The organism is Erwinia amylovora, assembly GCF_017161565.1.
Lineage (GTDB): Bacteria > Pseudomonadota > Gammaproteobacteria > Enterobacterales > Enterobacteriaceae > Erwinia > Erwinia amylovora.
This window is the reverse complement of the sequence record NZ_CP066796.1, coordinates 1,837,783-1,895,453: the sequence shown is the minus strand read 5'-3', so window position 1 is coordinate 1,895,453 and position 57,671 is coordinate 1,837,783. Positions and strand designations below refer to the sequence as shown.

Annotated in this window: 45 protein-coding genes and 1 pseudogene (2 of these 46 only partly in view); 25 read left to right on the top strand and 21 right to left on the bottom strand. The window is 52.4% G+C overall.

Going from position 1 to position 57,671, the window contains the following annotated elements; translation table 11 throughout:
- A protein-coding gene (gene ydgH, locus JGC47_RS08785) for a DUF1471 family protein YdgH (RefSeq protein ID WP_004157624.1) crosses the window boundary here: on the bottom strand, window positions 1–864 show its 5' portion. The gene continues 87 nt to the left of window position 1, outside the view; only the first 864 of its 951 coding nucleotides appear in the window; it begins with the start codon at window positions 862–864; its stop codon lies off the left edge, out of view.
- Between the two features lie 598 nt (window positions 865–1,462).
- Between ydgH and JGC47_RS08780 the strand changes: the two genes are divergently transcribed.
- Window positions 1,463–2,218: a hypothetical protein gene (locus JGC47_RS08780; RefSeq protein ID WP_004157623.1), complete on the top strand. Its 756-nt coding sequence runs from the start codon at window positions 1,463–1,465 to the stop codon at window positions 2,216–2,218.
- A 99-nt stretch (window positions 2,219–2,317) separates the two neighbouring features.
- Here JGC47_RS08780 and JGC47_RS08775 read toward each other — a convergent pair whose 3' ends face one another.
- The 5 genes from JGC47_RS08775 to JGC47_RS08755 form a co-directional block, all read right to left on the bottom strand.
- Window positions 2,318–2,503: a DUF2534 family protein gene (locus JGC47_RS08775; protein WP_229023883.1), complete on the bottom strand. Its 186-nt coding sequence runs from the start codon at window positions 2,501–2,503 to the stop codon at window positions 2,318–2,320.
- A 104-nt stretch (window positions 2,504–2,607) separates the two neighbouring features.
- A complete protein-coding gene (locus JGC47_RS08770) occupies window positions 2,608–4,590 on the bottom strand; it encodes a TonB-dependent copper receptor (protein ID WP_004157621.1) in 1,983 nt (660 codons plus the stop codon).
- 210 nt (window positions 4,591–4,800) lie between these two features.
- Window positions 4,801–5,280 (bottom strand): DUF2946 domain-containing protein, encoded by a 480-nt coding sequence (locus tag JGC47_RS08765; protein ID WP_004157617.1) that lies wholly within the window; start codon window positions 5,278–5,280, stop codon window positions 4,801–4,803.
- 155 nt (window positions 5,281–5,435) lie between these two features.
- Complete coding sequence (gene uspE, locus JGC47_RS08760) at window positions 5,436–6,386, bottom strand: universal stress protein UspE (protein ID WP_004157615.1); 951 nt, start codon at window positions 6,384–6,386, stop codon at window positions 5,436–5,438.
- A 113-nt stretch (window positions 6,387–6,499) separates the two neighbouring features.
- Window positions 6,500–7,255, bottom strand: coding sequence for an FNR family transcription factor (locus JGC47_RS08755; RefSeq protein ID WP_004157614.1), 756 nt, complete (start codon window positions 7,253–7,255; stop codon window positions 6,500–6,502).
- Window positions 7,256–7,579: 324 nt separating this feature from the next.
- Here JGC47_RS08755 and smrA point away from each other — a divergent pair, with 324 nt between their 5' ends.
- Window positions 7,580–8,134, top strand: coding sequence for a DNA endonuclease SmrA (gene smrA, locus JGC47_RS08750; RefSeq protein ID WP_013036039.1), 555 nt, complete (start codon window positions 7,580–7,582; stop codon window positions 8,132–8,134).
- 59 nt (window positions 8,135–8,193) lie between these two features.
- Here the strand turns inward: smrA and JGC47_RS08745 are convergent, their stop codons facing one another.
- Both JGC47_RS08745 and JGC47_RS17980 read right to left on the bottom strand, forming a co-directional pair.
- The gene (locus tag JGC47_RS08745; protein ID WP_004157612.1) at window positions 8,194–8,388 is read right to left on the bottom strand and encodes a hypothetical protein; all 195 of its coding nucleotides are present in this window, start codon (window positions 8,386–8,388) and stop codon (window positions 8,194–8,196) included.
- 126 nt (window positions 8,389–8,514) lie between these two features.
- Window positions 8,515–8,730, bottom strand: a complete 216-nt coding sequence (locus tag JGC47_RS17980) for a putative secreted protein (protein WP_024015252.1) — start codon at window positions 8,728–8,730, stop codon at window positions 8,515–8,517.
- Window positions 8,731–9,385: 655 nt separating this feature from the next.
- On the opposite strand from JGC47_RS17980, the gene JGC47_RS08735 reads away from it, so the two are divergent.
- The 6 genes from JGC47_RS08735 (at window position 9,386) to JGC47_RS17620 (ending at window position 19,842) form a co-directional block, all read left to right on the top strand.
- Complete coding sequence (locus tag JGC47_RS08735; RefSeq protein ID WP_004157610.1) at window positions 9,386–10,429, top strand: acyltransferase; 1,044 nt, start codon at window positions 9,386–9,388, stop codon at window positions 10,427–10,429.
- A 495-nt stretch (window positions 10,430–10,924) separates the two neighbouring features.
- Complete coding sequence (locus JGC47_RS08730) at window positions 10,925–12,253, top strand: MFS transporter (RefSeq protein ID WP_004157608.1); 1,329 nt, start codon at window positions 10,925–10,927, stop codon at window positions 12,251–12,253.
- A 102-nt stretch (window positions 12,254–12,355) separates the two neighbouring features.
- Complete coding sequence (locus JGC47_RS08725) at window positions 12,356–13,882, top strand: carboxylesterase/lipase family protein (RefSeq protein WP_004157607.1); 1,527 nt, start codon at window positions 12,356–12,358, stop codon at window positions 13,880–13,882.
- 195 nt (window positions 13,883–14,077) lie between these two features.
- Window positions 14,078–15,715, top strand: coding sequence for a methyl-accepting chemotaxis protein (locus JGC47_RS08720; RefSeq protein WP_004157606.1), 1,638 nt, complete (start codon window positions 14,078–14,080; stop codon window positions 15,713–15,715).
- A gap of 234 nt (window positions 15,716–15,949) precedes the next feature.
- Window positions 15,950–17,323, top strand: coding sequence for a hypothetical protein (locus JGC47_RS17625; protein WP_241097900.1), 1,374 nt, complete (start codon window positions 15,950–15,952; stop codon window positions 17,321–17,323).
- A gap of 11 nt (window positions 17,324–17,334) precedes the next feature.
- Entirely contained in the window at window positions 17,335–19,842 is a 2,508-nt protein-coding gene (locus JGC47_RS17620) for a hypothetical protein (RefSeq protein ID WP_004162312.1), read from the top strand.
- A gap of 200 nt (window positions 19,843–20,042) precedes the next feature.
- Here JGC47_RS17620 and pepT read toward each other — a convergent pair whose 3' ends face one another.
- Entirely contained in the window at window positions 20,043–21,281 is a 1,239-nt protein-coding gene (gene pepT / locus JGC47_RS08710) for a peptidase T (protein ID WP_004157604.1), read from the bottom strand.
- A 228-nt stretch (window positions 21,282–21,509) separates the two neighbouring features.
- Between pepT and JGC47_RS08705 the strand changes: the two genes are divergently transcribed.
- The gene (locus JGC47_RS08705) at window positions 21,510–23,108 is read left to right on the top strand and encodes an ABC transporter substrate-binding protein (RefSeq protein ID WP_004157592.1); all 1,599 of its coding nucleotides are present in this window, start codon (window positions 21,510–21,512) and stop codon (window positions 23,106–23,108) included.
- Between the two features lie 145 nt (window positions 23,109–23,253).
- Here the strand turns inward: JGC47_RS08705 and JGC47_RS08700 are convergent, their stop codons facing one another.
- Window positions 23,254–25,143: a sigma-54-dependent Fis family transcriptional regulator gene (locus JGC47_RS08700; protein ID WP_004157591.1), complete on the bottom strand. Its 1,890-nt coding sequence runs from the start codon at window positions 25,141–25,143 to the stop codon at window positions 23,254–23,256.
- 273 nt (window positions 25,144–25,416) lie between these two features.
- Between JGC47_RS08700 and ssuD the strand changes: the two genes are divergently transcribed.
- The 6 genes and pseudogenes from ssuD (at window position 25,417) to JGC47_RS08670 (ending at window position 32,114) form a co-directional block, all read left to right on the top strand.
- Window positions 25,417–26,589: an FMNH2-dependent alkanesulfonate monooxygenase gene (ssuD, locus tag JGC47_RS08695; RefSeq protein ID WP_004157590.1), complete on the top strand. Its 1,173-nt coding sequence runs from the start codon at window positions 25,417–25,419 to the stop codon at window positions 26,587–26,589.
- A 10-nt stretch (window positions 26,590–26,599) separates the two neighbouring features.
- Window positions 26,600–27,688 (top strand): dimethylsulfone monooxygenase SfnG, encoded by a 1,089-nt coding sequence (gene sfnG, locus JGC47_RS08690; protein ID WP_004157589.1) that lies wholly within the window; start codon window positions 26,600–26,602, stop codon window positions 27,686–27,688.
- Window positions 27,681–29,090, top strand: a complete 1,410-nt coding sequence (locus JGC47_RS08685) for an FAD/NAD(P)-binding protein (protein WP_004157588.1) — start codon at window positions 27,681–27,683, stop codon at window positions 29,088–29,090. Before sfnG ends, JGC47_RS08685 begins: the two co-directional genes overlap by 8 nt.
- Before the next feature lie 84 nt (window positions 29,091–29,174).
- On the top strand, window positions 29,175–30,566 hold the full coding sequence (locus tag JGC47_RS08680) for an LLM class flavin-dependent oxidoreductase (RefSeq protein WP_004157587.1): 1,392 nt from the start codon (window positions 29,175–29,177) through the stop codon (window positions 30,564–30,566).
- Window positions 30,551–30,916: pseudogene (locus JGC47_RS08675) on the top strand (MFS transporter); the annotation flags it as partial. The gene JGC47_RS08680 and the pseudogene JGC47_RS08675, both read left to right, overlap by 16 nt.
- A complete protein-coding gene (locus tag JGC47_RS08670) occupies window positions 30,909–32,114 on the top strand; it encodes an acyl-CoA dehydrogenase family protein (protein WP_004157584.1) in 1,206 nt (401 codons plus the stop codon). The pseudogene JGC47_RS08675 and the gene JGC47_RS08670, both read left to right, overlap by 8 nt.
- An 81-nt stretch (window positions 32,115–32,195) precedes the next feature.
- Here the strand turns inward: JGC47_RS08670 and JGC47_RS08665 are convergent, their stop codons facing one another.
- Entirely contained in the window at window positions 32,196–33,380 is a 1,185-nt protein-coding gene (locus tag JGC47_RS08665; protein WP_013036035.1) for a sugar transporter, read from the bottom strand.
- Window positions 33,381–33,650: 270 nt separating this feature from the next.
- Between JGC47_RS08665 and glsB the strand changes: the two genes are divergently transcribed.
- Window positions 33,651–34,577 (top strand): glutaminase B, encoded by a 927-nt coding sequence (glsB, locus tag JGC47_RS08660; protein WP_004157582.1) that lies wholly within the window; start codon window positions 33,651–33,653, stop codon window positions 34,575–34,577.
- A 50-nt stretch (window positions 34,578–34,627) separates the two neighbouring features.
- On the opposite strand, the gene JGC47_RS08655 is transcribed toward glsB, so the two are convergent.
- Together JGC47_RS08655 and JGC47_RS08650 are read right to left on the bottom strand one after the other, a co-directional pair.
- Entirely contained in the window at window positions 34,628–34,969 is a 342-nt protein-coding gene (locus JGC47_RS08655) for a helix-turn-helix domain-containing protein (protein WP_004157581.1), read from the bottom strand.
- A 245-nt stretch (window positions 34,970–35,214) separates the two neighbouring features.
- Complete coding sequence (locus JGC47_RS08650) at window positions 35,215–35,673, bottom strand: RrF2 family transcriptional regulator (RefSeq protein ID WP_004157580.1); 459 nt, start codon at window positions 35,671–35,673, stop codon at window positions 35,215–35,217.
- A 400-nt stretch (window positions 35,674–36,073) separates the two neighbouring features.
- Here JGC47_RS08650 and JGC47_RS08645 point away from each other — a divergent pair, with 400 nt between their 5' ends.
- From JGC47_RS08645 to JGC47_RS08620, 6 genes are all read left to right on the top strand, one after another.
- On the top strand, window positions 36,074–37,093 hold the full coding sequence (locus JGC47_RS08645) for an AI-2E family transporter (protein ID WP_004157579.1): 1,020 nt from the start codon (window positions 36,074–36,076) through the stop codon (window positions 37,091–37,093).
- 133 nt (window positions 37,094–37,226) lie between these two features.
- Window positions 37,227–37,697: a ribonuclease domain-containing protein gene (locus tag JGC47_RS08640; protein ID WP_004157577.1), complete on the top strand. Its 471-nt coding sequence runs from the start codon at window positions 37,227–37,229 to the stop codon at window positions 37,695–37,697.
- 1 nt (window position 37,698) lies between these two features.
- Window positions 37,699–37,965: a barstar family protein gene (locus tag JGC47_RS08635; protein WP_004157576.1), complete on the top strand. Its 267-nt coding sequence runs from the start codon at window positions 37,699–37,701 to the stop codon at window positions 37,963–37,965.
- Between the two features lie 282 nt (window positions 37,966–38,247).
- Entirely contained in the window at window positions 38,248–39,252 is a 1,005-nt protein-coding gene (locus JGC47_RS08630) for an L-tyrosine/L-tryptophan isonitrile synthase family protein (protein ID WP_004157575.1), read from the top strand.
- Window positions 39,249–40,127 carry a tyrosine isonitrile desaturase gene (gene pvcB, locus JGC47_RS08625; protein ID WP_004157574.1) on the top strand — a complete coding sequence of 293 codons (879 nt, stop codon included), beginning with the start codon at window positions 39,249–39,251 and terminating at the stop codon, window positions 40,125–40,127. The genes JGC47_RS08630 and pvcB overlap by 4 nt, the downstream gene beginning before the upstream one ends.
- Window positions 40,124–41,617: an FAD-binding protein gene (locus JGC47_RS08620; RefSeq protein WP_004157573.1), complete on the top strand. Its 1,494-nt coding sequence runs from the start codon at window positions 40,124–40,126 to the stop codon at window positions 41,615–41,617. The genes pvcB and JGC47_RS08620 overlap by 4 nt, the downstream gene beginning before the upstream one ends.
- Before the next feature lie 92 nt (window positions 41,618–41,709).
- Here JGC47_RS08620 and JGC47_RS08615 read toward each other — a convergent pair whose 3' ends face one another.
- Genes JGC47_RS08615 through JGC47_RS08605 form a run of 3 tightly spaced genes read right to left on the bottom strand, consistent with a single transcriptional unit; the run spans window position 41,710 to window position 48,508 of the window.
- Window positions 41,710–44,118, bottom strand: a complete 2,409-nt coding sequence (locus JGC47_RS08615) for a virulence factor SrfC family protein (protein ID WP_004157572.1) — start codon at window positions 44,116–44,118, stop codon at window positions 41,710–41,712.
- Window positions 44,115–47,099 carry a virulence factor SrfB gene (locus tag JGC47_RS08610; RefSeq protein WP_013036034.1) on the bottom strand — a complete coding sequence of 995 codons (2,985 nt, stop codon included), beginning with the start codon at window positions 47,097–47,099 and terminating at the stop codon, window positions 44,115–44,117. The genes JGC47_RS08615 and JGC47_RS08610 overlap by 4 nt, the downstream gene beginning before the upstream one ends.
- Window positions 47,100–47,101: 2 nt before the next feature.
- Entirely contained in the window at window positions 47,102–48,508 is a 1,407-nt protein-coding gene (locus JGC47_RS08605) for an SrfA family protein (RefSeq protein WP_013036033.1), read from the bottom strand.
- A 406-nt stretch (window positions 48,509–48,914) separates the two neighbouring features.
- On the opposite strand from JGC47_RS08605, the gene JGC47_RS08600 reads away from it, so the two are divergent.
- Window positions 48,915–49,349: a hypothetical protein gene (locus tag JGC47_RS08600; protein ID WP_004157569.1), complete on the top strand. Its 435-nt coding sequence runs from the start codon at window positions 48,915–48,917 to the stop codon at window positions 49,347–49,349.
- Between the two features lie 109 nt (window positions 49,350–49,458).
- Here the strand turns inward: JGC47_RS08600 and mqo are convergent, their stop codons facing one another.
- Complete coding sequence (mqo, locus tag JGC47_RS08595) at window positions 49,459–51,114, bottom strand: malate dehydrogenase (quinone) (protein WP_004162292.1); 1,656 nt, start codon at window positions 51,112–51,114, stop codon at window positions 49,459–49,461.
- Between the two features lie 430 nt (window positions 51,115–51,544).
- On the opposite strand from mqo, the gene JGC47_RS08590 reads away from it, so the two are divergent.
- Window positions 51,545–51,994: a DUF4385 domain-containing protein gene (locus JGC47_RS08590; RefSeq protein ID WP_004157563.1), complete on the top strand. Its 450-nt coding sequence runs from the start codon at window positions 51,545–51,547 to the stop codon at window positions 51,992–51,994.
- Window positions 51,995–52,078: 84 nt separating this feature from the next.
- Here the strand turns inward: JGC47_RS08590 and JGC47_RS08585 are convergent, their stop codons facing one another.
- From JGC47_RS08585 to JGC47_RS08570, 4 genes are all read right to left on the bottom strand, one after another.
- Window positions 52,079–52,714: a carbonic anhydrase gene (locus tag JGC47_RS08585; protein WP_004157562.1), complete on the bottom strand. Its 636-nt coding sequence runs from the start codon at window positions 52,712–52,714 to the stop codon at window positions 52,079–52,081.
- Window positions 52,715–52,839: 125 nt separating this feature from the next.
- Window positions 52,840–54,780: a methyl-accepting chemotaxis protein gene (locus JGC47_RS08580; protein ID WP_004157559.1), complete on the bottom strand. Its 1,941-nt coding sequence runs from the start codon at window positions 54,778–54,780 to the stop codon at window positions 52,840–52,842.
- Window positions 54,781–55,663: 883 nt separating this feature from the next.
- Entirely contained in the window at window positions 55,664–56,035 is a 372-nt protein-coding gene (locus JGC47_RS08575; protein ID WP_004157545.1) for a type II toxin-antitoxin system death-on-curing family toxin, read from the bottom strand.
- The gene (locus JGC47_RS08570; protein ID WP_004157544.1) at window positions 56,032–56,253 is read right to left on the bottom strand and encodes a type II toxin-antitoxin system Phd/YefM family antitoxin; all 222 of its coding nucleotides are present in this window, start codon (window positions 56,251–56,253) and stop codon (window positions 56,032–56,034) included. The genes JGC47_RS08575 and JGC47_RS08570 overlap by 4 nt, the downstream gene beginning before the upstream one ends.
- Before the next feature lie 792 nt (window positions 56,254–57,045).
- On the opposite strand from JGC47_RS08570, the gene JGC47_RS08565 reads away from it, so the two are divergent.
- Window positions 57,046–57,671, top strand: partial view of a catalase gene (locus JGC47_RS08565; protein ID WP_004157542.1) — the 5' end (the start) only. Its footprint extends 847 nt past the window's final position; only the first 626 of its 1,473 coding nucleotides appear in the window; its start codon is at window positions 57,046–57,048; the stop codon falls past the right edge of the window.

The window sequence follows — 57,671 nt, the reverse complement described above, 5'->3', positions numbered from 1 at the left end:
AGCTATCGCCCGGCGCCCAACCTCTTCAGATACCTCAGTAGGGGTACTGAAATGGCCGGTGAAGGTGATGCTGTCAAATGGCTGCATCTGTGCCGCAGTCACCACATTCACCTCCTGCACGCTTTTGCCATCAGGCGAGGTTACAGTGTAACGCTTACCGGTAGAGCTTTGCGTTTCGAAGAAACGTCCCACTTTGTTACTCGGCGTTTCAGCGGAAGCCACGCCGGGGATTTCAACCTTTTTGGCCGCTGCGCCGCCGGTTGCCAGCGCTGCCTTGCCAGCTTCAGAATCTGCCGGGAGCAAGTTTGGCGACTGGACTTGCCGTTCAGGCGCATCTGATTTGTAGATATAGGCGGTAATAATCTGGTTACCGCCGCTGTTGGTGTCGATTTGACGAATGATAAAGAAAGCGGCAGCTCCTTTATCTTTTGCTGAACGGGTAATTGCGTCATTCACGTCAGGCTGGCTACGGAAAAAACCACTGGCGCTAACGGTGTCGAAGGGTTCAAGCGTGAAGGCTTCTGCTTTAGTCAGCTCGCGTACGCCATTAATAATACGATCTTTGTTCTTTGGGGCAGCCGGAGCATCGGTATGGTAAAGGTCAGCGGTCACATTCCAGTTACCACCGTTGCCGTTGGTATCATTGATACCCTGAATATAATAAGAGTCAGCACCCGCGGCATCTGCACGCTTTGAAACCGCCTCACTGGCTTCGTAGATGGCATTGAACCGCCCGCTGAGGGTTATTCTGTCAAACGGTTTCAACGATGCAGCTTTTTCCGGAGTCAATTCCTGTGCTGCCTGGGCGGACAATGCTGTGATCGACAGCAGCGCTGATGCCAGAATGGTGTTCTTCAGCTTCATAGATTAATCCTTCGCCTTACGCATAAATGAGTACATTACCTGCCGGACATCTTGATGTGTAACACATTAGCGCCCGATTATTGCATGTAATAATGTTCTCTGTCTCCGCGATTTTGTGTGGATTACCTGTTATTAAAGCTAATTATTTTATCGATCGAGAGCGGGTTGTGTTGCCAGCCAGTTCCCGGACACACAGAGTTGCGCCAGAAAAGGGGATCGCCCACAAGCGGATAAGGGTCGCGGCCTGTTTTGAGCAATCATCTGATTGAGCAGGGGGCGGAAAAACCCGCTGGCAATGCACAACGCGCAAAGATCCCTCGTCGCCGGCCAACGGCAGGGATAGCTGGTAGAGTATCTTGACTGAAATGAATAATCATTTTGGCCCGGGAGAAATGCCTTAGAAGAGAATTCATTTGAGATCTGTTAAAAATTAATCGCTGCGAACAGATGTGTTCATGGCGTAATACCCCATATCCTGATTAAATCTTCCGTGAAAAATAGTTATTACGACTATTTTATTGCAGCGCAAGATATGACATGCGGAACTATATGCATGGTAAAACCATCAGTTACTCATTTAATTATCTAAGGTGTAAAGTTGAAAAATCACGTCGATCTCAAAATTGAATGGGAGCATCCGGACTCCTTACATAAAAACCCTACTGGCGATCCTTCAATCGGATATCCGCAAATCTGTATCAGGACTAATCGTAACGCACAAAGGACGGATCTTAAGATTGTGACAGAAAAGACCAATGAAATTGCAGACCAGTACCCTGAAAACAAGGTTGAAAGAGCTAAGCATGTTATTGCAGCATTAAACTCAATCTTCGGTGGTGGCAGCTTTGGTCATGCATGGATTATTATTTTTAACAGCGAAAAAGAGGGGGATTATAGCAGTTATGCTTATCATCAGGGCTATGGTTATGTCCATAACGGTGATACAGAAGGCCACACAAATGACAGTAATAAGAGAGGATTTTCATATCAACACATTGTCTCACTTGACAGAAAAAAGATAACAGCTTTAGAAAACAATATTATTCCTGGGATTAATGTCATTAGTACTGCTATTGCTTATGCAATGGGATATTCCCCCGCCGAAGGAAGACAGGGGGTTTATAGTGCCGTGACTAATTGTTCATGGTTTGCAGGACATGTCTGGAATTTAGTGACATCGGAAAACATTGAGTTCGCGCAACCTTTCCCCGGTATAGATTATGCGGAGCGCTGGGGAATTGATGCATGTTATTTACTCTCCCGGATTGCAGATCCAGGGGTGATTGCTGAAAGTCTGTCCATAACCGATATCGGCTATGATCGGCCTGTTAACCGCGATACAAGTCCGGCTTGAAGGGCTCAGCCCGGCCGCGCGCCGGACTGAGTCGCAGTGAGCCAGTCAATTAAACCACTGAGGATCGATGGTTTGTAACCGGCACGCTTTATTCACCGTTCAGGACTGACTATCCGCCGACTGTTCACCGATAAAGAAATACCATAGCGGAATGGACAGCAGCAGGGTAAACACCGAGCTGTAGATCAGGATCATAAAGAACTCAGACACATAGAGTTCAACAGGCCAGGTGGAGAAAGGCATGTTGTATTCGTTTATTGCTCCACCGATCATGGCTTTTGTCATTACTATTGCGGCGCAAATCAGCACACAAATTTGAGCAATAAAAAAATTCCGGCGCTTCTTGCCTGGAGGAAACATTACCATAGATCGTACTCCTGTCATTTTTCTCAGAATTTAACGTTAAGTTTGGCCCACCAGGTGCGGCCAGGCTCGTTGACTGGGGTGGCGCCGGAGTAGCCAAAGGCGCTGTTGCCTGCCAGATTCAGGTGCTCGCTATAAGTGCGGTTAAATATGTTATCAACCCCGGTGCTTACTTTGACGTCAGCGGTAAACGCGTAAGCCGCGTTGGCAGAAAGAATAGCGAACCCATTACTGCGGTCGAAATCTTTACCCACCACGTTACCTTCATTCATCGCCACACGATGCTGATGGCTCACCATGCGCAACAGACCGCTGGTGCTCCAGCTGCCTTCATGCCACGTCAGGCCAAGACGGCTTTCCAGCGGCGGCATTTGTGGCAGCGGGCGTTTATCGGAACGGTTCTGGCCCCACGAGTAAGCCAGGCTGGCATCGGCGTTCAGATTTTCGGTCAGTTTATAATTTAAACCCGTTTCGCCCCCCATAATGGCAGCGTCAACGTTGCCAACTTGTTTAGTGCCGCCATTGGCATCATCGTAGTTAAACAGGACAAAATCGCTCACGCGGCCCAGATAAGCAGAAATCCAGCCGTCCAGCCGATCGCCGCTATATTTTGCCCCGATATCCAGCTGGGTGGTCTTTTCAGGGGCAACCGCATCGAATGCACTTGAACGGCCATCGGTATAAGTGGTTTTAGAAAACAACTCCCAGAAGTCCGGGAAACGCTCTGTATAGCCCACACCGGCATACAGCATCACGGGCAGGGTTTCCAGCGTCTGCTCCAGCCGTACGAATCCGGCTGGCATTGTATCGTTTCTTTTTGCCTGACCGGAAGAGGTGGAATTATCAACCCACGTCCTGTCCAGACGTGCACCGGTTATCAGCTTTCTGCTATCGTCCATCGTCCAGCTTAACTCGCTGAACACGCCAATATTGTGGAAACGTGCATCTTGCGCCCAGTGGCTGACATCATATTTGCGGTAGCTGCTGGTTTGCATGTCCATGCCGCTCTGGAGTTCAAAGTCGGACCAAAGCCAGGTCCCCATCATCCGGCCGTTGACGGAACGCGTATCACGCTGTGCTGTCTTCTCCGGAACCGGGCTCATCCCTTGCATCATGCTCTGCGGATCGCGCAGGCTGTGGTTATCCATCACGTGATTGGCATAGTTGTAGTGGATTTTAGCCTCAAACTTGTCAAACACCTCACCAATATTTGATTTTTCGAAGCTCGCACCCAGGCTTTGCCGCTTGAACTGGGCACCGTCCATCGCTCGTCCGGCGTAGCTTGCTTCTCCATCACCGGTGCCGGCCGTTAACTCCAGCAGGGTATCCTTATCCGGCGTCCATCCCAGCGCCATATCTGCGTTCCATTTATCCCAGCGTGAAGGAACTCGGGAACCGTCACCATCCTTATAATCGCCAGCGCGCGATTTATTACCCATCAGCCGCAGATAGCCATCTTCATTGCCCATGCTGAAGTTGGCATTCTCATCCCGACGGCTATTGGATGCAGTTAACAGACTGGCATCGCCTTTGAGGGTTGCCTGCTCAAAATGAGAAGGGGCGCGGTCGAAGCGGATAGTGCCGGCTGAATTTCCCGGCCCCCACAGAACGGTTTGCGGGCCTTTAACAATATTCATCAGGTCAAAACTTTCTGGTGAAATATAGGAGCTGGGGGCATCCATACGACCGGGACAGGCACCCAGTATCTCCCCGCCGTCGGTGAGAATACGCAATCGCGAGCCAAACATGCCGCGCAATACCGGGTCGCCGTTAGTGCCGCCGTTGCGGATCTGAGAAAATCCCGGCAGGGTTTTCAAATGATCGGAGGCATCGCTGGCGGACTGCAGTGACGATTTTGGCGATGCCACCACCGTCAGTGGCGAGGTCGGAGGAGCGCTAACGACCATCACCGGCTCCTGATGGTCAGAAGCGAGTTCCATAGCCGATACCTGGCAGGCAGTGATCAGCGCAACGCTTAAAATGGATAAGCGAAAATGGCATTGTTTCATGGTTAATTCCTTATTTATTTTTGTTGATCTTGCCGTACGCAGTTTTCCATGTGCGAGACAAATATTTACTGCCGTGCGGACAGATTTTCGTTCGCGACAAATCGACAATTCAATTATTTTTTCCGCAAATTATTCGCGTATTGCGCATAGCGGAATCGCGTCATTTCCAGAAGGAAATAAATGCGAAGATTCATTTTTCTGATAAGGGAATTAACTGACAGGTGGCGCACGGGGCTGTGAAAGCCCGGGGAAAAAAGTAAGGTGACAGGGTAGAAGATGCAGCGGGGCTACGGTTCGTGCCGACAACAGTAGCAGGCGAATAACAACAAGAAATATCGCTAACAGCAAAGGCAAATTAACCAGTAACTGGCAATAGCCGCAGGCAAAGTGCTCCGGCAGCTTGCCGCCGCCACGGTCAGAATGCTGCCCGTTTTCAGTGGGAGTTTGCGAATGACAGAGGTCGTTGTCAGCTGCCGTCGGCATCCCATCCATCATGCCGTGTTGCGCCATTTCGCTTAAGCTACTCCTGAGGTTTTCCAAAGACGTCTTATGATGTTCTGCACTGCGCCGCTGTTCAAGAATAGTCGACACATCGGGCGCAATAAATAGCATCAGAATCGCCAAAATGGCGATTAATGCGGGTATGCGGCGCTGCGACAGTCGGGAAAACGAAAACACTCTGTAATCCATAACAGAACAAAAAAGAGGCGCAATTCTAGCTTTTTTTATTTCAGGTGTTAATGAATAAGTCCTTAAATCATATTATTTTGCGTATTTCCCATTATCAGACTGGTGTAAGCGGCGGGGCTGCTTAAAACACACCGCCGTTCAGTGAAGCGGATAAGTCAGTCGTTTTCATCGTCTCCCGGTGCCACAGGAGAGACAAAACCCTCTGGCTTGATGGCCAGCAAGTCGCAGCGCAAGTGGTCTATTACCTGCTCTGCGGTGTTGCCAAGAAACGCAGCAGACAGACCGGTACGACCTATGGTTCCCAGCACTACAACACCAGCGTCAAGGCGTTCTGCCAGCTCGGGGATGACCTCTTCCGGCAGACCTTTCTCAACGTGGGTGAATTTCTCGTCAATCGAGAATGGCTGACGCAATGCTTTCATCGCCAGCAAATGCTGACCACGAATTGCCTCGTTGTAAACGTCCGGGTCAAAGTCCGGTAGCTCAATGGCAATATTAATTGGCGTAACCGGGTAAGCGCCGACGAGGTGGACTTCAGTGTGGTTGACGCGCTCCGCCAGCGCCAGCGTTTCTTTAACCAGCTTGGTGTTCAGCGGATCATGATGGGGTTCTTCACTGGCAAGATTCACAGCCACCAGTGCTTTTCCTCCTTCTGGCCATACCTGGTCTTTGACCATCCAAACCGGGCAGGGGCACTTGCGCAACAAATGCCAGTCGGTAGGCGTAAATACCACGGCCTGCAAGCGGTCGTGCTGGTGAGTCATTTTTATCACCAGGTCATGATGACTGTTAATCACCTCATGGATAATCGCCTCAAATGGACGGTTATGCCAGACCACCTTAATATCAATCTGCACGCCGGCCGTCATATAGGCCTGTGCCTGCCCGCGGATCCATTCTGTGCGCTGGATCACCACGCCTTTACGCATGGTCACGCGCTCATCAGGCGACAGCAGGGTGGTCATTTCGTAGGAGAAGTCGTAAATGGGCAGGAAACAGGTGATTTTACCGCCAAGGAGCTGATTAAGATAGACAGCGCGGCGCAGCGCAGGCTGGTCATCCTGCTGGGGATCGATTACCACCAGTATATTTTGATACAGGGCCATAACGTTTCTCCTGAACAGAGCGTTTCAGCATAAAGATAGACTAATCACGGCAAAGGGCGAAGGAAAAAAGTGGTAAACGAATCAATCAACTAAAAATATCGATCCGGCCCGGTTCAGGTGATTGCGTGACCATGGCCCGCAAGTTCCGCCAGGGATGCCTGATTTTCGATGCTGATATATTTACCTTTCACCGCCAGCATGCCGCTTTTCTGAAACCGGCCAAGCAGGCGGCTGATGGTTTCAACCGTCAGCCCGAGATAATTGCCGATATCGCTACGCGTCATAGTAAGACGAAATTCACGCTGCGAGAAACCCCGTTGGCCAAACCGCAGAGAGAGACCGTAGATAAATGCAGCCATCCGTTCCTCCGCATTCTTTTTTGACAGCAGCAGGATCATTTCCTGATCGTCCTTAATCTCGCCGCTCATCAGGCGCATCATTTGCTGACGCAGGCTGGGCATTTTGCCTGAGAGATCGTCAAGCGTTTCATAGGGGATTTCACAGACCATAGCGGTTTCCAGAGCCTGAGCAAAGCCGGGATGTTGGTTGCCGATAATGGCATCAAAACCGACCAGATCGCCAGCGAGGTGGAAGCCCGTAATCTGCTCATCACCCTGTTCAGTGATGGTATAACTTTTGATCGTGCCGGAACGAATAGCGTATAACGACTTCAGTTCGTCACCAGCTTTAAACAGCGTTTGACCCTTTTGTATCGGTTTTTTACGCTCGATAATATTATCGAGCTGATCCAGCTCGTGTTCGTTGAGAGTGAAGGGGATGCAGAGTTGACTGATGCTACAATCCTGGCAGTGAATGGCGCAACCACCCGACTGTACACGTTTGGTGAGAATTCGCTTTTGCGGGATCATAATCTACGCTCGATGATAAATGACTCGCATTAATTTACATATTTTAGTTACAAAAGGGAATATCCCTGGGGATAAAAGGCGTATAAAAATCAGGGTTGCTATCGCCGATGGGCAATCAAGTAACGCCCGTGCAAATGCAAATAAGGCGGTATTAACATTTTTAATCGCTAAGTCTAGTATATTAAGAGTTAATTTTCATATTGACGCCTGTGGGAACGGTTTATGCTGACAGGCGCCAATGCCGGGGGCGCGTTATTTGCTAAAATCGCGCCTGTAACAAAACCATTGAGCACACGGCTTACGTTTGTTGACCGGGTGGAAGAGATGAATGAGCAGAATTTGTTTAAAGCCGCAATGGAAGACGTCAAGCCATTGAAGAACTGTGCCGATACGCTATGGCTTAAGGAACCTGTAGCCAGGATGCCGCGCGTGCAAGATTGTCAATGGGACAATCCTTTCACCTGTGGGCTGCTGGATGTTATTCCCCTGTCCAGCCCGCTGGAGTATAAAGCAGAAGGCATACAACAAGGGGTGGTGGATAAACTGTGTCAGGGCAAATATCCGGCTGGCGCCACGCTTAACCTGATTCGGCTGCCGGTGGAACAGTGTCGTCAGTCGTTGTATCTGTTTTTGCTGCAGGCCGCCAACGATAATTTGCGCAATGTGCTGATTATTCATGGTAAAGGGCGTAATGAGCAATCCCATGCAAATATCATACGCAGCTATCTGATGCGCTGGCTGCCGCAGTTTGCTGAGGTCCAGGCATTTTGCAGCGCCCGGGAACGGGACGGGGGCAGTGGGGCCTGCTATGTCGGTCTGCGCAAAAGCGAATCGGCGCGCCTCGACAATCGGGAAAGGCATGCAAAGCGCAGCCGTTGATCGCTTCAGCGGTTTGTTGACGCAACCTGACCGCAGTGCTGGCGCCACGCTCAGGAAAGCTACGTTGTCACTTTAGCTGATCCGGACACGGTACGTAACGTCCTGATATTTAATTCGTGCAGGACTGACTCGCCGTCGTCGACCAGCAACGTAATGTGGTCGAAGGGCATCGCCGTGAAGTACAGCGCTGTACCTGAGGCCGCGCCTTCGTTGGCGATCAGCTCCAGCAACGCGCGACCCCCCACCAAATGCATATCCGTATTCCCGGTCCCAGGGGGGAACGCGCATGAAAAGCGATCGGTGAAGTAACGATGCCGAAAGCCTGACATCGAATATCGATCGATAAAACCCCGCCAAAAGGCCCACTGTCCCGGCCGGCTTCAAGCTTTTAACCCTGATCGTTGGAGAAGGTGATATTCACCGTGGTAAAACACAAATCCGTCAGGATCATTGATAAACCCGGTTATCGGGGCATAGTGCGTTTGCAGGCGATAACTCACGGCACCCGATTTTACTGGTACATTGCGGGAACAGGCAAAAGCTGCTCCGGTACTCAGGCATACTGAGCTAATAATAAAATTACGTCGGTTGATCATTTATCAGGCCTCGTGGCATAAGAGGCAGAGAGTAACAACGCATGACATGACCGGGGCCGCAAGACTCCGGGGCCGGGTACGGAGCAGCGCAGCAATAGCCACAGGGATTTTTACTGGCAGAAACAGGGGGCCGTGAAAGCCGCTTTAGCCTGTTGACGTATTTTTCAGAATTAAATAACTTTCCTTTCTTCACGCGGCCCATTTTCCTTATTGTAGTAAATTTACCTTATTAATTTGAGATGGTTTGTATCAAAAAACATCCCTGACTGACGTTAATTCCCGGTACGTCGGGAACTGTTTAAAAGCTGGCAACAGCAACAGAGAGGGCCTTGCGCAAGATCATAGCCCTGGCGGCCGTGAGCATTAACAATGAGGATAAACAAGATTGATTATATACATAACAAAAATTGATGGGATTTAATAATGCTTAAGGCTATAATCTGGCCACATTGCTGATTGGTGATAATCTTTGTCGTACTATTGACTGGCTAAAGCATACATGCCTGACAGTTTCAGTTGTCAATAAATTTGACGGTTATCTCATAGTGCATAAAGCGGATGTTCCCGGACGGGAAGAGACGGCAAATAATAAAATACCCCAAGGCAACAGAGGGTAATTTAGCTATATAACTCAATCTATTAAAAAGGCAAGGAAATGCGCATATTGGCTATAGATTTGTTAAAGATCCTCGCTATATTTTTTGTGATCATCTCTCACGTCACGCTGTTTTTTTTATCCGGTAATGAACAAGATGTGTTCTTGTACTTTTTCAGGCAATCAGGGCAGTGGGGCGTGGTGGTGTTTTTTATCTGCAGCGGCTACTTTTTGCTCAGCAATAAGCATGAGGATCAGACAGGTTACATCCTTAACAAGGTCAGGAGGTTAATGACGATTTTACTGTTTTGGATAATCTTTTACTATCTGTATGATACTTACCTGATCAGTCAGTTCACTGCTGTTGAAAATGTCATTTTCCTGCAATACGTTAATGTCAGCGGCAATTTGTCCGATGCCACTCACCTTTGGTTTATCTTCTCAATTACCGCTCTCTATATCTTGACGCCTTTACTACGCTGCGCTTTCAGTGAAGATAACGCAAAAGGAATTTTGCAGGTACTTATTATCATGGTGGTCGTTGCCAATCTTACCTTATTCAACGCATTAACAGATTATGAATTTTCATTTAAGTCAATCCCCTTTAATATCCTGCTGCCGTTTCAGTCCGAAGGTTTAATCAGCTTCCTGATAGGGGGTTATTTGGCTTTGGTTAAGCCAAAAATCAGGTCTTTTTCCTTAACTCACATCATGCTTTTGCTCATTTCTGTTGGATCATTTACAGCCTTGTCGCTAATCTCATTCCGTACCGGCATGGTCTTTTTTTATGGCAAGTTCTACAATATACTGCTGCTGACTTCATCCGTTTGCCTGTTCTTGTTTATGGTGAATATAAATATCAGCAGAATACCTGCCGTGGTTGACGATATCAGTAAAAACGTACTTGGCATTTATCTGGTGCACAATATTTTCGTTGTAGAAGTGCACAGCGATTTTATTCACAATTCGATTAGGGAAATGATTGGCGGGACAAATAACTATATATACATAGTGATCTACTCTTTATTCTCCTTCGCCCTTTCGTATATCTTGTGCGTCCTGCTGCGCAAGTCAAAATTTACAAGAAAAATCATCACGCTTTAAATTCTCATTCAGGGTGATGATGAAGGGCATCTCCGATCTCTGTTTCAGATCCTGACTGCCGAGTTTCAGCATCTCCCCCGATATCAATCGGATAAACTTTAAGGGGCTTTCACTGAGCCTCTGCCTTCCCGGGCAGAAGTAGCAGGTTACGGCATTTGATGCATATCTTTTTACTGCTGTCACCGGGATCGCTTAGGTTAGTGATAACTCCATTTACCAAAATCTGTTCCTTTGTAAACACCCACCCCTGACGCGGGCTGCAGATGTTGCTGATCAATAACCGTCCCGCAACTGAAGTTGCACTAATTGCAGGCCATCAGGATCATCTGAGCGCACAACAGCCCAGCTGAAATATTTCCTTTTTATGAACAAAGTACCGTTAATTCTCAAGAGAAATTTATAACAATCCGTTATGATGTTGGTCACTTTTTTTTCGTCAGTGCCGACGATCGGTCAACCTGAATCCGCTGACACTGGCCAGTTAGGGAGCCTGAAGTGGAGAGTACCGCAGCCATTGACATCCGAGCGTTAATCAATCAGCAAACGTTGAGCAGTTATCAAAAACGCATCATCGCCATGAGTTTCGCCGTCGTCGCTATGGACGGCATGGATATCGCGATGATGGGGTTCATCGCGCCCGCCCTGAAGAGCGCGTGGGGGGTGACTAATCATCAGCTGGGAGCGGTGATCAGCGCCGCACTTATTGGCCTTGCATTGGGTGCAATGCTTGCCGGCCCACTGGCTGACCGTTTTGGCCGCCGCCTGATAATTATCTACAGCGTGTGCGGCTTCGCTTTGTGCACGTTGGGAACCGCATTTTCTCAGAATCTTGATCAAATGATGTTCCTGCGCTTCATGACCGGGCTGGGGCTGGGCGCTGCAATGCCAAATGTCGGCACGCTGGTTGCCGAATATGCGCCGGAGCGTAAACGTGCATTTTTGGTCACCGTTGTGTTTTGTGGTTTCACCTTCGGAGCAGCCAGCGGCGGATTTGCCGCATCATGGCTGATACCCCATTACGGCTGGAATGCGGTGTTGATAATGGGCGGGGTTTTGCCATTGCTGTTGGTACCCTTGTTGCTACGCTGTTTGCCGGAGTCAGTTCGGTTTATGATTGCCCGTAATGCGCCCACCGGGCAAATCCGCCAAATTGTTGAAAAGATGCATCCGGGCATTATTTCTGATTCAACGGTGTTTACCCGCAATGAGCTGGCAGCAGGTGAAGGCGCAATCAAAGTGGTGCTTTCCCGTCGCTATCTTTTTGGCAGCGTGATGCTGTGGGGAAGTTACTTCATGGGGCTGTTCCTGGTATATCTGATTGGCTCCTGGTTGCCGTCACTGGTCAAGGACATCGGCATGACCGTCAGCCAGGCAGCGCTGGTCACTGCTGTTTATCAGGCGGGCGGTACGCTAGGCTCTCTTTTCGCCGGCTGGATGATGGACCGCTTCAACGCTAACCTTGCGCTGGCCGGCATCTATTTTAGCGGGGCAATAGCGACCGTCTGCATTGGCTACGCGCCTGCGGATACGCTGATGCTGAGTTCCATCGCCTTTTGCAGTGGCTTTTGCCTGAATGGAGCGAATACCGGGATGAATGCGCTTTCTGCCAGTTTCTATCCTACGCATGCCCGCGCTACCGGCTCCAGCTGGATGCACGGCGTGGGCCGGGTTGGGGCCATCCTCAGTGCTTTTGCCGGGGCGCAGATGCTGTCGTTGGGCTGGAATATCACCGATGTCTTTTCCTTCCTCGCTATTCCGGCTGTATTGACCACGCTGATGCTGGTCGCCAAGTATCGCTTTGATTTGCAGCGCGACCGGGCCTGATTGTTCTGCAAACGCGTTCAGGCTGCATACGACGACGACCTTGCCTGGCCAATGATTTAGCCGACAGACTGACCATTCACTTACTTCGGCGTAGATAAGCAAATGAGAAACGATCAACGATTACGTATTGTGACAGCCGAAGGCATTCTGCGCGGCAACGAGGCAGAAGGTGTTTTCGTTTTTAAAGGGATCCCCTATGCGGCTCCTCCTGTCGGGGAACTGCGCTGGAAAGCCCCACATCCGGTCAAGCCCTGGTCCGGAGAAAGAGACGCCGGCAAATGGGGACCAGCCTGCTGGCAGAACCGTGACGACTGTATGGCAATGGGCGGTGGTGACCCGGGTGAACTAAGCGAAGATTGCCTGTATCTCAATGTCTGGACGCCAGATATTACCCCTTCACGGCCGCTACCCGTTATGGTGTGGATCCACGGTGGGGCTTACACCATCGGTTCAGGGGGGTTAACCCCTTATAGCGGCGCGCCTTTAGCGCAGCGTGGTGCCATCGTCGTCACCCTGAATTACCGTCTTGGGCATTTTGGTTTCTTTGCCCATCCGGCGCTGGACAAAGAATATCCTCAAGGCGAGGAAATCAATAACTTTGCTTTGCTCGATCAAATCGCCGCCCTGCATTGGGTACAGCGTAACATTCACGCATTTGGCGGTAATGCGCATAACGTCACTCTGATGGGGGAATCGGCAGGTGCACGCAGCGTACTCTCACTCTTTACATCACCGCTGGCACAGGGATTATTTCACAAAGGGATTGTGCAGAGTGCTTACACATTACCTGATGTACCCCGCGCCGCCGCGTTGCAGAAAGGGCAAAAGTTGGCTGGCCATTTCAATCTGCCGGCTGCTACGGCAGCTCAGTTACGTGACCTTCCTGCCGAAGCATTCTTGCCGCTGGATCACTCCCTGAGTTGCGGGCCGGTGGCGATCTCTGGCGATCGCGTACTTCCGGTTCCAATGCTCGATGTGTTTACGGCCGGCAGGCAACATCCTCTGCCGCTCATCATTGGCAGTAACAGTGACGAAGCCAGCGTATTAGAATTCTTTGGCGTTGATGCGGCACGGTCGATTGCGGAAATGCGCAAAAAGCATCCGCTGATGCTGCAGATGATCAAATGGTTATATCGCGGCGTTAGCAACGATGCCGAACTGGGGCGGCGGGTGGCGCGCGATATGTCCTTTACCATCATGGGGTATATCGTCTCACGCGCGCAGCAGCGCATCGCCGTGCCGTGCTGGCGTTACTATTTTGATTATGTTTCTGAAAATTCACGTGATATTTACCGTCATGGCACCTGGCACGGTAATGAAATTCCCTACGTGCTAAATACGCTCGGCCAGTTCACGGCGGAAGAGACCGGGCGACCGTTTACCCTCGGCGATGAAGAGTTTGCCGAACGCGTCAGCGAATACTGGCTTAACTTTGCGCGCGAAGCAACGCCCGGTACCCACGCGATCAGCGGTGAAATTGACTGGCCCGCCTGTCACTCTTCTACCGACCAAACTCTGCGTTTTGGTTGTAACGGTCTGGCTGATATCGCGATTGAAAAACGCTTTATGCGCCACAGAATGCGGGTTTTTCGCATTTTGATGAAAGCCCTGGTCCAACTGAGCCACTAAGAGCCGTGATGACGCTGTGATTGTAAAGTTATGGTGAAGTGTTATGAGCTTTGCACTGCCTGAGTCGGCGTAAAAATATCATTATTAACATAAGAAATAACTCAATTTTCCCGCCCATGCTGCCGATAACCCCTGTTGATAGAGCACTTATATAACAAAATTTCTTATTCGGTATCATCGGGCTACGGAGTCACCATGAATTTCTTAAAAAACTATACCATCCGCGCCATCCTGTTGTGGATTCTGGGGCTGTTCTGCCTGATGTGGGTGACGGTCAGCATTTTCAGCGTCTATTCACTGGGGCAGTTGAGTAAAGGCGATGCGGTGGGCCGTGATCTCATCAGCCAGATGAATACCCTGAGTCAAGGCAACGACCAATATTTCCGCGCTATTACCCGCCTCTCAAGGGCTACGGATTCAAAAAAACAGCAGGATATGGCCGCGGCCCAGCAGGCGCTGGATAACATGACAGCCCTGTTGGCAAAGTTTAAAGCGCAGTCACCCGGGCAACTGGATGCACAATACACTTCAGCAGTCATTGAACGCTGGCAGAGGTTGCTGGAAGATGGAGTCACGCCGCAGATGCGGCTGGCCCGGCAACAGAACCTTGATGAATATCGCTTACATGCCAGTAGCGTTACCCCTGCATTGAGCCGTGATTTCGGTGCCAGCGTGGAAAAGTTCAACAGCGCCGCTGCGATGAAACTCGATCAAACCCGCAGCAACGGTGACGATCTGATCGGCCACACCAAAATTGTGCTGATAATCGCATTGTTGTTTGGTATAGGCATTTTGATATTTACCGACCGCTATTTGATGGCGATGATGGTGCGGCCGCTGAATACTTTGCGCGAACATTTCCGCTTGATTGCCGAGGGTGATCTTACTCACCCGCTGCAATATATGAACCGAAACTGCGTGGGTCAACTGGTGCCGCTGGTACAGGCTATGCAGGACAATCTGCGCGAAGCCGTGAGTTCAATTCGTAGTGGAACCGACAATATTCACCTTGGTGCGGCTGAAATCTCAACCGGCAACAACGATCTGTCATCGCGTACCGAGCAGCAGGCTTCAGCACTGGAGCAGACAGCTGCCAGCATGGAACAACTCACCGCCACGGTAAAACTCAACGCTGACCATGCACGTCAGGCCAGCACATTAGCTGACAACGCGTCGCTAACGGCAGGTAAAGGCGGCAAACTGGTGACAGAAGTGGTGAGTACGATGGAGGGCATCGCTGACAGTTCGAAGAAAATAGCTGATATCACCTCGGTGATTAACAGCATTGCGTTCCAGACTAATATCCTGGCGCTTAATGCTGCGGTGGAGGCAGCGCGAGCCGGGGAGCAGGGGCGTGGGTTTGCCGTGGTCGCCAGCGAAGTGCGTAATCTGGCGCAGCGCAGCGCAGGAGCGGCCAGGGAGATCGAAACCCTGATCGCCGATTCAGTTGCCCGCGTGGAAAATGGCTCGAAACTGGTGGGCCAGGCGGGCAGCAACATGCAGGATATTATGCAGTCAGTTAATGAAGTCACCGAGATAATGAAGCAGATCTCGTGCGCATCTGAGGAACAAAGTAAGGGTATCGATCAGGTAGCCAGTGCAGTTTCAGAAATGGACAGCGTAACCCAACAGAACGCCGCACTGGTTGAGCAGGTATCTTCAGCCGCCAGCGCGTTAGAACGGCAGACCGAAGAACTGACTCTTTCCGTCGCCAGGTTCCGCTTATCTGCAACCGAAGTAACCAAGGCACGGCCGCTGGCGAGGCAAATAGCGGTCAACGTACCCAAAGCTATGGTTGCTAAGCCATCTGGCGACGATTGGGTCGCGTTCTGAGAGAATTAAATTAACCGAGCGCTCACCCAGTAGCAGGGCGTAACTATCGACGGGCGACGGGTCAGCGCCCGTTTTCATCCTGCCGGGCCAGATACCTGAAGGCCAGTATCCACCTCACTGGTCACCAACTCCCAGCCAAATCTACTATTTTTATTTTTTTATTCAATACGCTACATCTTCACTATCATCCCACTCCCTTTTCAAAATGATATTCCCCCATCAACTGAGGTCATTATGGTAAACATAAATGAAGAGGTCTCTGCTCTGGAGACATTTCCACCGGGTGCTGATCTCTCTGCCAATCTGGCACAATTTGCCAAAGACGATAAAAACTGCTCCCTGACCGATATGGTTGAGTCAGCCAGGAGCGAAGTTGAGACATTTTCACCCCGATCTTACCGATGCTTTGTTAAAGAAGTTTCCGTTGGCGTACTGGAAACGTTAGTAAACTGGCACCCCTTGAGCGGTGATGCCGCACACGCAGAAAGCGAAGCCCTGGAGGTCATGTTACAAGGAAAAAAACTTCAGCTTGAAGCAGAAGAAGTCCGTGTATCTCTCAACGTACCCGATTGGCCAAAACCGCCTCCATTCACACTAAAGGGAATAGCCGGACTCGCTCTGGGTGCTGCTGCTGCATTGACCGGCGCGGGTTTTTATTTGAGACAGGTCAACAGAGATGGCCGAAAAGAAGATTTCACGCCAGCCTGGGGTACTTCACAAAAAGCGACTGCTACACCGGGCCCGCGGCTGACAGATTTCCTGCAAGGGCATTTACACCTCAAAAGTATCAGAGAGGGATCAGGGCTGGGCAGGCGTCACATTGCTGAATCACCGCCAGCACAAAACAGTCCGGATAGAGTGAAAATTAAGCCGAAGCGAAAATATCATAAAGTAAGTGGTGCCCTTTCCAGTTCGGCGACCGAACAGCAAACGAATAACTCAACCATTCCCTTCAGTATGACAGCCGCCAGCCATTCTTCGGGCGGGGCTTCGCGGCCCGTAATTAAGCCATTTGATAAAAGGAGATTTTTTATTGCCCCGAATGTTAATAACAACGGCGCAGGCGACAGTTCTCCGCCTACCGCAAAACCCTCAGAAAACACCCATGTTAAAATTGAAAAGCTGTATGACTTCTCATGTATTGATAAGCGCAAAGTCTTATCGTGGGTCGATGTTATCAGGCTGGTTGGTGTAACGCTTGGCTCCCCACTGAAAGCCCTGGCAGAAGAGTCACAGGTTATACATCACCAGAATACCCTGCATCTGGGGTGCCCCCCCGATGAAAACAGTCAATATCTGGCCGATATCGCTGGACAAGTTGACACGGTATTAACTCAGGTTTTGACTATGCTTCCCAGCTCGTCTCCTCTTAGCGTACTTCAGCTGATGATTGCTCCGGCACTTGAGGTGTTCGCTAACCAGCTGGATGGAAAGCAGGTAGATTGGCAGAAAATAACCGACATTAACAAACAGATATTACTTATGTCTCGTCAGACAATACCCACTCTGGCTCCAGATGAATTAATGATGTTATACGATAAAGAAAAAATTCAAACTCAAAAACCAACGTCTGCAGACGCTGAAAAAATAAAAAAAGGTTTAATCTAAAAGACGGGGAGTTGACAGTAAAAGTACAAGACCAGGAGTACCTTTATAAAGAAGACGCATCCGGCATTACATATATTCAAAAAGAAGATGCGGCAAAAATAATTATCTTTGATACCAATACAGCACAGTGGGAGTTTTCGAAAAACATAAATCATCAAGATTTTTATCAGAAATCATTAAAGGTTGATTATGGGGTGCAATTAGAAAAATTGCCGGGGAACGGTGAATTCACTATCAATAATTACGATGTGGTTAATAATGTGTTCATTTTCACCAAAGACAAAGTTTCTTCCAGGTCAATACTGATGGATGGATTTATTATCCCCGTCGAACAATTTAAACCGGAAGGTTGGCAAACTGTCACTGTAACTTCACCGCCGCAGACGGCTGAAATGAGAGTTTTGTTAAAAAAGGGCAATAGCTGGTTTTTCGAAGCCGAGTCAACACTGATAGACGAAAATCTTGATCTGCTTTTAGCGAGTAAGGGCAAAGGGGTAAGTCATCTCAGGGAGAACAAGTTCACTAACATCCAGGATGATGGGTTTAGCTACGACAGATTCAACAGGCCACAAATAAAATATAAGAACAAATACAGTGATGTCAGTCAAGTTACCGATTCGATCTATATGATAAATGATATCCCGGGGAATTTTTTCGTTAGGGAAAATGAACATTTCATCTTGCAAAGCTCCGACGATATCATTAAAGGCCACGAAAGAGAACTTGCTGGTGACGCACTGTTTGACACCAGAAACAGCGTCTATATAGAGAGGGAGGCGCAGGGTTATATTTTGGCACAGGGGAAATTAACGGTCAGTTCACCCAAGGTGATAATTGGTCCGGGAGTTTATTTAGACGCGAAAGGAAGTGTAATATTTTCAACAGGGAACAGTAATTTTGAGGTGGCTTATTATAAAGGCGGTGTTCTTGAAATTAAAAGGGGGTATGATGATGGCGGTAAAAATATCGCGCTGTATTTTGATGATGGCACCTATTACAGGGTAAGGAAGGAAAATTATGTTCCCGCCAAAAAATACAAAAAACTCAGTGGCTGCAAGCATAAGCGCTCACCGGCTGGCTCATCAAAATCTTGCTTACCTGTAATGATGACAGAAAGTTTAAATAAGTTATTAAACAATGAGATTATAAAGGGGAATACCAGTAATAAGACCCTGTTAGACAAGTCCATCGCCAGTAGCCCACTTGACGATTTTCCTAATTTGAAATATTCGGATGGAAATGGAAGGCTTTATTTTCTTCATGAGGGATGTTACTTCAGTGCCAAATGGGTAACTAAAGATGACAAGTTAAACCCCACAGGGAGGCCCGCTATAAAATTGTATGCAAAAGGTAATATTTTTCGCAAGCATAGAGACATTGCGATTATTACCAGTGAAATAAAAGACGGTAAATACGAGGTAAAAACCACTGTTGAATACATCTCGGAAAAACTCAACATAGATGAGCTCATGGCCGAGGATTTTAACCAAAAACGAAGATACAGACGCATTTCGGGCTTAAACTCTCTTGCCAACGCCGTCAGGCAGGTTAATTTATCTGGCAAGTATTACTTCACTAAAACTAAGACGACATTTACTCCGGACATTCCCGACGATACAATGAATACAATTATACGAAAAAAATTCTATCCTGAAAGAGTGGTTAATAATCCTGACAATCGGATAGAGATCCTGGGCGTAAAAGAAGTTTCACCTCTACGACCTTACTATCTGCGCGCTGTCTCTGCTGAAATCATGCAACATATTGAATATATCAGAGAAGAGTTATTGCCGGTGGTATTGATCGGGCTGAATAGTTTATCTGAAAATTACAGGGTCTATTTTGGAAAATTATTTAAAACTGATGATGCTAATTTTCTCATCAACTTCTCCGCCCGGCTGTCCAGTCGATTCAATAAGATAAGTAGCAATCTGAATATGAGTAATATATATTTGTGCGCACTCCATCATCAGGCGGCCAGAAGGGCTTCAGGGCATAAACCTGGCGAAGAATACAGTTACCAGCAAATTCTAACCGCTGATGAAAGACAGCAGGGAACCTTTGCCACCACGCTAACCGACAGCAGCAAACGAATTTTCATTAATACCGATAAGCTATATTATATTTCCCCTGATGCTCATGGCAACACGCTGAGCGAAGAAACATCTACAGATGTTGTCACTATGCTAATTCATGAAGGCTCTCACATTGGCCTTATGGCAACTGATATTGTCTATTTCCCCAGGGATGAGGGCATTATCGCTCCAATCCTTGATTGTATCGACCATATGAAGAAAGCCATCAGAAACAACAGGGTAGTAAACAGGGATGACTTCAAGCGCATTAATAATGAATATTTTGGCGGTATATCAGTTTATAAAGAGGTAAAGAATGATATTATGCAAAGAGATGATCTTGTTTATATCATTGAAAAAGATCCGGCTTATCTGGCTCATTTATTGTTGAATAATGCAGATGGTCTGGCTATTTTAGCCAGAGACCTTTACGAAATATCTTAAAAATCATAAAATCCGTAATCTTTAATCTATCTGCCCGGTTGTGATGTAACTTTCTTATGCAGTCGATTCGCGCTAACTTTCGCAGCAATGTCGGATAAACCTGTTTAACCCACCCAATGACATATCCACCAGGGTAACTTTCAAACTAATATCTGTCATAGCCTGCTGGCAAGCAGGCTTAATAGCTATTACTGACAGGGTTAGCGATCCTGTGCCGCCAACAAACAGATCTTCTCTGCCAGCTGATAGGATTTTACAAAGGAGGGGACAGGCAGGAACTCAAATTTTGAATGGAAATTATGCGCCCCGGTAAAGAAGTTCGGCGTTAATAACCCTTTGGCTGACAGAGCTGCGCCATCGGTGCCACCGCGCATCGCAATGACTTTGGGTTGAATGTCCAGCTGCGCCATTGCATTGAAGATAAGATCGATTGCCCGCCGATCGTCACCGATGGCGTTACTGATATTGCTATAGGTATCGCTGATATTCACCTCAACCTTAGCCGTGGGATGTGCCAGCCTGATTTTCTCGGCCACCTCGATAATTTGCTGTTTGCGCCGGGCAAATGCGCTCAGGTCGAAGTCACGGATGCCGGCTTTGAGATGAGCTACGCTGGTATTAGCGTGCAGATCGTAAAACCAGATATATCCTTCACGCCCGGCAGTATGCTCCGGCGTTTGCTGGCGATCAAAATGACTTATAAAATCACAGGCCATCAGCAGGGGATTTACCAGTACGCCTTTGCCCGACATCGGGTGAGCAGTTACCCCGGTCAGCGTAATATCGGCAGCCGCTGCGTTGAAGTTTTCATAAACCACTTCGCCCAGCTCGCAGCAATCAATGGTATAGGCAAAATCAACATTGAACCGCCTGCTAAGATCCAGCGCCTTAGCGCCGCGCAGGCCGATCTCTTCATCCGGTACAAACGCCAGCACAATGTCGCCGTGTTCATCTTTATCAGACAGGTTTTCCATCAGCGTCATTACCACCGCCACTGCCGCTTTGTTATCCGCTCCCAGCACGCTGGTTCCGTCGCTAAAGATAATATCCTGGCCGTGATAGGCGTCTATTTCCGGGTGCTCCGCGCGGCGCAGCCAGATATCCTCTGCGGCATTCAGGCACAGATCCTCGCCTTTAAAATGCAGGGTTTGCGGATGAATATGCGGCGAAAGGCCGACATCCACGGTATCAATATGGCTAATGAATCCGATACGCGGCGCGCCGGGACGATTGCCTTTTTTCACTGCGGTGACGGTAGCGAACTCATCAATCACCACGTCCTTCATACCCAGGTTTTGCAACTCATCCGCCAGCAGTTGTGCCATTTGATGTTGTTCAGGGGTGCTGGGCAACACCTTTGAAGCGGCATTGCTCTGGCTGCTCACCGCCAGATAGCGGTAGAAACGTTGGGTTAGCTGGCGGGCCAGGGATTCATTCATAACAGTTCCTTATTTTCTCAGACTAAAGGAGTCTTGTAATGTTGCAAAATGTGCTATTTATTAGCCACTTTCCTTTACAGGCTAACCGTGCGCTGACCATCTCATGCTGGTTTATGCTGCCGGGCAGGCTGCCGAAAGCCACCTGAAGGGTGTCTCAACGGGCGGGGAGCTAACAGCTTTTGATGTTTTACGTAAAGACTTCATATGTCAATAAAAGAGAGGATGGAAATGAAGAAAACCCTGCTGCAGATGGTGCTGGCGGCACTGACGTTGAGTATAGCCAGCGGTGCGCTGGCGAAAACGCTGGTGTATTGCTCGGAAGGTTCGCCAGAAAACTTTAACCCGCAGTTATTTACTTCCGGCATCAGCATAGATGCCAGCGCGGTGCCGTTATACAACCGTCTGGTTGAATTTGTGCCCGGCACAACCCAGCTGGTGCCCAGCCTGGCGGAGCGCTGGGACATCAGCCCGGACGGTAAGATCTATACATTCCATCTGCGCAGCGGCGTGAAGTTTCACAGCAACAAACATTTCCAGCCTACGCGTGATTTCAACGCTGACGACGTCATCTTCTCTTTTATGCGTCAGAAGGATCCCGCCAATCCTTACCACAATGTCTCAAACGGTACTTACGCCAATTTCAACAGCCTTGAATTTGGTAGCCTGCTGCAAAAAATTGAAAAGGTGGATGATCTCACCGTGCGTTTTACCCTGGCACGTGCGGAAGCGCCATTTCTAGCCGATCTCAGTTGGTATTTCGCCTCTGTCCAGTCGGCGGAATACGCCGATGCGATGCTCAAAGCCGGCACGCCTGAAATGGTGGACCATGAGCCGATTGGCACCGGTCCTTTTGAAATGATGCAATATCAGAAAGACTCGCGGATCATGTTCCGCGCTTTCCCGCAATACTGGCGGGGCAAAGCAAAGCTGGATCGGCTGGTTTACAGCATCACGCCGGATGCTTCAGTACGCTCCGCCAGGCTTGAGAAAAATGAATGCCAGGTCATACCGTTCCCCAATCCGACCGATCTGTCACGGCTGCGGGCTAACCCCAATGTGAAGGTGATGGAAAAAGCCGGCCTGAATACCGGTTATCTGGCGTTTAATACCAAAAAAGCGCCGCTGGACAACGTTAAGGTCCGCCAGGCGTTAAGCATGGCAATCAACAAGCAGGCGATCATTGATGCAGTGTTCCTGGGAACCGGGACCATCGCGAAAAACCTGCTCCCGCCCGGAGTCTGGAGCGCGAATAATGAATTAAAGGATTATGACTATGCGCCGCAGCAGGCGAAAGCGCTGCTCAGGGAGGCAGGCATCGCGCCGGGAACCACTATCGATCTGTGGGCAATGCCGGTGCAACGTCCGTACAATCCGAACGCACGCCGCATGGCTGAAATGATCCAGGCTGACTGGGCGAAAATTGGCATAAAGGCCAATATCGTCAGCTATGAGTGGGGTGAGTATCTGTCCCGTATTCATAAAGGTGAACACGATGCGGCGCTAATGGGCTGGACTACCGCCACCGGTGACCCGGATAACTTCTTCAGTCCGCTATTTGGCTGCACGGCGGCGAACGGCGGCGGCAATGCGTCTAAATGGTGCTATCCCCCGTTTGAACAGCTGATCCGCAAGGCGCGCAGCGAGCAGGATCGTCAGCAGCGCACCATTTATTACCGCGAAGCGCAGCAAGTCATGCACGATCAGGCACCGGCAGTGATGATTGCTCACTCAACCATCTTTGAACCGGTACGGAAAGAAGTCACCGGCTACGAGGTCGACCCCTTTGGTAAACATATCTTCTATCAGGTAGATCTCAAACAGCCGTAACCTTGCGGCCCGTCAAAGGGCCGCCAGTCCTTCGTCTTCCGCCGGAAATGCCCGCGAATTGATCCTGCCGTATCGTGCGCATAAACGTTGCTGCTGTGTTGCTGCCGCCCCGGATATCGATGCCCTGATGTTATTGGCCATCTGGCTAATCACACCACACGGCTTCACGCACGTTGACGGCGCGTGGCAGCAGTCCTAGCGCAAAGAAACGGTCAGCAATCGCCTGCTGCTGGCGAATAATCGTCAAATCCATGCGCCGGGTATGATGACAGCGCCGCAGTAGCGCATTTGACAGGGCCTGAGGGGGCAGCCCAAGTTCGGCTGAAAGCTGACGTGCTGCCTCGTTGCGATGGCTGTCAATATATTGTCCGGCCTGCTGCAGCTCGCTAAGCACGGTCGACAGCAGATCGCCGGAATGTGCGGCAAATTCGCGATGTGCCAGATAAAACTGGTGGTTGTCCACCCGTCCGCATCCGTCGGCAATGGTCCGCAGCTGGCCATGATATTCGGCGGCGCTAAGTAGCGGATCCCACATCATCCACGCATCAACCGCATGGCGATCGCTCGGCGTCAGCGGGTACTTTGGTGCAGCGTACAGTATGCGGACGTCGTCCGGCGTCATGCCGACCTCGTCCAGCATCTGTACTAACAGATAGTGCACATTGGAACCTTTATTCACGGCGATACGCTTGCCGTGGAGATCGGCAATCGTGCGGATCGGGCTGTCATTGGTAACCATCAGCGCCACGCTCTGCGGGGCAGCAGGTTCCCAGGCCACGTAGCGTAGCGGACTGTTACCAGCCTGGGCGAACAGCGGCGGGACTTCGCCGGTGGTGCCAAAATCTATTTCACCGTTACCCAGCGCATGAAGCAGCTGTGGCCCGGTGGAAAATTCGCTCCACAGCACGCTAACCCCCTGACTGATAAACGCCACCTCAAGGCTTTGCCGCGCCTTGAGTATGGCGAGATTGCCAAATTTCTGGTAACCGATACGCAATTCGCGCTCCGCAGTTCGCGGCGGGGCGTTGATGCTGTGCAACCGTTTGGCGCAGCCGGAACGTCTTTTAATCAGTCCCAGATGACCAAGATGCGTACGCAGCGTATGGCGGCTGATGCCGAGCAGAGCGGCCGCCTGTAGCTGATTACCGCCGCTGATTTCAAAGGCGTTGCGCACCAGCGCGGAGAGCACCCGCTGATACAGCCTGTCGCCGTCGCCCAGAAGCTGTTGCTGGATAAACGCGTCCAGCGCAGGGTCACTGGCCGGTAGCGGCTGTGGTTCAGGCGGATTGAGCCGGAGCTGCTGCGGGCTTATCAGCGTCTCTTTGCTCAGCAGCACGGCGTTATGCAGGGTGTTTTCCAGTTCGCGCACGTTTCCCGGCCACGGGTACTCTGTCAGCGTTGTGAGGCTTTCCGCGCTCAGGCGCAGCTGCGGCCGACCCAGGCAACGGGCATACATCGTCAGGAAATGGTCGGCCAGCAGCGGGATGTCTTCACGCCGCTGCCGCAGCGGGGGCAGATTAACGGCCGCCACGTTCAGGCGATAAAACAGGTCCTGACGAAAGCGGCGTTCACGGATAGCCTGCACCAGATCGACATGGGTAGCGGCAACCACCCGCACGTTCACCTTCACCGGACGATGCGAGCCAACGCGGGTGACTTCCCGCTCCTGTAGCACGCGCAGCAGTTTCACCTGCAGCGGCAGACTGAGTTCGCCAATCTCATCCAGCAGCAGGGTGCCCCCTTCTGCTGCTTCAAACCAGCCCTGATGCCGCTCAGCCGCGCCGGTAAAAGCGCCTTTTTCATGACCAAACAGTTCAGACTCGGCCAGGCTTTCGCTTAGCGCACCGCAGTTGACGGCCACGAAAGGCCCGGACTGGCGCGGGCTGTGATGGTGCAGGTAGCGGGCCACCACCTCTTTACCGGTTCCGGTTTCTCCGACGATCAGCACGGTGGCTTCGGTAGGAGCAAGGCGGTCCAGCACGCTCTGAAACGCGACGGAGGCGGGATCGACCAGTTGCGGACCTTGATGCTGCATCATTCACTCCGGTGGTTGCACAGAACAGCAGAGTATCTTGTCGCCAGCGAGGCGGCGAGGGGGTAAACGACATCAGTGCTGCAAATGCGGCAATCACTGCTGGCTTGTTGTTGCATTTGCCACACTGCGGTGCCCGGCATATTAAAGTTAACCCAATGATAATAAACATAATATTTTTAATTCGTACCTGGCACAATTTCTGCTTAATTCTTTATAACCAAACAATTAATTTTGTTCTGATAAATTCAGATATCGTTATATAGGAAGCGGATAATGAGTGAGTTACCCCAGGGCAATATCAAGGTTTTCTGGTTTCTCCCGACCCACGGCGACGGGCGCTATCTGGGCACGACACAAGGCGGGCGCGCCGTCGACCTGCCTTATTTACAGCAGGTGGCGCTGGCCGCCGACAACCTTGGCTATTACGGCGTGCTGATCCCGACCGGCAAAAGCTGCGAAGACGCCTGGCTGGTAGCATCAGCTCTGGCGCCGCTTACCAAACGGCTGCGTTATCTGGTGGCGGTGCGGCCCGGCCTGCAACCGCCAAGCCTGGCAGCGCGGATGGCAGCCACCCTTGACCGGCTGTCAGAAGGCCGGCTGCTGATCAACGTGGTCACCGGCGGTGATCCGGTAGAGAATAAAGGGGACGGTATCTTCCTCAACCACGCCGAGCGCTACCAGGTGACGCAGGAATTTCTTGAGGTCTATTCGCGCCTGCTGAAAGGTGAAAAAGTGGATTTCCACGGCAGGCATATCCGCGTTGAGGGCGCTGAAATCCTGTTCCCTCCGGTGCAGGAAAATGGCCCGCCGCTCTATTTTGGCGGGTCATCACCGGAAGCAACCGACGTTGCGGCAAATCAGATCGATACCTGGCTGACCTGGGGAGAACCGCCGGATCGGGTAGCGGAGAAAATCGCCCTGGTGCGCCAGCGTGCGCAACAGCAGGGCCGCCGGCTTAACTACGGCATTCGCCTGCATGTGATCGTGCGTGAAACCGAAGAAGAAGCCTGGGCCGCCGCCGACCGGCTGATCGCCCACCTTGACGATGAAACCATAGCCGCCGCGCAGAAGATTTTTTCCCGTATGGACTCTACGGGGCAGGCGCGGATGAGCGCACTCCACGGCGGATCGCGTGACAATCTGCGCATCGCACCCAATCTGTGGGCGGGGGTGGGCCTGGTGCGCGGCGGGGCCGGTACTGCGCTGGTTGGCAACCCGCAACAGGTAGCCGGGCGTATCCGCGAGTATCAGGCGCTGGGCATTGATAACTTTATTTTTTCCGGCTATCCACATCTTGAAGAAGCTCACCGCTTTGCCGATCTGGTGATGCCGCTGCTGCCGCTGGCGTTACATGGCGATAAGCGTCAGCGCACGGTAAATACCGGCCCGTTCGGTGAGACCATCGGCGGCGACCGCCGTCCTGAAAAAACCAGCAGCACCCGCTAAGGAACCCGATATGAGCCAACAACCGATGCAATTTGCCTACTGGGTACCCAACGTTTCCGGCGGGCTGGTGATCAGCCAGATCCCCCAGCGCACCGGCTGGGATGCTGAATACAACCGCAGGCTGGCGCAGATCGCGGAAAAAGCCGGGTTTGACTATGCGCTGACGCAAATCCGCTTTACCGCAGGATATGGTGCCGATAATCAGCATGAATCAGTCAGTTTCTCTCAGGCTTTGCTGGGCGCAACTGAAAAGCTCAAGGTGATTGCCGCGCTGCTGCCCGGCCCGTGGAATCCCACGCTGGCGGCGAAACAGATCGCCACCATCAGCCATCTGTCCAATGCCCGTATCGCGGTCAATATCGTCAGCGGCTGGTTCCGCGGTGAATTTAAGGCGATTGGCGAGCCGTGGCTCGATCACGAAGAGCGCTATCTGCGCTCTGAGGAGTTTATCCGCTGCCTGAAGGGCATCTGGCAGCAGGAGCATTTCAATTTTGCCGGGGATTTCTATCGCTACCGTAACTACGCGCTGAAGCCCAAACCGCTCGACCCGCAGCCAGAGATATTCCAGGGGGGCAGCTCGCGTGCGGCACGCGACATGGCGGCACGGGTTTCAGACTGGTATCTCACTAACGGCAACACGCCGGAGGCCATTCGTCAGCAGGTGGACGATATCCGGCACAAAGCGGCAGCTAACCTGCATCGGGTGAGAATTGGCGTCAACGGCTTTGCGATCGCCCGCGACAGCGAAAAAGACGCTCAACAGGTACTACAGGACATTATCCGGCATGCCAACCCGGATGCGGTGAAAGGCTTTCAGCACGAGGTACAGAACGCCGGTAACGCTTCGCCGGAAGGCGAGGGCAACTGGGCTGAATCGACTTATGAGGATCTGGTGCAATACAACGACGGTTTCAAAACCAACCTGATCGGCACACCGCAGCAGATCGCCGAACGCATCATGGCGCTGAAGGATGCCGGGGTAGATCTGATGCTGCTGGGCTTCCTGCATTGCCAGGAGGAAGTCGGGTACTTCGGGCGCGAGGTGATCCCGCTGGTGAGGGAGCTGGAGCAGCAACGGCGAGAGGTGAAGTATGGCTGAACGTCATGTGGTGATTGTTGGCGGCGGCTTCACCGGCACCGCGCTGGCTATTCATTTGGCGAGACTCGGCAAAGCGGGGCTTTCGGTGACCATTGTGGAACCGCGGCCGCAGCTGGCGCGCGGGGTAGCCTACGCCACGCAAGATCCGGCGCACCGCGTTAACGTGCCCGCTGACCGTATGCAGCTGTCGGCCGCACAGCGGGGCGATTTCGATCGCTGGTATCGCGCCTCTGCCGCGTTTCGTGATGATGCGGCAGCACGCTGGCCGGATGGCAAGGTTTATCCGCAGCGCGAGCAGTTCGGCCGCTATGTCGCCGAACAGTTTTCCTGGTTACAGCAACATTCTGCAGTGAAACTGCGCCACGTCTGCGACCGGGCGATAACGCTGGAGCAGGGAACAATCCTCACCGCCCGGGGCAGCAGGTTGCCCGCTGATGAAGTGGTGCTGGCAATCAGCCACCCGCCGCCAACTCTGCCGCGTGCGCTGGTGCAAACCCTGCAAGGCCATGCCGGGTTAATCGCCGATCCGTGGCGCCCGGCTGCACTGGCAAGTATCGGCCGTGACGAGCGGGTGGCGATAATGGGCAGCGGCCTGACCATGTGCGATGTGGTGGCTACGTTACACCGTAACGGTCATCGTGCACGGATAACCGCCTTTTCCCGTCGTGGCCTGCTGCCGCGCCCCAATCTGAGTGGCCAGTTTGCCGCCCTGGCCCTTGACTATCAGCAGCCGCAGCAGGCGACCGCGCTCGGCTGGCTAAGGCGTACCCGTCGTGAAGTGGCGCACGCAGCGGCACACCAGCTGCCGTGGCAGCTGGTGCTGGACGATATTCGCCTGAACGCTCAGCACATCTGGCAGCAGCTGTCGTTGCACGAACAGGGACGCTTTCTGCGCCATCTGCGCCCGTGGTGGGATGTGCATCGCTACCGCAGCGCGCCGCAAGTTAACGCCGTGCTGGAGCGATTGACCCGCAGCGGGCAGTTCCGGCTGCAGGCAGCGCGCTTGTTCAAAGCTCAGGCAGCGGGTGCGCAGATTGATTTAGTGCTGCAGTCGCGTAACGGCGCGGAACAGGCGTTGCGCGTTGACCGGCTGGTTGTCACCACCGGCCCGGCACATGGCGAGCTGTTGCAGAGTGATGCCCTGTTACACCAGCTACAGACGTCAGGCGTGGCGCAGGCCGATCCGCTGGGGCTGGGTATTCTGGTCAACGCCCGTTCGCAAACGGTCAACCGTCACGGTGACGCCAATCCGCACCTTTATGTGGCCGGCCCGGCGGCACGCGGCCGCTTTGGTGAGCTGATGGGGCTGCCGCAGGTGGCGGAACACGCGGAAAGCGTTGCCCGACAACTGCTGGAGCTTGAAACCGCGCAGCTTGTGCCGCGCTGTCGATGCACCGCTTAATTTTCTGAGCGTTTAACCCACCCTCTGTTCCTTGTTACCTGCAACGGGCGGGCTGCATCCGGCCGTTATCCACTGGAGAATGCGATGTCTGCACAACGAGAAATTCGTCTGAACGCCTTTGATATGAACTGTGTTGGTCACCAGTCTCCGGGGCTGTGGGCGCATCCGCGCGATCGTTCATGGCAGTATAAAGACCTGAGCTACTGGACCGATCTGGCCCGTCTGCTGGAGCGCGGCAAATTTGACGGGTTGTTTATTGCCGATGTGCTGGGCGTTTACGACGTGCTGAATGGTAATAACCATGCCGCTATTCGCAACGGCACCCAGGTGCCGGTCAACGACCCGCTGGCGCTGATCACCCCGATGGCGCTGGTTACCGAGCATCTTGGCTTTGGTCTGACCGCTTCATTGTCGTTTGAACATCCTTACCCGTTTGCCCGGCGCATCTCCACGCTCGACCATCTGACCAAAGGGCGCATTGGCTGGAACATCGTCACCTCATACCTGGAAAGCGGGGCGCGTAATATCGGCCAGCAGGCGCAAACCGATCATGATGCACGCTACGACTATGCCGATGAATATCTACAGGTGGTGTACAAATTGCTGGAAGGCAGCTGGGAAGAGGGGGCCGTTTTGCGCGATCGCCAGCGCCGACTGTTCAGCGACCCGAGCAAAATTCATCCAATAAACCATCAGGGGACCTTCTTCCAGGTTCCCGGCATTCACCTGTGTGAACCCTCGCCGCAGCGTACCCCGGTGCTGTATCAGGCTGGCGCTTCCAGCCGGGGTAAACGGTTCGCTGCCGAACATGCCGAATGCGTATTCGTTGCCGCGCCATCAAAAGTGTTGCTGAAAAAAACCGTGGCTGATATTCGCCGTCGCGCCGCAGAAACCGGTCGCGATCCGCGCAGCATCCTGATTTTCAATCTGCAAACGGCCATCGTTGGCGCGATGGACCAGGAGGCGCAGGCCAAATGGCTGGATTATAAAAGCTACGTGAGCTATGAAGGGGCGCTGGCGCTGATTTCAGGCTGGACCGGGATTGACTTTGGCCAGTATCAACCGGACCAGGTGCTGAAGCACCTGCATACCAACGCCATCCAGTCGGCGGTGGAAACCTTCTCTACCGCCGATCCTGACCGGCAATGGACGGTACAGGCGCTGGCCGACTGGGTGGGAATTGGCGGCTTTGGCCCGCTGCTGGTCGGCAGCGCGCAAACCGTGGCAGACGAGCTACAAAGCTGGGTAGAAGAGACCGACGTCGATGGATTTAACCTTGCTTATGCACTGACCCACGAAACTTTCAGCGACGTGGTGGAACACCTGATCCCGGAACTGCAAAAACGCGGCGTTTATAAACAGGCGTATCAGCCCGGCACGCTGCGCGAGAAGCTCTTTAATCAGGGCGCACGCCTGGCTGCGCCACATCCTGCTGCGGGATATCGTCGTACAACGGCTGACTTTCGCTGGCGTTAATCGATCATCCGCTGGCGCCAGGCGGCGTGATACTGGCGATTCTGCTGCCGGGACTGTGGCTGTTTGCGGAGGGTTTCGGCCCCGGCGCCCAAATGATGGTTTACCCGGCGCTGCCCTGTCCCACCCATATCTGCGCTACCGGCGTGGGCTTTGGGCGTTCGCTGTCCGGCGTCGGCAGCGCGCTGGCGTTGTTTATCCTGCCGGTTTTGCAGGCCGCCTTTGGCAGCAACATGTTCTGGATTGTCTCTCTGGCCGCCATTATCCCGATTATCTTCCTGCTGGCGATCCGCGTCGAACCGACCAGACAGGATATTGATTACAACACTGAAGAGGAAGCATCTGATGTCTGAACCGACCCCCGATATTGCCCCATTGAACGCGCGCTTTCGCCCGATTTTTGCGCGTATCGCCGCCGGTACCATTGAACGAGAATTAACGCGCACGCTGCCGCTGGAACCTTTACGCTGGCTGAAAGAAGGCGGATTTGGCGCGCTGCGCATACCGCAGCGTGACGGCGGCTTTGGTGCCACGCTGCCGCAGCTGTTCCAGTTGCTAACCGAACTGGCTGAAGCGGATCCTAACCTGCCACAGGCGCTGCGCGCCCATTTCGCTTTTGTCGAAGACAGGCTTAACCAGCCTGACAGCGAGGAGCGACAGCGCTGGTTCCGCCGCTTTGTCGATGGCCAGCTGGTTGGCAGCGGCTGGAGCGAGACAGGTCAGCTTAAGCTGGGGGAAGTGCTCACTAAAGTGAACCCGGCTGCCAACGGCTGGACGTTGTCTGGCGAGAAATTCTACAGCACCGGTACGCTGTATGTCGACTGGATCGACGTGTATGCCCGGCGGAGCGACAACGGGCGTGATGTGATTGCGCTGGTCAGTACGCAGCAGGACGGCGTGGAGCGAGAAGATGACTGGGATGGTTTCGGCCAGCGTCTGAGCGGCAGCGGTACCACGCGCTTCCGACAGGCCCTTGTTGAGCAAGGGCACGTTTATGACTTCAGCCAGCGCTTTCGTTATCAAACCGCCTTCTATCAACAGGTTTTAGTGTCAACGCTGGCGGGCACGGGCCGCGCCATAAGACGTGATGCCGCAGCGGGCGTCGCTGGCCGCCAGCGGATATACAGCCACGGTAACGCCAGACGGGTAAGAAACGATGTACAGGTGTTACAGGTGGTGGGGCAGATTTCCAGCTGGGTGTATGCGGTGGAGGCGACGGTGCAGCGGGCTGCCCATGCACTGCAACAGGCTTACGAGCTGCATGGCAGCGCAGACGACCGATTGATTCAGCAGGCCAATATCCACGCAGAACTCGAATCAGCCCAGGCTCAGATAATTGCCAGCGAGCTGATCCCGCGCGCCGCCAACGAACTGTTCAACGCGCTGGGCGCTTCAGATACGCGCGTCAGCAAAGCGCTGGACAGACACTGGCGTAACGCGCGTACCCTTGCGTCACACAATCCGGTGATTTACAAAATCCGTAATGTTGGAGACTGGGAGGTCAACGGCAAGGAACCGACATTTATCTGGCAAATTGGTAACGGGGAATAGGGGAACGCACAGCGAAAAAGCAAAAAGCTGACCCGGGCCAGGATCCCATCAGGCCCGGGTTTTTACTTAACGCTAAGAATACTATCCGTTCAGGCGCAGCTGCGGGTGGCGCTTCATACTCCAGGCGCACCACAGCAGAGACAGCACGCCAATCGCGCCGCCAACATAACCAACGCTGGCCATATTCAGGTGCAGACTCACCTGACCACCGAGCAGCGCTCCGGCGCCAATACCGATGTTATAAATACCAGACAGCAACGACATTGCCACGTCGGTGGCATCCGGGGCCAGTGCCAGCACGCGCACCTGTACCGCCAGCCCCATTACCATCACCGCCATGCCCCAGACAATGCAGAGTGTGGAAACTGCAATCGTATGGGTTGCGGCGACATAGAGAGACATCATCGACAGGGTAATCAAGGCGATGGCTCCGATCAAAAACGTGGCCGGGAATTTATTGCCATAAATGCTGAACAGCACGCTGCCGACAATTCCCGCCGCGCCGAAAATTAACAGCAGGAAAGTGGTGAAGCCCCCACTCAGTCCCGCAACGCTCTGAATAAACGGTTCAATATAGCTATAGGCGGTGTAATGCGCGGTGACGGTAACGGCAATCAGCAGATACAGCGCCACCAGCGCCGGTCGGCGAAACAGCATCGGCACGCTTTTCAACGAACCGGTATGTTCGCTTGGCAGCTTCGGCAGCAGTTTCAGCAACAGCAACAGGGTGACCAGCGCGACCGCGCCAATCACGGCGAAAGTCATTCGCCAGCCGAGCAGTTGGCCAATCATCCGCCCGATTGGCAAGCCGAGCACCATCGCCAGCGCCGTGCCGGTAGCCATCATACTCAATGCCTGAGTCTTTTTACCCTGAGGCGCAACGCGGATGGCAAGAGACGCGGTGATCGACCAGAAAATGGCGTGCGATAACGCAATGCCAATTCGCGAAACCAGCAGGGTAGTGAAATCCCACGCCACGGACGATAGCGCATGACTGGCGACAAACAGCACAAATATGATCGCCAGCAGCAAACGACGCTCTACGTTACGCGTCAACAGCATCATCGGTAGCGACATCAGCGCCACCACCCAGGCGTAAATAGTCAGCATCAACCCGACCTGTGCCGTCTGCATGGAGAAACTGCTGCCAATGTCCGACAACAGCCCCACTGGCACAAACTCAGTGGTGTTGAAAATAAAGGCGGCAATAGCGAGCATCAGCACGCGTAGCCATGCGGTCTTACGAGAAACGGGAATTGTTTGCATGAAAAATGAGCGCTGTGTTAAGGGAATGTTACCCAAAGAGCAGGGTATGAGCATCGATCCGGGATATTCTCTTTTATTTATTGGCGAGATGAAATAAAAAAATAAACAATTTTGTAAATCAGAATATAAATACCAACCGCGTTATTCAGGCAGCCTGTTACCGTGACAAACCGGCTTTTGTGTACTACTCACCGTGTTTGACCTTGTGGCTATCAGGCCGCAGAATTGCGCCGTAAATCAGAGATAAACGCATGCAACAGAGGAAGAAAAATGATAAGCGTTCTGGATAACAGCTTGCTGGAAGAGATTATTCAGCAGGTACGGCCCTTGATTGGTCAGGGAAGGGTGGCCAGCTATATTCCCGCGCTCGCTGATGTTCCGGCAGAGCGACTGGGAATCGCTGTCTGTACCCTGGATGGATCTGTTTTTCTGGCGGGAGATGCGCAAGAACGTTTCTCAATTCAGTCGATCTCTAAAGTACTTTCTCTGACGCTGGCGCTGACGCGCTATCAGGAAAGCGAAATCTGGCAGCGGGTGGGCAAAGAACCCTCCGGGCAGCCATTCAACTCGCTGCTACAGCTTGAGCTGGAACAGGGTAAACCGCGTAATCCTTTTATTAACGCGGGTGCGCTGGTGGTTTGCGATATGCTGGAAACGCGGCTGACCGCTCCCCGGCAGCGTATGCTGGAGGTGGTGCGCAGGCTTTCGCAGCAGCCGGAGATTAACTATGACCGCCATGTGGCGCGTTCTGAATTTGAACATTCCGCACGCAATGCGGCTATCGCCTGGCTGATGAAATCATTTGGTAATTTTGCTAACGATGTGCCAACGGTGCTGCAAACCTATTTCCACTACTGCTCTATGACTATGAACTGCGTTGAACTGGCGCGCTGCTTTCTCTATCTTGCCAATCATGGTCGGGGACTGGGACAGGAAGATGCGGTGTTAACCCCGAAACAAACCCGGCAGATCAATGCGTTAATGGTCACCAGCGGCATGTATGATGGTGCGGGTGAATTTGCCTGGCGCGTGGGTATGCCGGGTAAATCGGGAGTGGGCGGAGGCATTATTGCCGTGGTGCCGGGTGAAATGAGCATTGCGGTGTGGTCGCCGGAACTGGACGGATCGGGTAATTCGCTGGCAGGCACCGCAGCCCTGGAGCTGCTGGCTGAACGTATCGGGCGCTCAATCTTCTGAGCGAACGCGGCCTGAACATCTCAAGCCGGTTACCGGTTTGCACCCAGATTTCAGGCATGCACGGCGCTACGTACCTGACGCCGCCAGGCCCCGGGTGACTGTCCGAACTGGCGTTTAAAACTGCGGTTGAAGGACTGCTGCGAGTCGAAGCCAAAACTGATTGCCACATCAAGGATAGGCTCACCGCCGCGTGCAAGGCGCTCTGCAGATTTTTTCAGGCGGCGTTGACGAATGTATTCGCCCAGTGCATAACCGGTGTGCTGTTTGAACATGCGTTGCAGGTGCCATTTAGAATAGCCGGCTCGATCGGCAACGGTATCTAAATCCATCTTTCCTTCGATATGGTTGTCTATCCACTGCACAAGATCGCTTATAAAATCATCATGACTCATCGGTGTACTCCCTGATTTGGTGTGACGAAGACCGCGTAAGGTCAGTTGCCCAGGCTGTGCTTATCGGCTGGCTCTAAAAAGCAACTTCAACGAATGCATTTAAATACGCTAAGCCAGGCGCAGCTTTAATGCAAGTTTTATTGATACACTAAGCAGGTTTTCAGCACCAATGGATCAAATAAGTTAAATCAGGACGTGGAAGGGAGGAAAGGTAGATGTCTCCCCGGAAAACAGGGAGAAGCCATTCACGATGTGCAGCGCTGGGGGTCAGGATCGGCGGAGCCGTGCTGAAGAATGTCGTGCAACGCATCGGCGACGGTGCGTTTAGCCAGTACGTCGAGCGAGGCCTGTTCAGCTTCTTTTGCCAGCTGTTTAAAGTACCAGCAGGCATTAGCACTGACGATACAACAAGGTTCGACTTCGGGGCGCCCGGCCATCAGGGGTTTGTCTTCAATGACCGACAGGTAGATATCGCACAAGGTGATCAACTGCGCGGGTCGCCCAAGGCGGATGGAGCCGCTACGGCCGAGCGTGGAAATGATAATGCCATCACGCGTAAGCGGTACCATCATTTTACGGACAAAACTCGGGTTGGCCTTCAGCCCATCGGCCAGTATTTTACTGGTGCAGCGCAAACCTTCACTATGCGCTCTGGCAATACAGAGAACCATTTGCATAGCGGTAGGAAAACGAAAATCAAGCATGATGAGTTCCTTGCTTTTTTCTGTTCATTTAAGATCAAACGTTAAGATAAAAGCATTGAAAATCAATGAATCAGGTCAATACAGATCGGACATTATACCTAATTAAAGTGCATTTTTGAAGCCAGGGACTAAGCGATACGGGCTGTTAAAGCTATCTTGATGATTTTCCGCAGTTTATAGGCATGAGACGGCCGCGTATCAGCCGAAATTGTCTTGCCGGCGCCGTGTCGCAGCCCGCAGAATCCACAAGGACGGCTGCCCGCTGCATCCTTCAGGCGCGCAGAAGACGGCAGCGCAACGCTGTGCTTTTCCCATTGCGCGGGTCAACATCATTAATTCAATAAAAACAGGGTATACTGGGGTGATTCGCTTCATCTCTCGCTTCGGACAGGATTCGTGTATGGAAATAAGGAACTACGATCGTGTAACGCTTTGCCAGGCCGCCAGTTACCTGCTGGTATGTGCCGCACTGTATGCGATCTTCCCGTTACGTTTGTTGCCCTGTTTTTTGGCCGGCTTTATCGTTTATGAAACCATCCTGGCGCTCACGCCGCTGGTAGAAAGGCTGGTGAAAGGTCCTGTCGCCCGCTGGATCAGCATTATGTTTCTTAGCGTGATGTTGATTCTGGCGCTGGTCACTGGCATCACCAAACTGATTGGCTTTATGCTAAACGACTTACAAAATCCTGCCGCTTTCCACGCTACCGCCAGCAAACTGTTGGAGGATGCCCAGCACACGCTCTCGCCGGTGATTACCCGTTATCTGCCGTCTGACATCGATGAATTACAGACCCGGATAATTGGCTGGCTGCGTGAACATCTGGTGGTTGTGCAGACCTTTGGCCGTAACGCCGCGCATACCTTTGCCACCATGCTTATCGGTATGCTGCTTGGTGCGATCATCTCACTGCGCATCAGCGTGGGCAAACGTCCCGATGCGCCGCTAAAAGAAGCCATGCTCGATCGCCTGAGCATTCTGGCGGCGGCATTCCACAATGTTGTTTTTGCCCAAATCAAGGTCTCACTGGTGAATACCGTACTGACCGGGGCATTTTTATTTGGCGTACTGCCGCTATTCGGCCTGCATTTCCCGTTTGCCAAAACCGTCGTGGTGCTGACCTTCATCGCCGGACTGCTGCCGATTATCGGTAATCTGATTTCCAATACGGTTATTGTGCTGATCGGGCTATCTATTTCACTTGAAGCCGCGCTGATTGCGCTGGTTTATCTGGTGCTGATCCATAAGCTGGAATACTTTATCAATGCGCGCATTTTTGGCAGCCGTATCAGCGCAAAAACCTGGGAAATCCTGCTGGCGATGCTGGTATTTGAATCGGCGTTTGGCCTTGCCGGGGTGATTGCCGCGCCGGTTTATTATGCCTATCTTAAGGCGGAACTACGTGCCGCCAGTTTGATTTAATATCGGCTAACTCATCCGGCACATCCATCGGGCTGCTGCTGTTCCCGGCGCTGACAAAGTAACAGCAGCGCTTACCCGACCAGATAATGTGCTTTTTCATCCACCAGGCTTAAGGATTGGTTGAACCGCGCTGATGAATAAAAAACGGATCATCGTGGCCATGCTGGCCATTATCGCCAGCTATGCCCTGTCACTAAAGCCCTGGCAAGCGCCCGCGCCCGCCAGCAGGCCCGAGGCGCAGATCGGCGCTGCCCGTTCGGATAGCCGTAATATCAGCGTACTGACGCAGCAGCGACGCGTGGCGGATTACCTCCAACAGCATGATCGGCTGCCGGGCTACTACATGCGTAAGGCAGAAGCACGGCGCCAGGGATGGGATCCGGCAAAGGGCAACCTGTGCAGCGTGCTGCCCGGTAAAGCGATTGGCGGTGACCGCTTCAGCAATCGTGAGGGCGGGCTACCGGACAAGGCCGGGCGGCGCTGGTTTGAGGCCGATGTCAACTACCAGTGCGGCCACCGTGGCACGGATCGGATGTTGTACTCCAGCGACGGGCTTATCTTTGTAACCAACGACCACTATCGTCATTTCGAGCGGGTGAACTAAGATGCAGCGGGTCGACTTCGATTTACAGCGTATGGAGGACAGCGCTGACTTTTACCGTCAGTTTGCGCTCAAATTTAACCTCGACGTGTTTGGTGCCAATCAGGATGCACTCTGGGATGTACTTACCGGCGGCGTGCCGTTGCCGCTATGCATCACACTACGCCATCTGCAAGGCCATCCACAGCAGGCCGGGCTGGAGCGCATTGTGGCGGTGATGAAGGAAGCAGAGCAGGAAACGGGCGGGGCATTCAGCGTTCATATCCGTTAATGATGTTAGCCGGAGGGTGCCGGCAGCAAAAAAACAAAACAAACTGACCGTTTAACTTCCTATTCCCCTGACTTTATTCCAGCTGACGGGTTATTTAATTACCCACGTCCCGTGTTAACCGGGATATAAAAAAATCAATTCAAAATGTATAAGCTAACAATCGGCGAATAATCTCGCTATTTTTGGCATATATATAAAATGGGAAGTGGCAACTACCTGCTTTTTCGATATTACCTGCCATGGGCAGCGTTTTATTTTTCAAGTAATCAGTGAGGTTATCACATGTCAGTTCACATTCATTCAGACAGTCCCCTGTTGATCCTCAGGGAAATAGATCGAAACCGACGAGGTTATTCGGCGTATAAATCTTGCCCGGATCATCGCGATTTATGCGAATGCTTTAAAAAAACCCATCATTCTAAAATAAAAGCCTTTGTCAAGGCTAACCGGCCGATTGAATTTATATTGCCTGCGTTTCCGGCTAAATCACCCAATAAGAATAAAGTGCTGGGGTATTTACCCGATATGGCAGAAAGGATATCGCTGGCGTTTCTCAATGATTTTTGCCAACGGATAGAGCGGATATATCCCCCAGGGGCAAAATTAACTATTTGCTCCGATGGTCGGGTTTTTGGCGATCTTATTCGCACCAGCGATGAGAAAATTAGCGCTTATCAGGCGGGTATACGACAACTTATTGCCGATCAGCGGGCAAACCGTCTTGATTTGTTCAACCTTGAGGATTTCCAACCGTTTGCAGACTGTGCCGGCAGCTTCGATGAAATTCGCCAGAGGCTGATTGATGAATTTGCACATCCTGTCGAAGCGATCAAGCGGCAGCTGATGACGGAGGAGGGAGGACGGCGACTTTATTGTGCCATCACCCGCTTTCTTTACGAAGACGGTTTGATGCCGGGTTATTCCGGCTCCAAAAGCAAATTGCAGCAAGACTCCAGACAACGTGCTATCCGGGTTATTAAACGTAGTCAGGCATGGGGCGCGCTGCTTGCACATCATTTTCCACAAGCCATTCGCCTGTCGATCCACCCGCAGCCGGCTCACAGCCAGAAAATCGGCATTCATATGATACCAACAAAGGACAGTTGGTTGACCCCGTGGCACGGGGTGGCCGTTGAGGAAGAGGGCAAGTTTGTGCTGATGATACGCAGTGAGGCCGAAAGTCTGAGGGCGCATATTGTGATGCGGGATAATCAGCAGAGTCATTATCAAATCGGTTGCCCGGCGCTGCGCGATCATTGTGATTTAGCAAAAAGGAAGATGCCATGAACCCCGCCGACCTGCCAGACACCCTGGACGTGGCGCCGCTGACCGGGGAAACCGGAGAACCCTGCTCCTTTGGGATATTGATAAAACCGTGCCGTGCGGGCCGTCATATCGGTGAGCTGTCCGTAACATGGCTGCGAGCGTTGGTGTACAGCCATCAGCTGGTGGTACTGCGTGGTTTTGATCATTTCGCCAGCAGTGACAGCCTGACCCGCTATTGTGCGACCTTTGGTGAGATAATGATGTGGCCTTATGGTGCCGTGCTCGAACTGGTTGAGCACGCTAATCCTGACGACCACATTTTTGCTAACAGCTATGTGCCGCTGCATTGGGATGGGATGTACCTTGACACCGTGCCGGAATTCCAGCTTTTCCAGTGTGTCCATGCCGCCGGCGACATGCAGGGCGGACGGACGACATTTTCGAGTACTAACGCGGCGCTGCGTATTGCAACACCAGCCGTCCGGGAGCTGTGGGCGCGCGCTCACGGGCGCTATCAGCGCTCAGTCGAACTTTACAGCAACACGGTAGAAGCGCCCATTATCGGCATCCATCCACTGCGTGAATTTCCCGTTATACGCTTCTGCGAACCACCGGACGAAAATGATGCAACCTTCCTCAATCCTTCAAGTTATTCGTTCGGGGGGATCAATAAAGACGAAGAAGAGATGCTGCTTGTCAGCCTGATGAAAACGCTGCGGGATCCGCGGGTATATTACGCGCATCAGTGGCAGACGGGTGATTTCGTTCTCAGTGACAACTTATCGCTGCTGCACGGTCGCGAGCAATACACCCACCATTCTGGCCGTCACCTGCGCCGGGTGCACATCCATGGCCGTCCACAAATCGCTAACCATCATCTTGTGAGGTCAGAATGAGTACGCCGAAAACAGACGTTGTGGTCATCGGGGCCGGTCCTGTAGGGTTACTTTGCGCCTGGCTCGGCCGGTTATGCGGCCTGCAAATGGCGATCGTAGATACTACGCCAGGGCCACTGACGGTGGGGCGGGCAGATGCCTTGAATGCGCGCACTCTGCAACTGCTGGAGATCGTCAATCTGTTTGACTCTCTCTATCCTGAGGGAAAACCGTGCAGAACGAGTTCCGTATGGACCAACGGGGGATTCGTGTTGCGTCAGACTCAGTGGTGGGATGAGCTGGAAGGCTGTTTTCACAAGCATTTTCTGATGCTCGGGCAGACGCATTTGGAACACTTACTGGATGATAAGCTACAGGGTGCTGGTGCTGCAGTCTGCCGCAACACCTCCGTGATAGATATCAAGGTCAGTGATGAGGGATGTACAACAATATTATCAACCGGCAAGACGCTCCATTCCAGACTGGCCATCGGTGCTGATGGCGCACACTCGTGGGTACGTCATCATTTCAACGTTCCCTTCGAGGTGACCCGTCCACAAATCAGCTGGGCCGTGCTGGATGGCATCATTTATACCGACTTCCCCAAGACACCGGAGATTATTGTTTTCCAGAACGCGACTGCTGAAGTGGCGTGGGTTCCGCGCGAAAGGGATCTGGACCGTTTTTATGTGCGTATGGATACAAAAATTTTCACCATTGAGCAGGTTATTGCGAGGATTAACCTCGCCATGCAGCCATACAGGTTGTGTTTCAGGAAGATCGTTTGGTTTTCTCAATTTTCGGTGAAGGAGTCAGTGGCCGAACACTTTGCCATCAGCGACAAAATTTACCTGGCGGGCGATGCCTGTCATGTTCATTCGGTTAATGGTGGCCTGGGCCTTAATACCGGACTGGCGGATGCTTTTAACCTCATGTGGAAAATAAACATGGTGTTGAGGCATGGCGCGTCATGGCCACTGCTCCGACTTTACCAGCAAGAGCGTAAACCGGTGGCATCCGGCGTGGTGAAGACGTCTGCCGAGCTGGTACGCGCGACAAAATACTCAAATGAGGGAACGCACGCGGCTGACTATCTGAAAATAGTCGAAAGCCGGGCCGGATACGTGACAGGGATGGGCATTCACTACGGTGAACATGAACTGCACGGTAAACGCCTGTCAGACTTCATAGTAACCTGCGATGGCGGGCAGACAAGCACGCGGATTTATACGCTTCTTGACTATCGTTTCTTCACGCTTCTGGTCTTTGGCGACAGCAAGGTGACGTTGAATATGCCGTCGTTTGTAAAAGTGATGCACATTGATGAAGAGATGAGTCCGTACAGGCAGCTCATTATGCTGGTGCGCCCGGACTCGTACATTGCGGTATCTTCTTCGCTTTCTGACATCACGCCAATCGCTGCTTATTTAGATGCATTGTTTGCGCGTTCGCTTCCGCCCGGTGCCGGCCCCGTCATCTCTGGCCATCGCGGCACAGCGAGCCAGACTTAACCCGGTGACGGGATTAAATATCAATCACACGGTACAGAAAGCAGCAGGAAGCCCGGTAACGCCGGGGGCTGGCCGGCGACCTCGATAGTTATCTATTCATCCTTACGGGCCAGCCGCGTTAATATCTGCGCCAGTTTTTGCCGCTGCTCCGGGCTGATTTCGCCTGAGGCAGCATAACCGGCGTTTTGCACAATCATCTCGTTCAGGGCAACCAGCCAGTCGTAAATATAAAACGCGGCATGATTGTTCGGCTTCAGCGCCAGCCGGTTTAAACGCTGGTCCGGCCCCAGACTGACGGTTTGCGCTTCAGGTTTGGCAAAAATTTTCTGCCCTGGATTGATGCGGCTTTCCGGCCGCTGTGTTTCTGGCAGCTGCTGAAAACCCAGCCACGCAACAAAATCCCCCAGTACGCTAAGCGCGCGTGATACCTGACGATCGGCGATCTGTTCGGCGGGCAGTCCGTGCGTATCGCTGTCGGCCAACACGCGGATCAGCGCATCTTCCAGCTGCTGACGTACGCTGGCGGTGATCAGCTCTTCGGTTAGCCTCTCCAGCGTGGGTTTACTGATGCCCAGCAACGCCAACAGCGGGCCGTTATCCGGCAACAGGCGCAGCTGATTAACCCAATGACAATAGACGTTTTGCGCAAATTCCACCTCATGATCGACCAGCGGCGCATGGTGATAGCTGCTTTGCACCGCTGTCAGCGGCTGGTCGCTTAACAGGTCGATGGTCATACCGATTCCGAATGGGTCGTCCTCGCTGATGCGGTATTCATCGGCGGCGCTGCGGTTGAGCTGATGCTGACGCTGCAGGAACAGATGGCGCAGAGTATCACGCACCGGCACCAGACGCTCCAGCAGTTCACCGTGCACGCCGGTACGCGTCTGTAATGCTTTTAGCAGCGTTTCAGCAATACGCGTGCGCTGTGCCGGATGTTCACCATCCGCCTCCTGATGCCAGCAGCCCAGCAGGTTTTCCGTCAGCTCGCGCTGGATCTCAGTACGCTGGCTGGCAATGCGTTGCAGCTTGCCGCCGCGCTGCACTTCGTTAACCAGATAACCGGTCATGCGCTGCAAGCCTTTCTCATCCATCGCCAGCATCGCGCCCCAGGCATCGCCCGGATTGCCCACGAAGCGTTGTACCGCCGCATCGCAATGATGACCGTGGGTGATACGCTGATCGAACGGTGTCATTGCCCAGATCAGGCCCGGCTTGCGTCCACTGCGTAAAGCACTGGTTTCTCCCTGAGTCTGTTTCACCCAGAAGTCGAGCAGTAGCCCCACCCGGCGGGTCTCGTTACGGTGAGCCGCTGCACTGCATACCAGCAGATGGGTGACGTCCTGTTGTTGCGCCGCGCGCTGTAACAGAAACGGACGGCGTGCCTGCAAAAAGCGCAGCGCCAGCGCAAACTGCTCATCATCCGGCAGTACCGAAGGAGTGGTGAATCCGGGATAATCCAGCAGGTCGACCTCGCTGAACAGTTCTTCACGCGGTGCGCTGTACAGCGGCAGCACGATTTCCCGGCTTAACAGGGTTAATTCTGCCAGCGCCACGCTGACCGGAGCCAGCCCGCGCCCGTTATGGCGTGGCAGCACCTGTATTGTCAGGTCGGTGGCAGCATTAAACTGGCTGACCCCGGAACTGTAGAGCAGGCTGTAGCAAGGCTCATCCAGCACGCTAAGCGGGGCCAGCACCTGCTCCACGCAAGAAAGATGATGTAATACGTGCGCCAGCTGACGGTAAAGCGCGGTAAGCTGGCGGTCTTCGCCCCACAGCAGCGAAAACAGTCGCGCACGTTCGTCCACGCCGAGCTGCGGGGCCAGTTCGGTCGCCTGCGGCCAGAAATGACTCTCCAGCGCGGAGTTGGCCGGCAGGATCAAACGGATAGCGTCCCACAGCGCGACCATCTGGTGACGGTCAATGCCGTCGATCCCCTCCGGCTGGCGATACATCGCCACATTCTGCACTTTATCTTCCAGCTGCTGCTCGTCGAAGGCCGCCGTTTCACCGGGATGAGAACCGCAAGTCTGATGATATTGCAGCGCCAGGATGGCCACTATTTCACATTCGGTGAGCAGGTCCAGCTGAACCGGCCAGCGGCTGTCGCTGCTGTGCTGCCGGCCACTGAAACGCAGCACCAGGTTAGCCGTCTGCTGCTGCGGATTCAGCTGGCTGGCGTAATCCAATACGCTGTTGCCGAGCGCGCATTCGATGCGTCCTTTGCTGCTGGCGGCCAGTGCGTTCACCAGATACGACTTACCGGCCTGAGCCAGGCCAAACAGCCCGATGGCGCATGGCTGTTCTGCCTGGCGCGCCAGCACGACGGCCCGGTTATGCTGGCGCAGTAGTTTGCTTGTCAGACGGTCAGCTTCCCGGTTAAGCCGCGGAGCCAGCTGGCGGTTCACCTCCAGCCATTCCAGCGCCTGGCCGATGCCTTGCGTCAGGGCATCACCCTGGTTTTTGGCCTGTGCTGACAGAATGTTATTTAGCGATTTCATTTCTTGTAGACGCTCCCGCTGTCAATCCAGTAATGCGCGATGCCGGATCCACTGCCGGCCAGCGTATTCAGCCTGAGGCACAGATGCTCAAGCGGCACCAGACTGCCGTCGTCCAGGCTGGCTTCGGCAATGGCGAAACGCTCCGGGCCGAACTCGCCAAACGGGCGACTGACCGCCAGTTTGATGCGTAACACGTTATCTCCGGCCACGCTGCGCGCCAGCTGTGAATCAACGATGGTCAAGGTATACAGAGGCGAGGCGGGCCAGCGGTCGTTGTCCAGCTGGCGAAAGCCAAGCGTTAACGCGCCGCGCACCTGGAAGCGACTGCGCACGTCCAGATTGAAATTTTGCTTGTCGAGATCGATATCGCTATACCAAACGTTATCTGTCGTCAGCGCGCCTGTGCCGTCCAGCATTCCCAGATATCGGATAGTCGAGTAGGGCTGGAAGTCGCCGGCTTTGAACCAAAAGTTGCCCAGCCGCAGATCGAGAGAAAGCAGGCACAGCATCGCCCCGACCGCCGCCGTTGATTTCGGGTTTTCAATTTTTCCCTGCTTGTTAAACGGATACCAGTCATTGGTATGGTAGCCGTCCAGAGAGAGAATACGGCTGACCGGCAGCGGTTGCAGATGGCGGAACAGCGCCTGTACGCCGGGGAAGCGTGAAGGGCGACCGGTTAGCAGCAGCACATCGCAGTCATATACCGCAACCACTTCAGACATTGAGCGCAAACTGTGGGTGATGTTCATGCGTGGCGACAGGAACTCGCCATGCAGCTTGCTCAGTCGGACTATCAGCGGCACGTCCAGAATATCAAAGGCTGGCGCATCAGCCGGCAGCTCGCACTGGATTTCACGATTGACGTAGTCGAGCAGTTTGTCAGTCGGCGGCTGGGCCAGCAGTTCGGCAAAGCGTGCGTCAATTTCTGCATTGAGATCGAGCGGATCGAAGTCTTCATAGGCGGCAAGGATCGCCTGACCAAGGGGAATAAACAGCTGCAACGTCACCTGCTGACGCAGCGTGGAGTGGCCGTCCATATGACCCTGATGGCCGAACAGGCGCGTCATCACCGCTTCCGGGTTAACAATACCGGCCTTTTTAAATGCAATCTGTAACGCTGGCAGCACGTAGAGCTGGATGACGTCCAGCAGGATATCGTCCCCCGCCAGCTTAAAGCCTTCGCGGAACAGCAGGCGCGGCGAAATTTTAACGTTATTGCCAACGCCGTCATCAAGGCGATACTGAGTGATGGCCAGGTCGGTGGTGCCCCCGCCGATATCAATCGAGGCAATGCGCAACGTTTTACCTGCCGGTTCATCGGCCGCTCTGGCGCGGTCGGGGCGCGCCATGCTGGCGAAGAACGCCCCGGCACGACCGCCGAAATTAACCTGTGTTTCGTTATACAGATAAACCATCTGGCCACAGGTCGCTTCATCCCACTCCATCTGCACCTGAGGTACCGGGACGCTGCTTTTCGCCCGATCCACGGCGAGGGTAAAATCGTCGTCCTGCGGATGCCAGCCCATCGCTTTCCATACCAGCGCAATCGCTTCCTGCATACGGCGGCGGAAAATTTCGCGTTCCGGTTTCGGCATTGCCGACGGCAGGGTAAGGATAATATTGCGCAGCTGACGCGGCGCGCTGCCGTGTAGCATTTTCTGACGTTGCATCGGGCTGTTGATTTGCAACAACGCCTGTGCCAGCAGCTCAGACAGCATCAGGCTCATCAGCGAGCTGCGGCTGTAATGGGGTGCGAACACCGGCAGACGGTCCTCCAGCGCAATGCTATACAGCGGCTGCCCCTCATCATTAATCAGGTTGGTCAGCGGCTGGGCGATGGCCGGTCGCTCCTGCATCAGGTTGCCCGGCGTACGACTGAAACGCCAGCCAGGCGTGTAGCTCTCTTCATCCCACAAATAGCGGCGCGGACTGGAAAGCCCGGTCGCGCCTTCGGTACCGAGGCGCTGCAGCGCCAGTTGACCCGCTTCACGCCCGACCCGGGTAATTGAAGGCCAAACAAAGGCATCATCGCGGCCGCTTTCCAGCGAGAAATTCTGTTTACCAAAGCTGGCCTGAGCAAACTCGACGCGGCTTTCGAACAGTTCGTTGTACAGCTGATGGGGCTGACTGAGATTACGCATCTGCAATTCGTAGGTGTGCCTGAGGCCCTGGTGATCGTCCGTGTGGTCTTCAACCATAATGCCGCACGTGTGTGAATTGCCCACGTCGAGGATCAAATCCACGGCAATTGCCGGCTCCTGCAAGGTGGCGGCGATGATCTTCAGTTCAGGCAGCGACAGCTGGTGAGCAAGAAAATGCAGGATATTCAGATAGTGGGCCTGATACTCGAATTCGCGCAGTGCGGTTTTGATATTTACCTGTGGGCGCTGCTCCAGCTGGGATGCACTTTCGCTGAAGGCTTCACGCAGCCAGCCATCCACCCAGGTTTGATCGAGAAATTCTCCCAGCTCATCGCTGTGGTGAGCCAGGGCAAAACTGACCCCGTTCTTAACGTCATTTTCATTTAACGCCAGCGATTCATCTTCGCCATCGGCCCAGACTTTGGTATCAAACGCCAGCACGATGCGATGCGTATTGCCGCTGGCATCCGCCTTAGCTAAGGCGACGACCTGCACTCGCGCCCAGTTATCAGGGCCGCCGATAAAAGTTCGCGGGGGGTTAAAGCGGAAAAAAGGCAGCGGCAGCCACTGGGCGTTAAGCAAAGCCAGTGATTGCTCCAGCGGGAAGCTGAATTCGGGCTTCACCACTTCAGCAGGCGCACCCGCAACCTGAGGCAGCAAATACTTTCCGCTCTGCTGATGATAGTTAAGCCGCAGCAGGGGACCGTTCGCCGTCTGGCGCACAAATTTACCCGGCCAGTCGGCAGCGAGATCCGGCTTCAAAGCAAAGTCGAGGAACTGAATGCCGCTGTTCTGTATCAGCGTCATATTGGGTGTAAATTCTGTCATTGTCGCCAGCATCCTCATTTACTCTCACGCTTCATGGTCATTGGCAGCACCGTGTCGTCATTATAACGGCCGCTGCACTCCGCTGCGCCGGTCAAACCCTGTTTACAAACCAGCTCCGGCATCTGATAGCGCGAGCCGTCGCTGCAACGCGCTTTGCTGCGGCTGTTAATCACCAGATTGCCTGACTTCATCAGTCCGGCGAACACCTCAACCCGGCAGCTTACGCCATCGCCCTGGGTAATACGGGCGCTGCCTTTACCATTCTGTAGTTGGTATTTCAGCATGGGCGGTGTGCCGGTTAGCGGGTTTTTCACCTGTACCCGAACGCGCCAGTTTCCATTGAGAAACTTGACGGAGCCGATTTTTACCGCGTTTTGCGGCATCACCAGGTCATCTTTCTCTGCCGGGCGTACATCCGCTACCGGGACAGCGGCAGCAGCAGGTTCCGGGGCTGGAGCAGGCTGTGGCGCGGGCGCGACGGTCGCGGCTGTCAGCGGTAGCGCGCTCAACACAGCCGGTGCAGAGCGGACTGGTGGTGATGCTGGCTCCACAGCAGGGGAAGTGGCCGTGGTCGGAGGCGCTGTCGCGATGGGGCTGTCGCTGCAGCCTTTCAACTGTACGCCAAAAGTAACCAGTAATGCGGCGGCTGGCAGCAACCAGCCATAACGCAGCCAGGCCCGGACGGGTGGTTTTACCGCGACTAACGGCACCACGGGAACAGCATCTGACGCCGGTTCATCTGTCGCTTCTGGTTCGCTGGCGATATCTTGCGCGTCTTGCGCGGTGAGGGACGGGATGACCGGGTCCGGCTGCTGCGCTGGCAAGGGTGCGGGCTGCGCCACGGCAACGCTGGCAGCAGTAACAGGAGCCAGGCGCGACAGGGCAACGCTGGCAGCAGTAACAGGAGCCAGGCGCGACAGGGCAAGCTGGGGTTCAACATCATCAAGGGTTAAACAGTCAAAAGCGTTCTGACGGGACTTTTTATCCAGACTGATAAACCCCCAGAAGGTGATGACCGGCTTGCCATCAACCAGATAGACAAAGTTCTGGTCGGGGAATTGCAGCGCCTTGTTTAGCAGGGCGCCGAACAGTTTCTGGCCTGGTTTTTCCGAGCGCAGAGCGCGTTCGCTGATTTCGGCGAATATACTCTGGCATGCCAGCAGCTGATTCAGCGCCGCGCTTCGTGCACTGTTACTGGCAGAAGCCCAGGTAGTTACTTTACCCGCTAAGGGAGAATACCAGTCAAGACGATTGCCGGCATCGTTCAGTTGAGGGATAGCCAGGCAGTCGGCTACTGGCGACTGTTTTCTCAGGCGCAGGGTTTCGCGCAGTTGCAAAGCGGAGAGATAAACCGGTTGACCGCTTTCACCGAGAGCAAGAAGCGCGTCCAGACTTCCACTGCGTAAGAAGATTTTTGCCACGCAAAAGGCCTTATATTCAGGATTGGATTTAACAGGCGGGTAATAGCAGCATAGTCTAGTGCCGTTTGACTTAAACCAAATGCGCAAACAAGCTATAAATTTGTGGGGTATTTTGGGCTTAGAAGGTGATGAAGCATTGAGCAGCGGTGAACGGTAAGCGACAACGTTAAGCCTGAATAAAAAGGAGGCACGTCGCTTCGCCCGCTTCCAGCGCCCGGGCTTGTTGGTGGCAGCACGGCTGGCGTCCCGTTGATTGTGAGGCAGGTAACGGGCAGCAATTCCACAGGCTGGCACTATGGCGGTAACGCAGCGATAAATAGGAACAAACCTAAGCAGGAACTGCTGTTTTTATCAGGAGGCAACGCTATCATATCGGGCTTAAACCATGCTGAGGAATAGCTTGATTATGTTTCATCGTTCGATTTTAGCCACTTTTGCGGCCACACTGGTGCTTGCAGGCTGTAGCCATAAAGGGGCTGAAGCTCCTGCCGCCGTGGAGGTCAGTGCTGCCGACGCTACCCCTGCCGTCTCTGAATTTGCCGCAGGGCCAACGCAGATTAATGTCTCGCACGTTATCACCCGCACCGATGATGGCTCGACGGTGATCCTGACTGTCGATGATAAAGAGGCGGGAATGCTGGGGCGTGGAGACAGTAAAGCGCTGTTTGTCCCTGCCGGAAAACACAAGGTCGGGGGCTATGTGCAAACGCTGTTTGGCCTTGGCCGCGTCAGTATTCAGTCCGTTGACGTCACAACAAAAACGGATCAGGCCGTTCACGTTGCTTATTCAGTGACGAAGAACAAACCTGCTTTTGCCGTCACCAGCTCCACTGCCAGCTAATATCGCCTTATCGCTGCTGCCCGGGCCGATGTATCGCCGGTAACGTGTTCTGCAAAACAAAAAAGCCCGGTGATAGTCACCGGGCCTTAGCCGTTAAATGAAGCGAAAATTACAGCGCCATATCATGTTGCGCGCTTTCAGCATGCTTTTCTTGCTGTGGCGCGGCGTCGGTGGCTTTACCGGTTTTGCTATCAATTACCGGTGGTTTAGTCAGTTGCAGGGTAGCTGCGGTGTCATCCCAAACCTGCTGGGTTAATGACACGTTGCCGTTCAGCTGCTGGCCATAGCTTGGAACGATAGCGCGGATTTTGCTCTGCCACTCGGGTGAGTTGAACTCTTCAGGGAACAGTTTCTTTATCACGTTGAGCGAGATAGTTGCCGCTGTTGATGCGCCCGGCGATGCGCCCAGCAGAGCAGCGATGGTTTTCTGCCGATCGGTAACGATTTCGGTACCTAACTTCAGTACGCCACCTTTGTCAGCATCCTTTTTGATGATTTGTACGCGCTGGCCAGCCTGGATCAGCTTCCAGTCTTCTTTGCGCGCGTTCGGATAGTACTCTTTCAGAGCAGCAAAACGGTCATCGTCGCTCAACATCACCTGGCCCACCAGGTATTTCACCAGGTCAAAGTTATCGAGGCCGACATGGGTCATCGGCATAACGTTGCTGGTGGTGGTGGTGCTCAGAAGATCGAACAACGAGCCATTTTTCAGGAACTTGGTGGAGAAGGTGGCGAAGGGTCCGAACAGAACCACACGTTTACCATCAATAAAGCGAGCATCCAGATGCGGTACCGACATTGGCGGTGCGCCAACGGAAGCCTGACCGTACACTTTTTCCGTATGCGCTTTAGTGACTTCAGGATCCTCGCTCACCAGGAACGAACCGCCCACCGGGAAGCCCGCATAGTTATCCGCTTCCGGGATGCCGGTTTTCTGCAACAACTTCAACGCACCACCGCCGGCACCAATAAACACGTATTTTGCATCAACGCTGTGCTCATCACCGCTTTTTACATCGGTAATGGTGACATGCCATGAGTTATCGGCATTGCGTTTAAACGCGGTGGCTTCAGATGACGTTTCCAGCGTGAAGTTTTTATCTTTCTTCAGGCTGGCGATCAGCTGACGAGTGATCTCCCCGTAGTTGACGTCGGTACCAACCGGAGTCCAGGTCGCTGCAACTTTCTGCTGTGGATCGCGTCCTTCAATGATCAGCGGTGACCATTGCTTGATCTGATTTTGATCGGTGGAGAATTTCATTCCCTGGAACAGGGTAGTTTGCTGCAACGCTTCATAGCGCTTGCTGAGGTAGTTGACGTTATTGTCACCCCAGACGAAGCTCATATGTGGGGTTGAGTTAATAAACGAATGCGGGTCGTGGAGGATGCCGCGCTTCACCTGAGTCGCCCAAAACTGGCGGGAAATCATAAACTGTTCGTTGATTTCCAGTGCTTTACTGACGTCAATGGAACCGTCTGCACGCTGTGGCGTGTAGTTCAGTTCCATGTTTGCCGAATGGCCCGTACCGGCGTTATTCCAACCGTTAGAGGACTCCAGCGCCACGCCATCCAGCTTTTCCACCATCAGCTGCTTCCAGCCTGGCTGAAGTTCCTGAAGGAAAGTGCCCAGTGAAGCACTCATAATGCCGCCGCCAATCAGCAGCACATCCGTTTTCTGTGGGGCTGGGTTTTCAGCCCAGCTGCTGCTACATACCAGCAGAGCGGACAAGGAGAGAACAGGGAGCGTTTTTCTGAAGTTAGACATATCGAATATCAATATTAGTTAAAGAATTGAGAGAATATTTTAGCGCAATTTAACCATAAGTTAATATTTATTTTCGAAACTTAAGTTAAATCCGATTTATTTTTTTATTTTCTTTCGATTACTTTAATTACACGAGCGATTTTTTTAGTTAAAAAACTCACCGGAAACCAGTTGCTATTCCATAATCAACTGATTTTTATTGAAAATCAATAATCCACTATTTTGGAAGTGGTTATTTAACCTTGGTATTGATATGGTTTTTTGTCAACAGCAGATAATCTTCAATACTTCAGCACTGCTCAAGCCGCTTCCTGGCGGGGGCATCCGCCTGATGCGTTCAGCCTGACCTGACTGGTGGCCTTTAGCTGCGCATCTGCGCCGTATGTGCCAGGATTATTCCTAATCGCCAACTCAACGGGATATAGCGCCAATGAAGGAATTTGATTATCAGCAGGACTTTAACAACATCAACTTTCGCCAACACCCTGAAAAATATCAGGTAGGCCGGGGAGAGCAGGGGGTATTGATGGTAGAGCCTTACAAAAGTGAGATACTGCCCCACTGGCGCTTTAAAACCCCGGCAATTGCCGATATTTCCGCCAAAAAGATTATGCAGCTTTTTGAAGCCTACCGCGCAGATGATGATTTTGTCGGCATGGATATGGCACGTAAATTCATCCAAATGGGTTATACGCGGGCGCGCCGCTATGCAAATCACAAAGGTGGGCGAAAATATGATGCGGATAAGCAGATCCTCCCTTACGAGCTTAATGAAGAAAAAGCCGCAGCTGCCGCTATTTTCAAACTCTGCTGGGACCAGATCCGGGCGGATAAGGACTATCTGGCGCGTAAAAAAAAGCATCAGCTGCACTATGGCTAGATCTGACGCAGCCGCAAGCCTGAAATAAACGGGTGCCAGACAGGGAAGAGAGAGAACGGACGCGGGCATCCATGCCGCTGAACGTTACTCGAAATGAACCTGAGGGTTATCAGATAGCAGGACAAACTGCTTGCTGTTTTTATCCAGCGCCCGAATAACACTGCTTTCAATATCGTAGAACCAACCATGCAGGCGTAACGCATTGTTACGTAAGCCAACAGCAACAGACGGGTGGGTTTTGATGTTGTTCAGCTGCGCAATCACATTCTCCTGAACCATTGCATTTACTTTATCCTCTTCGCTGGCGTAGGTTTTTTGTTCGATTACCGCCTTAGCCGCATCGGCATAGCGCAGCCAGTGTTCCACGGCCGGCATGGGTTTAAGACACTGGCAGGTAGCAATCGCTTTCATGGCGCCACAATTGGAATGCCCACAAATAACAATGTCGCTTACGCCCAGCGCAACGACTGCGTATTCAATGGTAGCAGATACGCCGCCCGGTTCCGGTCCGAAGGAGGGTACGATGTTGCCGGCATTACGAATAACAAAGAGCTGTCCGGGATCCTGCTGGGTGACCAACTCTGGCACCAGGCGGCTATCTGAACACGAGATGAACAACGCTTTGGGATTCTGACCAGAGGCAAGGCTGCGGAACAACTCTTTCTGTTCCGGGAAAATGTCTTTCTGGAAGTTCAGGAAACCTTCGACAATGTGTTGCATAGCGATATCTCCTTTTTATAGTAAGGCTACAAACTCAGATCACAGACTGCATTTTATCAGTGACGGGTACATCCGTCAGCCAGAAGCGGAAAAACCCGTACTGGCCGGATTTACGCTTACGCTATTCAATCTGCTGCTGCCGTGGTGCGAAAAACAGCAACCATATCGCGTAACTGGATGGCCCGTGCAGCGAGATCATCAGCTGATGAAGCCGATTTTTCAACCATCACAGCATTCTGCTGGATGGAGCGATCCATTTGGCTTACAGAAATATTCACCTGGGTAACACCGGAAGTTTGCTGCTCAGAAGAGGCGGATATCTCGTTAACCAGTCGCGCCGTTTGCGCAATCGCCTCAACGCTTTGCTTTACCTTATCCCCTGAGTCATGGGCTTGCAAAATCCCCTGGCGGGCGATTTCAACCGAATGTCCTGTCAGCAGCTTAATATCTTTGGCAGCCTTTGCAGACCTTTGGGCCAGCGCTCTTACCTCTTCGGCGACGACGGCAAACCCTCTGCCATGTTCTCCAGCTCTTGCCGCTTCTACGGATGCATTCAATGCCAGAATATTAGTCTGGTAGGCGATATTATCAATAACGCTGGTGATTTCCTCAATCTGGCCAGCACTGGTGCTGATCCTCTGCATCAAATTAAGCACGGATTCCATTGCCTCACCGCCCATTAGCGCCGATTCGGTAGCCGAGCTTGCCATAACGGCGGCGTGTCGTGTATTTTCGGCGTTTTGAAGAATGCTGGATGAAAGCTGCTTCATACTTGCCGCTGTTTCCGCAACAGAGGCGGCCTGTTCCTCTGTACGAGAAGAAAGGTCGTTATTGCCTTTCGCTATTTCTTCAGATGAGGTGGCAATGGTAGCCGCATTATATTTAATGTCTGCTACCATCGATGAAAGACGTTGACGCATTTTCATCAGTGAATGGATCAGATCTGCCATTTCATTGGTGCCGGTTGGTACAAGGTCAGAGGTTAAATCCCCTGAGGCCACTTCGCTGGCAACTTTAGCCGCTTCACTGACCGGGTCGGTAATCGAATGGCTGACACAGATAGCCATAATGATGACAATAATGGCAATGACAATAAGCCATGCTAAAAGCTGCAATTGATTTAACCGGTACTGTTTAATTTGCTCTGAAAGCAGGATCATCAATTCATCACAGCCTTCATCTGCAAATATTGAATAGTCATCAATAGCCTGAGTAAATGCTGCCGCATAATCTTCAGGCAGAGGCCGCTTTCCGTGTTTTAGAAAACCGTCTTCAGTCATGGCCAACGCCTGATTAATTTTTTTCAAAGCGAAGTCAGACTCAGGGTTATATTTCAAACGTAAATCGTTGTCATACTGCCAGGTTTTCAGTAGTTCCGCATTGAAATTTTCGAGCGCAAGTTTGCCATTGTTGATCAACACCTCCATGTGCAAGGAGTCTCCGGCACTGATAACGTCTTTCTCAAGCAGCATGGAAACACCGGCAACTTGCATCTGAGCAATAGTTTCTGTCAATGCCGGCAGGCGAGTTAGCATGGTCATTATAAGCTGATAACTGCGAAGATCGGAATCGAGAGATAAGCTATGATAATCAAGTATATGTGTATTGATCTCATGGAACGCGCGAATTAGATCATTGTGGCGCTTTATGTTGCTCAAAAGAGTAAGGTTTTTCTCATCGACATCGCTCTGCAATTGATTCCATAAGGCAGTAAACAGAATAAATCTCTGAATAATAATTGCGTCAATGGTCGTCGTACGCAAATAGGCCCCAATTGCCTCTGTTTTCAAATTAACCCGATCCCTCAATGCTATACGGGGCGCGCTTGCCGGGGCCTTAGAAGCAATGGCAAAAGCCGTTTCAGTCCGATGGCGCTGCATAAGATCCAACAGCTCAATGACGTCTTTTTCTACAGGCACCCCTTTTAATTCGAGTATTTTTGTATTCACACCCGCATTTCCCTCCTGAATATACATCCAGGTAGGGACTGCAAAGAGCAATAAACCGAAAACGCCAAGAAGAAGGAGCTTTGCAGGCAATGAGATGTGGTTCAATATGCTTTTCATTTCTTAAATCATCTCGTCAGAATCAATAAAAAATAAATATTCATAATAATCTGGTAATTCTTTATTTAAAGATAAACTGCGCGAGGTCATCTGACAGGTAATGGCAAGGGCAGGGGTGGAATTATTGAATTGAACATTGATCATTGCATGAAGTTCCCGATGGCGTAAAGGGTAGAGAAAATGACATCAATTGGTTTTTAACTACTTGAAATGGTATATTTTTTTTGGCGTTACTTCATGCCAACTAATGATGATTCATCAAAAATTAAGTTATAAAACCTTAATTTTAGCCATTAATAATCCAGATCCTGTATAGAAATGGCCGATCACGCTGCGTGGGGCTGCGTCACCGACACAGTCCGGAATGATTAAACGGTCGATGAAGTGATTTTTACTCTGTTCAAATACATTACCTATTTCACCGTTTGAAAGACAAAACACCCCAGAAGCACCTGCATATGACTGGATAAGAACCTATGCGGAAAATGGTCTTCCTGAGAAAAACTCAATATCAGACATCATTCAATTAGGAAGAAACTTTCTGCTATCTGTCAGGGATTGGTCAGCGGAATAAAATTACATGGTGTGGTCTTCGATAACACAAAGATGGTTTTGGCATAGATAAAGAGCTACTTTCCGGCGTTGCTGTCCGGCCTTGACGAGATGATTAACGGGCAGAACTGACCGGCAATATCCTGCACATCGCCGCGAAACGGTTCGGGGTTCTGTGACAGCCGAAATTTAGTATGGATCCCCATACATCATCGATAGCAGCCAGTTGACGACCAGTGTCAACGATTGCCGCCAGATTTCATCTACATGCGCCTTGGTGCGCATAATGTATATTATGTTAAATTAACCTTATTGAAGGGAAACAGCTTTATTATGTCGACTGTTTCAGTGCTTCAGCAATGTGCCACACATCCAGGCTCCCCTGTGCTGCTGAGACAGTCAGCTGTTCATGGATTGGGGAAAAGCGAAGAAGAATGCCATTACGGCGCAGGAATAAAGCAGTTGAAGCAAATGCGGTTCTCTTATTTGCATCATTGAAACAATGCCCGCGCGCAATGGCCAGCAGATATGCAGCTGCCAGAATATAGATATCATCCTCACCTTCGTAGATGTGGCGGTTCAGAATCCGTGTTGCCATACTTTCTATCCGACCAGGATCGGCATAACCGGCAAGACCGCCGTAAGCGACGATCATACGCTGATGAATGCCGATGATGTCTTGACTGGATAGAAAATAAATCATCGGTTTTTAAGAGCTTCAAGCGTCTGGCCATGTTCTGTAAACAACCAATCAAAGTCCGATTCTGCCTGAATTTTTTGCATTTTTTCATACTGCGCGGCATCAACCACAACCACGGATTTGGCCGATCTGCGGGTGATCATAACTGGCTCACCGCTGGCAACGCTATCAAGAACTGATGCCAGTTCGTTACGGGCGGTAGTAAAGTTTATAGCTTGCATAGTCGTAGTCTCAATAAAGTGTACAATTCAATTGTACATCTTAATGTATACTTGAAAGGTGTTTTTTTCAATATCGGGCACGCCATCAGGGCATAACGCGATTCAGGAACTGATCTCACAAAGGCACTGTAAACGTCATGTCACCTCGGGATGGGCTCCAGATTATCCCTTTGTCTATTGAGCTTTGTCTCACTGGTCCTGGCAACTTCACATTCTTATCCAGTTCGCTGGCAATATCGCCAGATCGATGTGGTCCGGCGCCAGGCATGACCATCGCCTTCAGTTACTCTTTCTCTTCAGGGGTTAAGCGATCGAATCGAACCATGAAGAAAATTGCATCCAGTTTAACCATTGTTTCTGGCGTTGCGACTTCAACATCTTACTAGCTTATGGGTGATGCATCAGCAATATTCCATGCCTGACTGCCCCACTCCCGGATAAGATAGTATGGATGCCCTTTTCCTCTGCGCTGTTCAAAACTGATTGAAGCAATACGGTTTCACCCACTCCACGCAGCCCGACAAGAATGATGCCCTGACTGTTTCTGCCTATACGGATCCTTTCAAGCTTTCAGCTATTCTGGTCAGTATCTCTCCCCTTCCAGCCAGTTCCATTGTGAGAACAAGCATCGCCAGCTAGCCGTACGGTTGATGTTATGCCAAAGCTGCGATTAATCTTATTTATCCACATGCTGTCAGGTGGATAAAAGGCCATTGATTCCCCCGCCCTTATCAATGTTTATGTACTACACTTATCGTCGAAAATAACCATTTTAACATGGAGAGTATAGCGATGAGCGATGATGTGCGTAAACCAACAACAACTGACGCGGGCATCCCGGTAGCCAGTGATGAGCATTCCTTAACGGTCGGTCCCGATGGCCCTATCGTGCTGCACGATCATTATCTGATTGAGCAGATGGCTAATTTCAACCGTGAACGCATTCCGGAACGCCAGCCGCATGCAAAAGGCAGTGGTGCTTTTGGTCACTTCGAAGTGACCGAGGATGTCAGCCAGTTTACCAAGGCCGCTCTTTTCCAGCCAGGCGTTAAAACCGATGTGGTTATGCGGTTTTCAACGGTTGCGGGTGAACGTGGCAGCCCGGATACCTGGCGTGACCCACGCGGTTTCTCAATTAAATTTTACACCAGCGAAGGTAACTACGATATGGTCGGGAATAACACTCCGGTGTTTTTTATTCGCGACCCGATGAAGTTCCAGCATTTCATCCGTTCCCAGAAACGTCGGGCGGATAACAATCTGCGCGATAATGACATGCAGTGGGATTTCTGGACCCTGTCACCGGAATCGGCTCACCAAGTGACCTGGCTGATGGGCGATCGCGGGATCCCTAAAAGCTGGCGTCACATGAATGGGTATTCAAGTCACACCTATATGTGGGTCAACGCCCAGGGCGA

Excerpts from the sequence above, each read along its gene's own strand:
- JGC47_RS08755 (WP_004157614.1), bottom strand. The coding sequence starts at position 7,255 with ATGATCCCGCAAAAGCGAATTCTCACCAAACGTGTACAGTCGGGTGGT.
- JGC47_RS08620 (WP_004157573.1), top strand. The coding sequence starts at position 40,124 with ATGAGTACGCCGAAAACAGACGTTGTGGTCATCGGGGCCGGTCCTGTA.
- glsB (WP_004157582.1), top strand. The coding sequence starts at position 33,651 with ATGATAAGCGTTCTGGATAACAGCTTGCTGGAAGAGATTATTCAGCAG.
- JGC47_RS08745 (WP_004157612.1), bottom strand. The coding sequence starts at position 8,388 with ATGCATTTGGTGGGGGGTCGCGCGTTGCTGGAGCTGATCGCCAACGAA.
- JGC47_RS08600 (WP_004157569.1), top strand. The coding sequence starts at position 48,915 with ATGTTTCATCGTTCGATTTTAGCCACTTTTGCGGCCACACTGGTGCTT.
- JGC47_RS08775 (WP_229023883.1), bottom strand. The coding sequence starts at position 2,503 with ATGACAAAAGCCATGATCGGTGGAGCAATAAACGAATACAACATGCCT.
- sfnG (WP_004157589.1), top strand. The coding sequence starts at position 26,600 with ATGAGCCAACAACCGATGCAATTTGCCTACTGGGTACCCAACGTTTCC.
- JGC47_RS08770 (WP_004157621.1), bottom strand. The coding sequence starts at position 4,590 with ATGAAACAATGCCATTTTCGCTTATCCATTTTAAGCGTTGCGCTGATC.
- JGC47_RS08765 (WP_004157617.1), bottom strand. The coding sequence starts at position 5,280 with ATGGATTACAGAGTGTTTTCGTTTTCCCGACTGTCGCAGCGCCGCATA.
- JGC47_RS17625 (WP_241097900.1), top strand. The coding sequence starts at position 15,950 with ATGGTAAACATAAATGAAGAGGTCTCTGCTCTGGAGACATTTCCACCG.
- JGC47_RS08640 (WP_004157577.1), top strand. The coding sequence starts at position 37,227 with ATGAATAAAAAACGGATCATCGTGGCCATGCTGGCCATTATCGCCAGC.
- JGC47_RS08720 (WP_004157606.1), top strand. The coding sequence starts at position 14,078 with ATGAATTTCTTAAAAAACTATACCATCCGCGCCATCCTGTTGTGGATT.
- JGC47_RS08570 (WP_004157544.1), bottom strand. The coding sequence starts at position 56,253 with ATGCAAGCTATAAACTTTACTACCGCCCGTAACGAACTGGCATCAGTT.
- JGC47_RS08670 (WP_004157584.1), top strand. The coding sequence starts at position 30,909 with ATGTCTGAACCGACCCCCGATATTGCCCCATTGAACGCGCGCTTTCGC.
- JGC47_RS08630 (WP_004157575.1), top strand. The coding sequence starts at position 38,248 with ATGTCAGTTCACATTCATTCAGACAGTCCCCTGTTGATCCTCAGGGAA.
- JGC47_RS08700 (WP_004157591.1), bottom strand. The coding sequence starts at position 25,143 with ATGCAGCATCAAGGTCCGCAACTGGTCGATCCCGCCTCCGTCGCGTTT.
- uspE (WP_004157615.1), bottom strand. The coding sequence starts at position 6,386 with ATGGCCCTGTATCAAAATATACTGGTGGTAATCGATCCCCAGCAGGAT.
- JGC47_RS08650 (WP_004157580.1), bottom strand. The coding sequence starts at position 35,673 with ATGCTTGATTTTCGTTTTCCTACCGCTATGCAAATGGTTCTCTGTATT.
- JGC47_RS08685 (WP_004157588.1), top strand. The coding sequence starts at position 27,681 with ATGGCTGAACGTCATGTGGTGATTGTTGGCGGCGGCTTCACCGGCACC.
- JGC47_RS08585 (WP_004157562.1), bottom strand. The coding sequence starts at position 52,714 with ATGCAACACATTGTCGAAGGTTTCCTGAACTTCCAGAAAGACATTTTC.
- JGC47_RS08635 (WP_004157576.1), top strand. The coding sequence starts at position 37,699 with ATGCAGCGGGTCGACTTCGATTTACAGCGTATGGAGGACAGCGCTGAC.
- mqo (WP_004162292.1), bottom strand. The coding sequence starts at position 51,114 with ATGTCTAACTTCAGAAAAACGCTCCCTGTTCTCTCCTTGTCCGCTCTG.
- JGC47_RS17980 (WP_024015252.1), bottom strand. The coding sequence starts at position 8,730 with ATGATCAACCGACGTAATTTTATTATTAGCTCAGTATGCCTGAGTACC.
- smrA (WP_013036039.1), top strand. The coding sequence starts at position 7,580 with ATGAATGAGCAGAATTTGTTTAAAGCCGCAATGGAAGACGTCAAGCCA.
- JGC47_RS08680 (WP_004157587.1), top strand. The coding sequence starts at position 29,175 with ATGTCTGCACAACGAGAAATTCGTCTGAACGCCTTTGATATGAACTGT.
- JGC47_RS08615 (WP_004157572.1), bottom strand. The coding sequence starts at position 44,118 with ATGAAATCGCTAAATAACATTCTGTCAGCACAGGCCAAAAACCAGGGT.
- JGC47_RS08655 (WP_004157581.1), bottom strand. The coding sequence starts at position 34,969 with ATGAGTCATGATGATTTTATAAGCGATCTTGTGCAGTGGATAGACAAC.
- JGC47_RS08610 (WP_013036034.1), bottom strand. The coding sequence starts at position 47,099 with ATGCTGGCGACAATGACAGAATTTACACCCAATATGACGCTGATACAG.
- JGC47_RS08735 (WP_004157610.1), top strand. The coding sequence starts at position 9,386 with ATGCGCATATTGGCTATAGATTTGTTAAAGATCCTCGCTATATTTTTT.
- JGC47_RS08665 (WP_013036035.1), bottom strand. The coding sequence starts at position 33,380 with ATGCAAACAATTCCCGTTTCTCGTAAGACCGCATGGCTACGCGTGCTG.
- JGC47_RS08590 (WP_004157563.1), top strand. The coding sequence starts at position 51,545 with ATGAAGGAATTTGATTATCAGCAGGACTTTAACAACATCAACTTTCGC.
- ssuD (WP_004157590.1), top strand. The coding sequence starts at position 25,417 with ATGAGTGAGTTACCCCAGGGCAATATCAAGGTTTTCTGGTTTCTCCCG.
- pvcB (WP_004157574.1), top strand. The coding sequence starts at position 39,249 with ATGAACCCCGCCGACCTGCCAGACACCCTGGACGTGGCGCCGCTGACC.
- JGC47_RS08645 (WP_004157579.1), top strand. The coding sequence starts at position 36,074 with ATGGAAATAAGGAACTACGATCGTGTAACGCTTTGCCAGGCCGCCAGT.
- JGC47_RS08705 (WP_004157592.1), top strand. The coding sequence starts at position 21,510 with ATGAAGAAAACCCTGCTGCAGATGGTGCTGGCGGCACTGACGTTGAGT.
- JGC47_RS08725 (WP_004157607.1), top strand. The coding sequence starts at position 12,356 with ATGAGAAACGATCAACGATTACGTATTGTGACAGCCGAAGGCATTCTG.
- pepT (WP_004157604.1), bottom strand. The coding sequence starts at position 21,281 with ATGAATGAATCCCTGGCCCGCCAGCTAACCCAACGTTTCTACCGCTAT.
- JGC47_RS08580 (WP_004157559.1), bottom strand. The coding sequence starts at position 54,780 with ATGAAAAGCATATTGAACCACATCTCATTGCCTGCAAAGCTCCTTCTT.
- JGC47_RS08575 (WP_004157545.1), bottom strand. The coding sequence starts at position 56,035 with ATGATTTATTTTCTATCCAGTCAAGACATCATCGGCATTCATCAGCGT.